Here is a 55104-nt window from a genome sequence, read left to right on the forward strand (position 1 = left end):
CCCCCCCGTGCCCGCCCGCACCCCCCGACGCGCGCCCCGCCCGCCCGCGCCCCTCGCACGATCGCGCCGCGCCGAACGGACGGCGGTACACTCGTCGCGACGTTCGGCAGCCGACCCACAGCGCTCGAGGAGACGACCCGTGCCGAAGAGCTACACCCGCCTGACGACCCCGCTCGTCCGTGACGGCGTCGTGAATGGCGACCGCCGCACGGGCATGCTCCGGCCGGCGACCTGGGACGAGGCGCTCAACCGTACCGTGACCGGGCTCCAGGCAGCGAAGGCGGCCCACGGCCCGACGACGTTCGGCCTCTTCAGCTGCAGCAAGGCCACGAACGAGGTGAACTTCGCCGCCCAGAAGTTCAGCCGGACGGTCCTCGGCAGCAACAACATCGACAGCTGCAACCGGACCTGACACGCCCCATCGGTCGCCGGTCTGGCGACCATCTTCGGTGCCGGCGGTGGCACGAGCTCCTACCGCGAGGCTGAGGAGACGGACCTCATCGTCCTCTGGGGCAGCAACGCCCGGGAGACGCATCCGATCTTCTTCCATCATCTCCTCCGCGGAGTGAACAACGGCGCCCGGCTCTACGCGGTGGATCCCCGCCGGACGAGCTCGGCCGAGTGGGCGGACGTCTGGCTGGGGCTCGACGTCGGATCGGACATCGCCCTCGCCAACGCCGTCGGCCGCGAGATCATCGCCTCCGGCCTCGAGCATCGCGAGTTCATCGCCCGGGCGACGTCCGGCTTCGATGCCTACCGGGCGAAGGTCGAGCCGTACACGCTCGAGTACGCCGAGCGCGAGACGGGCGTCCCGGCGGACGCCATCCGGGACCTCGCCCACGCGTACGCCACGGCCGACAAGGCGATGATCTGCTGGACCCTCGGCATCACCGAACACCACAACGCCGTCGACAACGTCCTCGCGCTCATCGACCTCGCGCTGCTCACCGGCCACGTCGGCCGCTATGGGAGCGGCGTGAACCCGCTCCGTGGCCAGAACAACGTCCAGGGCGGCGGGGACATGGGAGCGCTGCCGGACCGGCTGCCCGGTTTCCAGTACGTCGAGAACGACGCGCTCCGGGCGAAGTTCGACCGGGAATGGGGCGTGCCGGTGCCGCCGAAGCGCGGCTGGCACATGTCCGGGATGTTCGATGCGATGGACCGCGGCGAGCTCAGCGCCCTCTACGTCATCGGCGAGAACCCGATGCAGTCGGAGGCGGACCAGCACCGGACACGGCGGCTCCTCGAAGGGCTCGAGTTCATCGTGGTCCAGGACATCTTCCTCACGAAGACCGCCGAGATCGCCGACGTCGTCCTGCCGGCCACAGCCGCCTGGGCCGAAGCCGAGGGGACGGTGACGAACTCCGAGCGCCGGGTCCAGCGCGTCCGCAAGGCGCTCGAACCGCCCGGGGAGGCCCGCGACGACCTGTGGATCGTCTACGAGCTCGCCCGCCGGATGGGAAGCGACTGGGGCGAGGCGTCCGCCGAGCGGACATGGGACGAGGTCCGACGGCTGGCGCCGCCGTTCGCCGGGATGAGCTACCGCCGCCTCGAGGAGCTCGGCGGGATCCAGTGGCCGTGCTACGACGAGACGCATCCGGGCGAGCTCTTCCTCCACAGCCGCCTGTGGGAGGATCCCGTCCCGGGCAACCGGGCGCCGTTCGTCGCGGTCGACCACGACCCACCGGTCGATCGCCTGACGGAGGACTTCCCGGTCCGCCTCACGACAGGCCGCCGGCTCGACTCGTACAACACCGGCGTGCAGTCCGGCGGATACCGGTCGCCGCTCCGTCGGGGCGAGTCTCTCGACCTGTCGCCGGAGGACATCGCGACCTACGGGCTCGAGAGCGGCGAGCGCGTCCGTGTGATCTCGCGGCGGGGCGAGCTCGTCGCGCCGGTGCGGATCGACCCGTCGCTCCGGGCCGGCCTCGCGTTCATGACGCTCCATTTCCAGGACGACGTCGCGACGAACCTCCTGACGATCGACGCGACGGACCCGAAATCCGGCACGGCCGAGTTCAAGGCGACGGCGATCCGGATCGAGAAGCTGCCGGTCGCCCTCGCGACGGCCTCGGCTCGCGCCGGCTGACGGCCGATGGCAGTTCGGCTCATCCGCACGATCGGAACGCTCGTCGCGGTCGCGGCGATCGCGGGCTGCGGCTCGACCTCGATCTCCCTGGCCCAGCCGTCGCCAACCGGGGTCGCCGGACCGAGCGCGTCCGTCGCACCGGGCGCTCCATCGGGAGCGCCGTCCGGGGCGCCCGGACCCTCGCCGATCGTCGGTCCGACCGCGTCGCCCTCCTCCAACCCATCGCCCTCCTCCCGACCGAGCGCGTCCCCGGCCGTGGCGTTCACGCCGACCGCCGTGACGTTCGTGTCGGCGAACGACGGCTGGGTCATCGGCACTGTTCCCTGCTCGGCCGGTTCGTGCCTCGCCGTCAGGCGCACGACGGATGGCGGTCGGACGTGGACCGCTGCGCCGGCGCCTGCCGCGGTGCCGTCGGCCGGGATCGGGCAGCCCGGCGTGTCGTCCATCCGGTTCGCCGACCCGCTCGACGGCTGGTCATTCGGATCGAGCCTGTGGGCGACGCACGATGGCGGGGCGACCTGGCATCCCACGTCCGTGCCGGGCCTGCCGGCGGACTCCGTCATGGGACTTGAGGCTTCCGGCGGCACCGTCACCGCTCTCGTCGCGGATACCGCTGGCGCGATCCGGCTCGCGACGAGCCCGGTCGCCACGGACGCCTGGCACGTGACCGGGCCGGCGGTCAGCCTGGGCGCCGGGCCCGTCCCGCGCCCGAACCTCGTCCTGAGCCGCTCCGCCGGCTGGCTCCTCGAGGTCGATCGGACAGTGATCGCACCCGGCGCCCGCCTCGTCGGTGGCACGTGGCGGACCTGGCAGCCGCCCTGCGCGACGGCGAACGGACCGGCGCTCCTCGCCGCCGCGGACGCCTCCAATCTCGTCGCCGCGTGCGATGCCGGCGTCTGGGGACCACCGTCGGGCGGCTTGCCGATGGGCGCTCACCTCTACCTCTCCCGCGACGGCGGCCTGACCTTCACGCTCGTCGCCGGCACGCTTCCACTCGGCTACCCGTCGTGGATCGCGATGCCGACGGCGACCACGATCGCGATCGCCGGCACTCGGACCAGTGGCAGCGCGATCGCGATCTCCGCGGACAGCGGGCGGACCTGGCGGGTCGTGACCGTGGGTTCGGCGACTGAGGCGATCACGTATCTCGGCTTCACGACCGCGACCCAGGGCGTCGCGATCGCGACCGACCAGGCCGGCGGCGGGCGGCTGCTCATGACCCGCGATGGCGGGAGGAGCTGGTCGCCGGTCGCCTTCTGAGCGGGAGCGGCTCTCAGGCGGGCGAGACGACCGGCAGGCCGAGGGCGCGCGCGGCGGCGGCGAGGCGCAGGTCGTAGGTGACGAAGGCGGCCAGGTCGGCCCCGAGTGTGAGTGCGGTGGCGAGATGGATCGCGTTGAGCGTGCGCAATTCGGGCGGCTCGAGGCTCGACGCCCGCTCGGCGATGTGGGCCGCCACCGCGATGACCTCGACGGACGCCACGATCCTCTCGAGGTGGCCCGGGTCGTGCGGCCGCCGCGCGGTGGCTCGCCGGGTCTCGACGATCCCGATGAGGCTGGTCATCACCCGCTCGCTCTCGACGTACCACCGCTGCATCTCCGCCGACCCGGGCTCCTCCACGGCGAGCTTCACGAGCGCCGAGGCATCCGCGTAGGTGACCGCGGTCACCGGTCGTCCTCGTCGCGCATCTCCTGGAGGATCTCGCTGATAGGTCGACCGGGGATCTTCGGCGGCGGAGGAAGCGTCCGATGGTCCATCGTCGCCGGCGTGATGGCTCCCTCAGCGATGAGGCGGGCAAGGCCGATCAGCGGCTCCGGGCGTCGCGGTTCGAGGCGCGCGACCGGAACGCCGTGCTCCGTGACCTCGAGGCTCTCGCCGGCCTTCACGCGGTCAAGGTAGACGGACAGGTTCTGACGCAGCTCACGGACGCCGACCCGGGCCGGCGGTCCGCCCTTCTCGCTCATGTAGCACACGGTAGCACATCATGCTGCGATTGAGCCCGCCGGGGAGCCCGGCCCGCCGGGGAGCCCGGCCCGCCGCGTGCGACCAGGCCGGCCTCAGCACCCCGGTGCGACAGCCGCGGTACTACACTCCGGCGAGTGGACATCCATGTCGTCGCACCGCTCGCCTCACCCGCGGAGCGTTCGGCGGTGGACGCGGTCCTCGATCCGGAGATCGGGCCACCGGTATCCGGCTGGCGCGGCGGAGCGCGGACCACCGCCGACGGGCACGCGGCGCGCGGCGGGCACGAGGCACGCGGACGTCGCGACCTCCTCCTGCCGGCCCTCCACGCGGTCCAGGAGCGGATCGGCTGGATCAGCCAGCCGGCACTGGGCTACATCTGCCGACGGCTTACGGTCCCGCCCGCCGAGGCGTACGGCGTCGCGACGTTCTACGCGATGTTCGCGACCCGCGAGCGGCCGCCGATCGTCGCCCATGTCTGCGACGACATCGCCTGCCGGCTCTCCGGAGCCGAGGAGACGTGCGCCGAGCTGGAGCGGACCATCGGTCCGGCCGGAACGCCGGCCGCCACCGCGGACGGCACCGCGTCGACCTGGCTGCGCAGCCCGTGCCTCGGCCTCTGTGAGCGCGCTCCGGCCGCGCTGTTCACCGTCGCCGGGGAGACGCCGCGTGCCTTCGAGGCGGCCCCGGTGGACGCGATCGGGATCGCGGCCCGGCTCCGCGGCGCGTCCCGAGCGCGAGGACCGGAGGCGGACGTCCGTGCGATCGTGCCCCAGGCTGGCGATCCCGCGCTCCGACTCCTCGCCCGAGTCGGTCGGATCGATCCGACGAGCCTCGCGGCCTACCGAGCATCGGGCGGATACGAGGGACTCGCCCGCGCCCTCGAGATCGGGCCGGTGGCGACGATCGAAGAGGTCACCGCGTCGCGGCTCCTCGGCCGCGGAGGCGCCGCGTTCCCGACCGGCCGGAAGTGGGCCGCCGTCGCGAGCCAGCCGGCGCAGCCCCACTATCTCGTCTGCAATGCCGATGAGTCGGAGCCCGGCACCTTCAAGGACCGCGTCCTGCTCGAGCACGACCCGTTCGCCGTCATCGAGGGGATGACGATCGAGGCCTTCGCGACCGGGGCGTCCCGCGGCTATCTCTACCTCCGTGCCGAGTATCCGCTCGCGGCGACGCGGGTGGCGGCGGCGATCGCGGCGGCTCGCTCGGCCGGGCTCCTCGGGCCGGACGTCGCTGGTTCGGGATTCGCCTTCGACATCGAGCTGCGCCGCGGCGCCGGCGCGTACATCTGCGGCGAGGAGACGGCGCTCTTCGAATCGATCGAGGGCGGCCGCGGCGAACCGCGGAACAAGCCACCGTTCCCGGTCGAGGTCGGGCTCTTCGGCAGGCCGACGGCGATCAACAATGTGGAGACGCTCGTCAACGTCCCGCTCATCCTCCGCGACGGGGCGGCCGCGTTCGCGGCGGTCGGGACGGAGGGCTCGAGCGGCCCGAAGCTCTTCTGCCTGAGCGGCCACGTCGCCCGACCCGGGGTCTATGAGGTCCCGTTCGGGACGACGCTGCGGGAGCTGCTCGACATCGCCGGTGGCGCGCCGGGTGGCCGGACGATCCGGGTGATCCTCCTCGGCGGCGCGGCCGGGACATTCATCGGCCCGGAGGCGCTCGACACGCCGCTCACGTTCGAGGGCACGCGGGCCATCGGCGCCGCGCTCGGCTCCGGCGTCGTCATGGTCTTCGATGAGACGGACGATCTCGTCGGCACGCTCCGCCGGATCGCCGCCTTCTTCCGCGACGAGTCGTGCGGCCAGTGCGTCCCGTGCCGCGTCGGAACCGTCCGTCAGGAGGAGCTGCTCGCCCGGCTCGCCGCCGGCCGGCCGCGCGGCTCGACGGCCGATGAGGTCGGTCTCCTTCGCGAGATCGGCCAGGCGATGCGCGACGCCTCGATCTGCGGCCTCGGCCAGACGGCGTCGTCGGCCATCGAGAGCGCGCTGCGGGTGGGAGTCGTGACGGTATGACGGCCGAGGCGGATATCGCCCGGATCCCGTTCGAGCCGCCCGCGCGACCGAGCCATCCGCCGGTTCCGCCGCCCGCCGTGGAGCGCCCGCCGGTCGAGCTGACGATCGACGGACGGGCCGTCGCAGTGCCCGCCGGCTCGACCATCCTCGACGCCTGCCGGGCGCAGGGGATCGACACCCCGACGCTGTGCTACGTCGAGAACCTCACGCCGGTCAACGTTTGCCGCATCTGCGTCGTCGAGGTCGCCGGGTCGCGGACGCTCGTGCCGGCCTGCTCGCGCCCGGCCGAGGCCGGGATGGACGTTCAGACGGACTCGGAGCGGGTCCGCCTGTCGCGAAAGATGGTCCTCGAGTTCCTCGGCTCGTCCGTGGACGTATCGCTCGCCGGTCCGCGCGAACCGGACGGGTCGATCGCTGCCTATGCCGCGCGATATGGCGCGGACCCGAGTCGCTATGGTGACGCCGCCGCGCCGGCAGCCGCGGACGAGCGCGACGCCCGCGAGTCCGGCCACCATCACCCGGCCGCGGGGGAGCCGACCGCCGCGACGGTGAGCCAGCCCGTGAAGGTCGACAACGAGCTGTACGTCCGCGACTACAGCCGCTGCATCCTCTGCTACAAGTGCGTCGAGGCATGCGGCGTGGACGCCCAGAACACGTTCGCCATCGCCGTGGCCGGTCGGGGATTCGACGCCCGGATCTCGACCGAATGGAACGTCGGGCTGCCGGATTCGGCGTGCGTCTACTGCGGCAACTGCATCGGCGTCTGTCCCACCGGCGCGCTCATGTTCCGCTCGGAGCACGAGATGCGGGCGGCCGGCACGTGGGACGAGTCGGCCCAGACCGTCACGGAGACGATCTGCCCGTACTGCGGCGTGGGTTGCGCGCTGACCCTCCACGTCCAGGACAACTCGATCGTCAAGGTCAGCTCGCCGATGGACTCATCCGTGACGGACGGCCATCTGTGCGTCAAGGGCCGCTTCGGCTTCGAGTTCGTCCAGAACCGCGAGGGCTGATTCCGCGGAGCGGCAGGCGGCCGCCCGTCGGATCAGATGCCTGCGACCCGCTCGGGATGGGCGTAGACGTTGAACCCGTCCCCGCGGAGGAATCCGATGAGCGTCTGGCCGAGGCGCTCGGCCGCCTCGACGGCGAGGTCTGAGGGAGCCGAGACCGCGGCGAGGATCGGGATCCCGGCGACCGCTGCCTTCTGGACGATCTCGAAGCTCACCCGCCCAGAGACGAGGAGCGCCCGGTCGTGGAGCGGCAGGCGGCCGGCGAGGAGCTCCGCGCCGACGAGCTTGTCGAGCGCGTTGTGGCGACCGACGTCCTCGCGGAGCGTGACGAGCTCGCCGGTGGGGGTGAAGAGCCCCGCCGCGTGGAGGCCGCCGGTCGCCTCGAAGACGGTCTGGGCGGCGCGGAGCGCGCTCGGCAGGCCGAGGATGACGTCCCGGTGGATGACCGGCTGACCCTCCGGCAGGGGATCGCAGCGGACCGCGACGTCGTCGATCGAAGCCTTCCCGCAGATGCCGCAGCTCGCCGTGGCGACGAAATGACGCTCGGCGATGCGGGTCGTGTCGAATGGGCGACGGAGGCGGACCGTCACGACGTCATCCGGCTGGGCGAGCGCGGCGGGATCGCCGACCTCCACGGCCGCGACGTCCTCGGGTCCGTCGATGAGGCCCTCCGTCCGCAGGAACCCCACGGCGAGCTCGGCCTCCGAGCCCGGGGTCCGCATGGTCACGGCGACCGCGACCGGCTGCTGCGCGGGCCCTGCCGCCCGGATCTCCATCGGCTCCTCGCCGACGAGGGTATCCGGCCGATGGTCGACGCTCGCGCCCCGGACGGCGATGATCGCGGCCCGCGCGGTGCGGCGTGTCGGGAACTGGTCCGTCACGACCGGCGAGTCGGAGGCGGCCTGGTCACGACGCGGCGAGTCGGTCGAGAAGCCGGCTCGATGCGGCGGCGACATCGGCGACGGCTGCCTCGAACGCCTCGGCGTTCCTCCGACTCGGCACCCGGTAGCCGCTCACCTTGCGGATGAACTGCAGCGCAGCGGCCTGTACCTCGTCGGGTGTCGCGGGCGGGACGGATGGGTCGGTTCTGCGCAGGGTCCTGATCGATCGGCACATGGCGCCACGGTACGGCGAGCCCGGGGTTGTGTCCAGAGTGCGCATTCAGGTAGTCACCTGCGTACTTGACTATTCGTGTGGCTAGTCTAGTATTCAGTAGTGGATCTCTCGCACCCAATCCGTGGCATCATCCCGACGCTCGACGCGCCGGTCCTCGAGGTCCTTGCCGGCACGACCCGTGGGCTCTCCGGGCGCGAGGTTCACCGCCTCGCCGGCACCGGCAGCGTCCGCGGCGTCCAGCTCGTCCTGGCACGCCTCGTCGCGCAAGGGCTTGTCAGCGCCGAGGAACATGCCAGTGCGACCCTGTACGCGGCGAACCGCGCGCACCTCGCCTGGCCGGCACTCGAGGATCTCATCGGCCTCCGCCGTCACGTCCTGGATCAGATCCGGGCCGCCGTCGCCGGCTGGACGATTGCCCCACTTCACGTGTCGCTCTTCGGGAGTGCCGCGCGGCGCGAGGGAAACGCCGGGAGCGACATCGACCTGTTGATTATCCGCCCTGACGCGTTGGCGGAGGGCGACGAAGTGTGGCAGACACAGATCGACGCGCTCCGTGATCGCCTCCTGATCTGGACGGGAAACCGGTGTCAGGCGTTCGACATTGACCGTGCCCGACTCGGCGCTCACGTCGCGACAGACGACCCACTGGTGGAGAACTGGCTCAGCGACGGAGTGCCCCTCGCCGGCGAGTCGCTTCGCTCGCTCGTCGACGGCCTCGAGCCCGCGATCCAGCAATGAGTCCCCGCCGGAGCGGCCGAACTGCACCATGCGACCCCGCCGATGCGGCTGTCCGACTTCGCCACGCCGAGTCATTCCTCATCGTCGCCGATCTCGTTCTCGACCAGTCGGACGACCAGGTCCTCTCGCTCACGAGTGTTGCAGCGTCGCTCGCCGTCCTCGCCGGGATCGCCGCAACGGACGCCGCGTGTTGCGCCGCACTCGGGCGGCGTGCCCGCGGCCAGAATCATGATGAGGCGATGATGCTCGTCCGCACGATCGTCCCGGGCGGCCAGGCAATGGCCCGCGATCTCGGCCGTGTGCTCGCCCTCAAGGACGATGCACAGTACGGAGTCCTGACGGTATCGCCCGAGCGTGCCCGAGCGTCCGTCGGCTGGGCGCGGAGACTTGCCGCGGCGGCGCGTGAGGTGGTGGCGCCGACCGGCGCCGGCCGTGGAGTCGGCGGACCGTGATCTTCCTCAAGCTCGTCGCGTTCGCCGCCGGTGCCTTCCTCGCGACCCGGGCGGTCATGTCCGCGATCCGCGTCGTCGTCCTCCCGCGTGCCTCGAACGAGCCGGTCGCGCGCTTCGTGTTCGTCACCACCCGTCGCCTGTTCGATGCGTTCAGCCCCCCGCGCAAGCCCTATGCGTTCCGGGATCACGTCCTCGCCTACCTCGCCCCGGTGTCGTTGCTCCTCCTGCCGGTCGTCTGGTTGACGCTGGTCCTCGCCGGATACACGGCGATCTTCTGGGCGCTCGGCGTCGACTCGTGGAGCGCCGCGCTCCGGGTGAGCGGCTCATCGCTCCTGACCCTCGGCTTCGCCCCGTCCGCGGGGCTGCCCCAGGACCTCGCCGCGTTCAGCGAGGCCGGCATCGGCCTGCTCCTCCTCGCCCTCCTCATCGCGTACCTGCCGACGATGTACGCCGCGTTCTCGCGGCGCGAGCTTGCGGTCAACCTCCTCGAGGTCCGGGCGGACTCGCCGCCCACGGCGGTGGCGATGCTCCAGCGATTCCACCGCCTCGGGACGATGGACCAGCTCCACGGCCAGTTCCTCGTCTGGGAGACCTGGTTCGCCGACATCGAGGAGACCCACACCTCCCTCGGTGCGCTCGCCTTCTTTCGATCGCCGCAGCGCGACCACTCGTGGGTCAATGCGGCAGGGGCGATCATGGACTGCGCCGCCCTGAGACCCTCATCGCCCTGGCCCGGATCACGATGGCACCGCCCGCCCGCTGGAACGGCCGTCCGTGGGAGGTCATCGAGCCGGTGCACCCGGCACGGACCCGCCAGGGCTGACGCTCAGCCGCCAGGGCTGACGCTCAGCCGACGCTGACGCTCAGCCGCCGGGGCTGACGCTCAGCCGGCGCCGCTGGCACCGCCGGTCGCCATCACCGCCCGTCCGATCGCCCGCAGGCGGTCGTGGACGCCGCCCATCCACGGGATGTCGCGCGGCAGGAACCGCTTCGGGACCTTGGCCACGATCGTGTAGTTCGGGTCGACGACGTTGGCGATCCGCGAGGTAGCGATCTGGCTCACGAGCTGGTAGGTATCGGAGACGGAGAGGCCGCTCTCCGCGACGATCCAGCGGATGAGTTGGCTGTGGGCGATCCGGAAGGCGTCCTCGAGCGGTCGATACGAACCCGCGACCATGATCGAGTCGTCGCTCTCGAGCCGGGGCCACTCGGCGTAGACGCCCTTCACGACGTCGACCGTGAAGGTCGTGTTCATCGCCCCTTCGACCGCCGCGCCGCAGACCTCGCCCTCGCCCATCCGGTAGTGACCGTCACCGATCGAGAAGAGCGCGCCCGGCACGTTGACGCCGAGGTAGATCGTCGTGCCGGCCTTCGCTTCCGGCGTGTCCATGTTGCCGCCGAACGCCTCGGGGACGAGGACGTTCCGCCGCTCGAAGGCGGCTGGCGCGACGCCGATCGTGCCGTGGAACGGCTCGAGCGGCAGGCGGACCTCGTAGTCCGAATCGAGGGCGTCGAAGGAGAGCTCGTTGGCCGCCGCGTCCACCCGGTACAGCCAGACCTTCTCCGGCAGCGCCTCCTGGAGCGTCGCGGTGTAGCGGGTTCCGGTCAGCGAGCCGAAGAACAGGACGTGGGTGCTCACCGCCCAGTCGCGGGCCGGTCGGACGTCGATGAGGTGGATCGCGAGCGTGTCGCCCGGCTCCGCGCCCTCGACATGGAAGGGCCCGGTCTGGGGGTTGATGAACGGGTATTCGATCGACTTCGACGGCAGGTCGCTCGTGCTGCGGATGCGGCCGTCGAAGCAGTCCTCGACATAGACGTCGAGCACCTCGCCCGGACGAACCCGCCGGATGGGGTCGTAGCCGCCGAACGTCCAGGCGTAGGTCTTCGGGTCCTGGACGAAACGGGTGATGGTCGGCGCGAGCGGTCCGGTCACAGCGGTCTCCACGATCGAAGCAGGTCGAGCGTCCGGCCGATGGGCAGGGCGTGGAGGACGTGGCCGTCCCGCCCGCGCACCGTCGTCGCCGTGAACATGGCGTTGAGGGCCGCCTCCTCGGTCGCGTCGGCGACCGCCTCGAAGAGCCGATCGATGGGGCTGCCCTGGGTCCAGAACTGGCCCTCCACGAGGACCTCGATGGGATGGCCGATGCGGGCGGTCTCGCGCGGGATCCGGTTCGCCGTCGAGAAGGCGATGAAGATCTCGCCCGAACCGTCGTTGCCGACGGAGCCGGTCCGGGCGAGGCCGACGTCCACCCGTCGGGCGAGACGCCGGAGCTGGCGCGGGTGGAGTGGCACATCCGTCGCGACGACGGCGATGCACGATCCCTCGTGGTGGTGCTCCGGCATGAGATCGGCGATCTGCCGCCCGATCGGCACCCCGAACAGCTGGAACTGGTGGCGGTTCGCGTAGTTCGTGTTGACGAGGACGCCGACGGTGTATCGCTCGCCCTTGAGCTCGAGGACGCGGGATGAGGTCCCGATCCCGCCCTTGAAGTCGAACTGCTGGGTCCCGGTCGCCGAGCCGACGCTGCCCTCGGGAACGGGCCCGTCGGTCGCCGCGTCGAGCGCCGCGTCCACGTCCTCCCGGGTGAGGCCGAAGGCCCGATTGTCGTTGAGGAAGCCGTCGTCGCATTCGGCGATGACGGGGATGACGATGTCCAGGTCCGCGACGGCCGGATCGCGGCCGACCATGTACCGGCTGACCGCGTCGTAGGCGAGGCCCACGTGCGGCGTGTCCGTGATGACGATCGGTGAACCGATGAGACCCCACTCGTCGATCACAAGATTGCTCGTCACCTCGCCGTAGCCATTGAAGACGGATGTCGCCGCGTAGAGCCGGTCGCGGAACAGGTCGCCGCCGTGCGGCCAGATCGCCGTGACCCCGCTCCGGATGACGGGATCGCCCGAGCCGGGCGCGCCGCGCACGACCGTCTGGTGACCGACCCGGACCCCGGCCACGTCCGTGATCGCGTTGTTCAGCCCGGGGACGTGGACGCCGACGGACAGGCCGAAGTCCCGGATCCGGCCGCGTTCCTCCGGCGGCGGGTCGCCGGCCATCGCTCGGACCCTCGCTACGGGAGCCGTGACAGCTCGCTCGAGGTGTCCGTGGACATGTTCCAGTAGCGGTCCTTGTTCGGCTCGAGGAAGAGGAAGAAGTAGACGATCCCGACGATCGCGATGACGCCCACGATGAGGAGGTCCGTCGTCTTCTGCTGGGTGATCGCGACGATCGTGCCGACGAGGGCGATGAGCGGCGGGACCGGCCAGAACGGCATCCGGTACGGCCGCGGGAGGCTCGCCTGGCGCATCCGGCTCACGAGTGCGGACAGGGCGATGAGCGCGTAGAGGACGATGAGGAGGACGGCCGTGAAGGTGACGACCGTCACGAGAGACGACTGGAAGCAGAGGATCGCGGCCATGCCACCGGTGAGGATGGTCGCCACCCACGGCGTGCGGAGCGTGGGGTGCACCTGGGCGATCGCGTCGCTGATCGGGCCGGGCCAGGCACGGTCGCGGCCGGACGACCAGACGATCCGGGCGAACTGGAGGGTGATCGCGAGCGACGCATTGAAGATCGCGATGATCGCACCGTAGGTGAGGAAGTTGACGAACGTGTCGCCGAAGGCGGATCGGGCGACATCCGTGAGCGGGGTCGGCGAGCCGATGAACTTGCCGAGGTCAGGCGCCCCGAAGACGATGGCGATGAACGGGATGAGCTCGAAGACGATGCCGATCATCGCCGCCCGGACCACCGCCTGCCCGACGTGCGATGCCGAGCCCTTGGTCTCCTCGCTGAAGTTGATCGCGCTGTCGTAGCCGTTGACCGAGAACATCGCGATGGCGACGGCAGTGAAGATGAGCGGCAGTCCGACCGCCGAGCCGTCGCCCATGACCGGGTTCGTGAGGATCGTCAGCGGTTGCTGCCAGTGGCTGAAGCCGGCGAGGGCGAGGACCGTGACGACGACGAGCTCGATGAGGAGGAAGACGCCGGTGAGGACGGCGTTGAAGTTGATCCGGAGGATCGCGATGACCGTCACCGCGATCATGACGACCGTCGCGGCGATGTTCGACGGGATGCCCGGGTTGAGGGCCTGGACGTAGACGCCGATACCGATCGCGACGCTCGCCGGCAGGAAGATCGCCTGGCCGATGTAGTCGAGGAGGGCGAGGAAGCCGACCGGCCGGCCGAGGACCCGGGTGACGATCGAGTACAGGCCACCGGCGACCGGGAACATCGAACCGAGCTCGCCCATGCACAGGGCGACGTTGATGGCGATGAAGCAGCCGATGATGTACGCCCACAGCGAGCCGCTGCCCGCGGTGGCGATGACCACCGGACCGATGACGAGGAGGGATGCCGTGGGCGTGATGTCCGACACGACGAGGGCGATCGTCCCAAGGACCGAGACCGCCCGGTTCAGCTCCTGCTTGTAGCCGAGCGCATGGAGGATCTGTTCGCCTCCGACCTCGTCGCCCGGACGTCCGTCACCAGCCATCGACCGCTCCTCCGCCCCCCGATGGATCAGGTTGCCGTCGGCGTCGCACCCCAGACCCGGCGGTCGGCACGCGCGCCAGCCTCCCCGCGGCGCATGCCCGCGATCGTACGAGGTCGCGGGCTCGTCCACAAGACGATTCCTGCAGGACGAGACGATTCCTCCACCCCGTCCGAGCCCGCCACCAGCCGCTCGTTCCCGCCAGATGGCCCTCACACGGGCATTGGTCAGAACGTTTTGTGACACACGCTCCCCTGGCGGTCCGGTGTCAGGAGTCAGGCGCCGCCCGCGCCGCCGGTTACGCTCAGCGCGCGGCACGAACGGCCCATCGACTCGAGGCTCCGGCGACGAGCGCCCGCCTGAGGGTCATTTGACAATTCGCAGACCCGGTACGGAGGGAGACGGCGCGCATGCCGACTCGCACGATCCGCCTCGACGGCCCGCTCGATCTCGGGCGGACGCTCGCCCCGCTGCGGCGTGGTCGGGGCGATCCGACGATGCGGATCGGGCCGGACGGGGTGTGGCGCGCGACGCGCACGCCCGATGGGCCGGCGACCCTCCACCTCGCGGCCCGCGACGGCGCGGTCGACGTCGAGGCGTGGGGTGACGGTGCGGGCTGGTCCCTCGAGCATGCCGGCGAGCTCATCGGGCTGCGCGACGATCCGGCCGCGTTCCAGGCCGATCATCCGCTTCTCCGCGAGCTCGCCGGCCGCCATCCCGGGCTTCGATTCCCGCGGACGCTCGGGGTCGTCGAGGCACTTATCCCGGCGATCGTCGAGCAGAAGGTGACGGGAGACGAGGCCCATCGCGCGTGGCGCGGTCTCGTCGCCGCGCACGGGGAACCGGCGCCCGGGCCGGCAGGCGCGAACGGGCCGGCAGGAGCGCCCGGGCCGATGGGCGCGGCGGGCGCGAACAGGCATGGCGAGACCGCACCTGGGCCGGCGGGAGCGGACGGATCGACCGGGCTTCGGCTGCCGCCCGCACCGGAGGTCCTCGCCGCGCTCCCGTACTTCGCGTTCCATCCGTTCGGCCTGGAGCGACGCCGTGCCGAGACGATCCGGCGAGTCGCGGCGGCCGCCACCCGGCTGGAGGCGACGACGGAGCTCCCCTCTGCGGAGGGGCAGGCGCGGCTTCAGGCGATCCCGGGCATCGGCCCGTGGACGGCGGCGGAGGTGGCGGCTCGAGCGTGGGGCGATCCGGACGCGGTGAGCGTGGGGGACTTCCACCTCCCGAACCTCGTCGCCTGGGCCCTCGCCCGGGAGCCGCGCGGGACGGACGAGCGGATGCTCGAACTCCTCGCCCCGTTCGCCGGTCAGCGCGGGCGGGTCATCCGCCTCCTCGAGGTGGCCGGCATCGCCGCGCCGCGCCACGGACCGCGCTACGCTGGCCGGCGGATCGAGTCGCTCTGAGTGCCGAGGGACACGGATGGACCACGACTTCGCGACGCCGCCGCTCCGCGTCGAGCCGGTGACCCTGGAGGGAGACCACGTCCGGCTCGAGCCACTCGAGGCAGATCGGCTCGACGAGCTCTGGGAGGTCGCAAGCGAGCCGTCACTGTGGCGCTGGATCTCGTTCCCGATCCGGACGCGGCACGACCTCCGCGCGTACGTCGATACCGCCCTTGCGGGCCGGGCGGCCGGCACGACGCTCCCGTTCGTCACCGTTGAGCAAGCGACCGGGCGGGTGGTCGGCAGCAGCCGCTTCGGCAACATCGTCGCAGCGGACTATCGGACGGAGATCGGCTGGACCTGGGTCGGCGTCCCGTGGCAGCGGTCGGCGATCAACTCGGAGGCGAAGCTCCTCATGCTCGACCACGCCTTCGGCACCTGGCGCTGCCATCGGGTCGAGTTCAAGACGGACTCGCTCAACGAGCAGTCGCGGGCCGGGCTCGTGGGGATCGGGGCCACATTCGAGGGCATCTTCCGGAACCACGTCCTGACCCACAGCGGGCGGATGCGCCATTCCGCGTGGTACTCGATCACGGACGATGACTGGCCGGCGGTCCGGGCGCGGCTGGTCGGGCGGATCGCGGCGGGTGGGCGAGAAGGCGTGGCGCCGCCCGGCGACTGACGCTCGCCGCTCGCTCAGGCACGGCTCGCGCCAGCCGGCAGATCCGCCTCGAAACGTGCCCCACCGCCCGCCGCCTCGCCCACGACGAGCGAACCGCCGTGACGCTGGACGATCCATTGGGCGATCGCCAATCCGAGGCCCGTGCCGCCGCTGGACGCACCCGGCGCGCGCCAGAAGCGGTCGAAGACGTGGCTCCGGTCCTCCTCCGGGATGCCAGGTCCGGCGTCCTCGACGATGAGCCGTCCGCCGTCGTGTTCGCCGGGTTGGACCGTCACACGAACGACGGATCCAGCCGGTCCGTGGCGGATGGCATTGTCGACGAGGATCGTGACGAGCTGCCGGAGGCGAGTCGGGTCTCCCGTGAGCGGCGTCGCCGATCCTTCGACCTGGACATCGATGGATCGTCCGGCGGCGACGGTCCGCAGGCCATCCACCGCGTCCGTCGCGATCCGCTCCAGATCGAGCGGTTCAGGTGCGAGCTCCTCGATCCCCGAATCGGTCCGCGCGAGCAGGAGCAGGTCGCCGACGAGCCCCGCGAGGTGGTCGACCTCCGCCCGCACGTCGGCGAGGGCCTCCGACTCCGTGCCGAGGGTCCGCTCCGGATGTCGCTCGAGATGTTCGACGGTGGCGCGGATCACGGCGAGCGGCGTCCGCAGCTCGTGGCTCGCATCGGCGGCGAACTCGCGCTGGCGGCGGAGCGAGTCGCGGATCGGGACGAGCGCCCGCCGCGCGTAGACCCAGCCGCCGGCGCCGGCGGCGGCCACGGCCGCCAGCCCGCCGACGACGAGGATGAGGAGGAGCGTGCGGAGCGTTCCCTGCTCGGCGCTGATGTCCTGGACCACCTGGAGGACGACCGTCCCGTTGGCTCGCGGGACGGGAAGGCTGAGGACCCGGACCGGGACCCCACCCACCGATGCGGTTCGGACGTCCGTCAGTCCGGCGAGTGCGGCCTTCACGCCCGCGTCGATCGGAAGGCCCGCCAGGCGATTCGACGGACCGATGACCTGGCCGGTGGGTGTGACGATCATCGCGATGGTCCCCGGCGCCGGTCCACCGAAGGAGACGCCCACCGGCGCCTCGCCGGCCGGCCGGTCGGGGAACGGGTCGGGGACTTTGGAGACGAACCGCTCGGTCGTTGCCACGCGATGCTGGAGCTGATCGAGGCTCGTCGTCGCGAGCGAGCTTGCGACGGCGGCATAGATCGCGGCGCCGAGGATGGCGAGGACGGCGAGCATCGTCCCGGCGCTCCACGCGACGAGTCGCCAGCGCGTCCTCCGAAGGAGCGGCGCGTCCGGCCCAGGACCCGCGATCGGGGCGGGTCGCGGCGCGTCGGTCATGGTCCGGCGAGCCGGTATCCGACTCCACGGACGGTCTGGATCCGCGCGCCCTCGACGCCGAGCTTCGTCCGCAGGTAGTGGATGTACACCTCGACCGCGTTCGGGGTGAGGGCGGCGCCCACCGGCCATGCCCGATCGAGCAGCTCGTCGCGCGAGAGGACACGTCCCGGATTCCTGAGCAGGCACTCGAGGAGGGCGAATTCCTGGCGCGAAAGGTCGATCTCCGTGCCGCCGAGATACACCCGCCGCGATGCTTCGTCGAGGACGATGCCGCCGCTGACGACGCGTCGCTCCGCCCTCCGGCCCACCCGGCCCGACGTCGCGCGGCGATCGAGTGCCCGTAGTCGCGCCGCGAGCTCGTCGTAGGCGAACGGCTTGACGAGATAGTCGTCCGCCCCGGCGTCGAGCCCGGCGACCCGATCGTCGATCGCATCCCGGGCGGTGAGCATGATGATCGCGAGACTCGAACCGCTCGCCCGGATTCGACGGGCGACCTCGAGACCCGAGATATCCGGCAGCCCGATGTCGAGGATCATCGCGTCGATGCCACCCGCCGCGCCGAAGAGCTCGAGCGCCGTCTCGCCGCGTTCGGTGACATCGACGACGTGCCGGTCGTCACGGAGCAGGCGGGCGAGCGCGCGGCCGAGCCGGACGTCGTCCTCGACGATGAGCAGGTGCACCGCGCTACCGATTCATGACCGTGGACCGGCGGCTACTGGCCCACGACGGTGATGTCGGAGGCCGGGCCGATGGTCCGGGTGCCGCCGACACGAGGGCTCGCGGCCGGGCTCGCGCCCGCACCCGGTGCGGTCCCACCGCCACCGCCCGGCACGCCGCCCGCTCCGGCGCGGATCTGGACGAGCACGGTCGAGCCGGCTGCGACCGCGCTCGCGGACGCTGCCGTCTGCTGGTGGTACGTGGTCGAGCTGTCGACGGGGATATCGATCGTCGTTCCATTCGTGAGCTTGAGCGTGATGTGGTCGGCCGTGATCGCGGTCAAGGTACCGCGAAGTGCGGCGGTCCCGCCGAAGATCCGGCCGATGCCGCCGCCGCCGAGCCCGGCTGCCCCGCCGGTGCCACCGTTGCCGCCACCGAAACCGTTGCCGAGGCCTCCGGCACCTCCGCCGAACCGGCCGACCGCGACGGCCGCCGCGGGCGCTGTGACCCGACCGGCCGCGAACCCCACGCCGCCGATCGCGATGAAGGCGGCGACGAACAGGAGGATCGTGAGGGGATCACGCCGCCCGACGGGTCGCCCTGCGACGACTGGGGTCGGCTGGATCGGGTGGGTCGGCTGGATCGGGTCCATGTGGGTCTCCGAGGTGGTGGCGGGAGGTGGTGGATTCGGCTGGATCGGGGGTTCGGCGCGCCGCGTGACGGCGGGATTGCGCGGCCCCGAGCCGTCGCGCCCGCGGCGTCTGGTCCCGACCGTAGGCCCGCACGCTGAGACCGTCCTGAGACCATCGCGATCCGGGGCGGGCTCGTTGTCACCCAATCGCATCGTTTCCGATCCCGGAGCGACGACGACCCGCGCCCGGCAGGCGCCGATGCTCCTGACCCCACGCATCTCGTGGGATCGAGGAGACGCGCGCTGCGATGCACCGACCACGGAGACCGCCAGACCCGCCCCTCTACGACGCGCGACACGAACACGACGCCTGCGGGGTCGGCTTCGTCGCCGACGCGGGAGGCCGGTCCGCCGCGCGGGTCCTTCCGCTCGCACTCGCGGGCCTCGCCTCGCTCGGGCATCGGGGCGCGTTCGCCGCGGACGGTGAATCGTCGGACGGGGCGGGGATCTCGCTGCCGCTCGAACCGGCGCTCCGGGCACGGATCGGCGCGACCACGTCCGCCGCCACCACGACCGCCGCCGCCACCACGACCGCCGCCGCCCCAACCGCCGCCGCGGAGGACCAGCCGGCGGTCTTCCAGCTCTTCCTTCCGCGCGGCCGGACGCGGGAGGCGCGCGGACGGGGCCTCGTCGAGCGATCGCTCGCCGCCGAAGGCCTGTCCGTCCTCCGCTGGCGCACCGTCCCGACCGATCCTTCCGCCCTCGGTCGCGAGGCATTCGAATCGCGACCCGCATTCGTGCAGGCGGTCGTCCAGCCGACCCCCGGCCATCCATCGGGAGCCCCGTTCGATCGGCGCCTCCTCCTCGCCCGGCGCCGCACCGAGACGGCCGCCCGCGAGGCCGGCCTGGACCTCTCCGTGCCGTCCGCCTCCGCCCGGACGATCGTCTACAAGGGACTCGTCGGCGGCGATCGGCTCAGCCGGTTGTTCCCGGATCTCGCTCCAGGCGACGCGGAGCTCCCGAGCTCGTACGCCGTCTTCCATCAGCGCTACGCGACGAACACGCGACCGGTCTGGCGCCTCGCCCAGCCGTTCCGGCTCCTTGCCCACAATGGCGAGATCAACACGGTCCGCGGCAATCGGGAGCAGGTCCGCGGCCGGTCCGCCGATCCCGACCCGTCCGGGCTCCTCCGCGCCCTCCTCGAGACCGGGCCGCTCCTCTCGCCGGACGGCTCCGACTCGCTCTCGCTCGACGAGGCGCTCGAGCTGCTCGCAGCCTCCGGGTGGAGCGTGCCGGTCGCACTGCTCGCCGCGGTCCCCGAAGCGGCCGCCCTCCGCCGCTCGCCGCACCCGGCGATAGCGGCCCTCCGCCGGCGGACCGCCGCCTTCCTCGCGCCGTGGGACGGTCCCGCGGCGCTCGTCTTCGCCGATGGCCGCAGCGTCGGCGCTCTCGTCGACCGCAATGGGCTCCGCCCGGCCGCGTTCGCGATCACGCGGGATCGGCTCGTCACCGTCGCGTCGGAGGCGGGAGCCGTTCCGATCGCCGCCGCCGAGATCGTCCGTCGCGGCCGGCTCGGCCCGGGCGAGATGCTCCTCGTTGACCCGTCGCGCGGCCGGATCCTCGAGGATGCCGCGGCGAAGACCGCGCTGCTTCGTCGTCTCCCCGTCCACGACGCGCCACGCCGGGCGCACCTCGACCGCCCGCCCGGATCCGACGCGTCCCGGTCCGGGATTTCCACGCCGACTCCACTCGCCCTCCGCTACCTCGCTGGCCTCGACGCCGAACGCCTCCGTCTCGATGTCCGGACCATGGCGCTCGAGGGACACGAGCCGCTATGGAGCATGGGCGACGACACGCCGCTTCCCGGCCGCGGCCGGATCGACCGTCGGGCCGTGGACCACCTCCGCCAGTCATTCGCGCAGGTGACGAACCCGCCCATCGACCCCGAGCGCGAGCGGGCGGTCATGGACCTCCGCGTGGAGCTCGGGCGCCGTCCGGCGCTCCTCGGCGGCCTGCCGCGCCATCCCCGGACGGTGCGCCTGGAACGGCCGATCGTCGTCGACCTCGACGGGCTTGTGGCCCTCGTCTCGTCCGATCGGCGAGGAACGGTCCGGAGGCTCGACGCGACCTGGGATCCGGCGACGGGCCCGGCCGGACTGCGGACCGCGATCGATCGTCTTGCCTCGGCCGCTGTCTCGGCCGCCGGCGGACGGACGGAGGTCCTTGTCGTCTCGGATCGAGCCGCCTCACTCGATCGGCTCCCGATCCCGTCCGTCCTCGCCGCCGGGGCGGTCCACGCGGCGCTGACGGCCGCCGGCCTCCGCGGCCGGATCGACATCGTCGCCGAAGCAGCGGACGTCCTCGACCCGCATGCACTCGCGATGCTCCTCGCCGCCGGCGCGACCGCCGTTCACCCCTGGCTCGCGCTCGAGGCAGCGGCCGAGCTCGCGGGCTCGCGCGGTGCGGAGGACCTCACGGCCGAGGCTGTCGTGGAACGGTTCGTCGGTGCGCTCGAGGCCGGCCTTCGGAAGACTCTCGCCAGGATGGGCGTCGGCTCCGTCTCCTCGTACATCGGCGCTGGCCTCGTCGAGACGATCGAGCTCGATGACGACATCGTCCGGACCTGCCTGCCGGCGACGAGCGGTTGGCCGGGGAGCGTCGGGTTCGGGGACCTCGCCGAACGCCAGCTCCGCCGGCTCGCGGCGGCCCGGGGGCTCCCGGCGGACGGCCGCGAGGCGCGACTCCCGGACCAGGGTCTCGCCCGGTTCCGCGCCGACGGCGAGCTCCACCTGAACGCGCCGCGGATCGTCGCCGAGATCCAGCGGCTGGCCGAGCCGAACCCCGATGCGACCGTCGAGCAGACGCTCGCCCGATATCGATCGGCCCTCGCCCGGACCGGCCTGGCGGTCGTCCGCGACGGTCTGGAGGTGCGCCCGGGGGTGCTTCGCGCGCCGGTCGATCTGTCGCTCGTCGAGCCCGCCCCGGCGATCGTCCGCCGATTCGTCGTCAGCGCCATGAGCGTCGGCGCCTTGAGTCCGGAGGCGCATCGCGCCCTGACGATCGGCATCCAGCGCGCCGGCGGAGCGGCGAACACCGGAGAGGGCGGCGAGGATCCCGCCTGGTACGCCCCGGGCCCGAACGGTGAGCGTCTCGACTCGCGGATCAAGCAGGTCGCATCCGCGCGGTTCGGGGTGACCGCGACGTTCCTCGCCCGGGCCGAACAGCTCGAGATCAAGATGGCCCAGGGATCCAAGCCCGGCGAGGGTGGCCAGCTCCCCGCCCGCAAGGCCACCCCATACATCGCGGCCCTCCGTCGCGGCCAGCCGGGGATCGCCTACGTGAGCCCCCCACCGCATCACGACATCTACTCGATCGAGGATCTCGCCCAGCTCATCGCGGATCTCCGGGCGATCAATCCCGCCGCCCGGATCGGCGTCAAGCTCGTCGCGAGCCGCGGGGTGGGGACGATCGCCGCCGGTGTCGCCAAGGCCGGTGCCGACTACATCCACCTGTCCGGTCATGCCGGCGGGACCGGCGCGTCGCCGCTCTCGTCGATCAAGCACGTCGGCTCGCCGTGGGAGCTCGGCCTCGCCGAGGTCCACCAGGTCCTCCTCCGGAACGAGCTCCGCGAGCGGGTCGCGCTCCGGGTGGACGGCGGCCTCCAGACCGGCCGCGACCTCCTCATCGCGGCCCTCCTCGGTGCCGAGGAGTTCGCGTTCGGGACGGCCGCCCTCATCGCCCTCGGCTGCGACATGGCACGCCAGTGCCACCTCGACACGTGCCCGACCGGGATCGCGACCCAGCGCGACGATCTGCGCGCGAAGTTCAGCGGAACGCCGGAGCGCATCGAAGCGTTCGCGACCGCACTCGCCGAGGACCTCCGCCGGGAGCTCGCCCGGATCGGTTCGACGTCCGTCGGCACGATCGTCGGCGAGAGCGCCCGCGCCCTCCGACCGGGCCGGGGGAGCACGGTCGAGCTCGGGGCCGTCGTCCGTTCCCCGCGCTGGACGACCAGCGCGGCCCGCCGCGCCGATCCCTCCACCGCCGGCACCGTGGTCCGCCGTGCGGCCGCCTCCCCGCTGGAGGCTCGTCTCGTGGCCGCGTTCGCTGGTCAGGGTTCGCTCGCCGCGACCGGCCTCACCGTGACGACCGCGGACCGCTCGTTCGGAGCAGCCCTCAGTGGGGCGATGGAGCGCGGGACCGTCCGCGGCCCGATCCGCCTCGAGCTCCGCGGTTCGGCCGGCCAGTCGTTCGGTGCGTTCGCCGGGCCGGGCATCCACCTGCGGCTCGTCGGGCAGGCGAACGACTACGTCGGCAAGGGGCTCTCCGGCGGGAGGGTGGAGGTCGTCCCCGACCCGGCTGCGGGCGACGCCGATCGACCGGGCGGTCTCGCCGGCAATACCTGCCTGTACGGCGCGACCGGCGGCCGGCTCCACATCGTCGGGCGGGCAGGGATGCGATTCGCTGTCCGGAACGCGGGTGCGGATGCGGTCGTCGAGGGGATCGGTCCCCACGGCGCCGAGTACATGACCGGAGGCACGCTCGTCGTGCTCGGCCCCGTCGGGGCGAATTTCGGGGCCGGCATGACCGGCGGCCGGGCATTCCTCTACGACCCGGCCGGCCGCCACGCGATGTCCCTGAACCCGGAGAGCGTCGCGCCGCGACGCCTGGCGGATGTCATGGCGGACGGTCCGGCCGGCGGAGCGGCACTCGCGGACCTCGTCGGCCTCCTCGCCGACCATGCCGCGATCGGATCCGAGCGGGCACGCCAGCTGCTCGGGGATCGGGAGCGGCTGCCGCTCGACGTGTGGCTCGTCGAGCCGCTCGGGGAGCGCATCCCGATACCGGATCGCAACCGTCTCGCACCTGTCGCGACGCCGACCGCCACCGCCCCGGACCGCACACTGACGGCCCACGCGCCCATCGCTAGCGAGTGACGACGATGATCCACCCGTTCGACCAGACGTTCCGCCGCTTCGACGCCGTGCGCGACGGCCGGGCGGCGCCGGTCACCTGTGCCACGTGCGGCTGTCGTCTGGAGCGTCCGGCGAGCCGCGCCGCGTGGGCGCATTTCAACCCCCTCGGTGGGCGCGACGCCCGCGGCTGCCGCGTGCACTGCGCGGATGCCGCCCACGATGCGGGTGGCCGCACGCTCGACTGACGCGGCCCGCCGCCGGCCTCGGCGGACGAACGTCCGGACATCGTCGCGCGCTCCGGATCAGTGCATCCGTGAATGGTTCACCAATGCACGATCGCGGCCTTGATGGGTGCCTTCCGAGGGCCGGTTCCGAGGGCCGGTTCCGAGGGCCGGTTCTCCGCGACGAAGGGACCCTACGGGGCGGGGATGACGAGCTTCGCGCCGGGCCGGAGCATCCGCGGGTCGGTCACCTTCGGGTTCGCCTTGCGGAGCGCCGCGAGCGTGACGTGGAACTTCACCGCGATCCCGTACAGCGTGTCGCCCTTGCGGACGACATAGGTCGTCGGGCTTGGGGCGGCGACGCTCGGTGCGGCGGACGCGGTCGGGGCGGCGACGCTCGGGGCCGCGGATGCGCCCGGGGTGGCGCTCGGCGGCGCGGACAGGCTCGGTGCCGGCGTCGAACTCGAACCGCAGCCGGCCAGCACCGCCGCGGTGAGGATCGCCGTGATCGACGCTCGAGCTCGGGCCGGTACGTCCATCGCGCTCTCCCTGCTGTGTCGCATGGCGGTCGATCTGTGTCGCATGGTGGTCGATCGGGATCTGTCGTCGCCCCGCTCGACGGCTCGCTCACCGTCCATGTTGCGCCACTTCGCTTGCCCGCGCCACGGTCCCTCGTCCGGCGTCCCCGGGGGTTCGGGCGGACCGCCTACCCGTGGGCGGACAGGGCGCCCAGGTGTTCGGTGAGGCGGAGGTTCTCGCGATAGTCGATCGGGACCTCCACGAGGCTCGGGCCATCGTGCTCGAGTGCCCGCATGAGCGTCGGGTAGAGCTCGGCGGCCGATGACGGCCGGAACGCGGCGAGGCCGAACGAGCGGGCGTAGGCGACGAAGTCCGGATTCGTGAACTCAACGCCGAACGGGCGACCGAACTCCGTTCGTTGCTTCCAGTCGATGAGCCCGTAGCCGTCGTCCCGCCAGACCACGACGACGATGTTCGTGCCGATCCGAGCCGCGGTCTCGAGCTCCTGGGAGTTCATGAGGAACCCGCCATCGCCGCACAGGGCCACGACGTGGCGGTCCGGGTGCACGAGCTTGGCCGCGATCGCACCGGGGAGCGAGATCCCCATCGCCGCGAAGCCGTTCGAGATGATGACGGTGTTCGGTTCGTACGCCTGGTAGAGCCGCCCGACCCAGACCTTGTGCGCGCCGACATCGCTCACGACGATGTCCCTGGGTTCCAGCGCTCGACGGAGGTCCGCGATCGCCTTCTGCGGCTTGATGGGCCAGCCATCGTCCTGCTCGTAGGCGTGGAGATCGGCGAGGAGGGCGGTGCGGAGGTCCTGGTGGACGAGGGTCTCGCGCGCCAGATGCCGCTCGCTCGCGCTCCGTCCGCCGACGCCGTCCGGAAGGACCGCCGCGAGCAGCCGCTCGAGCGTGCCTTCGATGTCGCCGATCAGTTCCACCTCCGGTCGGTAGAACGCGTCGACCTCCGCAGGCTGGGTATCGATGTGGATGATCCGCCGCCGCCCTTCCGGGTTCCAGCGCGAGGGCGCGTACTCGACGAGGTCATAGCCGACCGCGACGACGAGGTCCGCACGGTCGAAGCCGGAGAGCACGTGGTCGCGGGCCTGGAGCCCGACAGCCATGAGCGAGAGGTGACTGCGGTCGTCGATGGCGCCCTTGCCCATGAAGGTGACCGCCACCGGGACGTGGAGGCCGTTCGCGAAGGCGCGGAGCGGCGCTGCGGCATCCCGGCGAAGGACGCCGTTGCCGGCGAGGACCAACGGTCGCTCCGACTCGCGGAGGAGGCGGGCGGCGTGGGCGATCGCCTCGTCGGTCGGCTCCGGGAAGTACGCGTGCGTCGGTTCGAGGGGATGGGCATCGTCCGTCACCGCCGTCGCCGCAAGGTTCTCCGGCAGCTCGATGTGCGTGGGGCCGGGCTTCTCGAGCTGGGCGACCTTGAACGCCTTGCGGACGATCTCCGGCACGGCGCCGACCTGCTCGACCCGCTGGTTCCACTTCGTCACGGGCTCGAACATCCGCACGATGTCGACGAACTGGTGGGCCTCCTTGTGGGTCTTGTCCAGGCCGGCCTGGCCGGTGAGCGCGACCATCGGCGCGTGGTCGAGGAACGCGTCGGCGATGCCGGTCACGAGGTTGGTCGCCCCTGGCCCGAGCGTCGCCATCGCCACGGCCGCCCGGCCGGTGAGCCGACCATGGACATCCGCCATGAACGCGGCGCCCTGCTCGTGCCGCGTCGTCACGTGACGGACCGCATCCTGGCGGCTCAGGGCGTCGAGGATGTCCATCGTCTCCTCGCCCGGAACGGAGAAGACGTACCCGCAACCTTCGGCGGCGAGGCACTCAACGAGCAGCGAGGCGGCCGTCCGGGCGCGTGTGAGGGCCATGGGTTGCGAGTCTAGCCGTGATTCCCGCGGACGTTGTCGACAGCGGAGACCTGCCCGGCTCCCACCGGCTCCGGAACCATCGGGCGGGGTACGTCGCGGCACGCCGTTCGTGCCAGCTGACCCCCAGGCGGGCGTTGGTCACCGACTCTCCACGGGGCGCTCGTAGACCTGAGCGTGGAGCGGGCCGGGTCGGCACGTCGATCCTGCCAGATGCCCGGGTGAGGGCCACCTGTCACCGACCTGCAGACCAGTGCCCGCCTGATGGCCATCTGCCGGAACCCTGGGACGGAGGGCTCGATCCGATAGGCATCCTCGTCAACGACGTGTCCGGGAATCACGGCAGTCCCCCGAGGACCGCCCGCAGCGCGTCAGTCTGTGGAGCGCCGACGGGGTGTGCGAGCGAGCGCGCCGCGGGGCCCGGCCGGGCGTGCGACGCGCGACGCGACCGCGCTCTCCCGGTCCGTCTGCCCGGGGATGAGCACCGGTTCGGGCAGCGCCGCCGGGATCGCGGCGAGCCGGACCGTGTTGCGCCCGCCCGCCTTCGCCGCGTACAGGGCCGCGTCGCTCTGGCCGAGCCATTGATCCACGCTGAGATCGAGGTTGAACCGGCCGATGAGCGTCGCGCCGACGCTGATCGAGACGACGTCCGACGGCGGATTGTCGACGTGCTCGATCTCGAGGGCGGCGACGATGAGCCTGAGACGCTCGGCGGCGGCGAACAGCCGGTCCGCGTTGGACACCGTGATGATCGCCACGAACTCCTCGCCGCCGTAGCGATAGACGGCGTCGTCCGCCCGGAGTGACGCGCGGATCGCCGCCGCGACGCGCCGCAGGACGTCGTCGCCCGCGAGATGCCCCCGGAGGTCGTTGATCGCCTTGAAGCGGTCGAGGTCGATCATGAGCAGGCCGTAGATCATGCCCGATCGATCGATGTGCGCGCGGACCGCCCGCAGGTCCTCCTCGAGACGACGGCGATTGTTCGCCCCGGTCAGCGGATCGATGCGGGCGGTGAGTTCGAGGGCGTGCTGCGCGCGCTCCAGCTCGATCCGGTCGGCATCCGCGCGGCGGTGGAGCGCGCGGGTCTCCTCGAGCTGGACGAAGCTTCGGATCTGGGCTCGCTGAAGGAGGACATGCCCGGCGAGACTCGCCCCGAGGGCCACGAACAGGACGACGACGAGATCGCCGCGTTCGTCGGCGGAGAGCCGGTCGCCCGGGCCGAGCGCGAGGGCAGTCACTGAGACCGCCGCCATGGCGAGCAGCCAGCGGACGTGGACCTTCGTCCGCCACGGGAGGACGAGGGCGATGAGCCCGGGCAGGACGAGGAGGTAGCCGATCGACTGGATGGCGAGACCCGGCGCGGCGATCTCCGTGACGACGTCCGAGATGGCGATGCCGAGGCTGAGGCTCCAGGCCACGGCCTCGGGGTGATGGCGGAGGCGTCCGCCGACCGCCCACCAGCCGCCGAGGGCGACCGCGATCGTGGCGAGGTCGACCCCGAGCGATATGGCTGTGCCGTCGGCCTGGAGCCCGATCGTGGCGGCGGCATCGAATGCATCGGCGAGGGCGACCACGAGGCATCCGACCCGGATCGCCGATCGCACCCGGCGCCGCTGGACGGCCCGGAAGCGTGCGCTCTGGCCGACCCGCAGGTACTCCGAGCCGCGGAGTCGCTCCGGGATCGACCGGAGATCGGCGACAGTCGAGCCGATCCGGGCCCGAAGGGAGACGGGTGCCTGCGCCTCGATCCGGCGCTCGAGCGTGGTCACCGTCAGGCCACCGTACAGCCGGTGGCCATGGACGCGCCCGACCTGCCCTCATGGATCGGACCGGTCCGCTGCCGCAGGGTGAGCATCGCCCGATCATGGCGGCTGCGGCTCCGTCCACCATGACCCAGATGTACCGCCCGCTGTCAGCGGCCCGAGGCGACTCCGGCCACGATGCGGTAGCCGACACCGCGGACCGCGACGATCGCCGGACCGTCGGCCGCCTCCACCTTGGCGCGGAGGCGGGCGAGGTGGGGCTTGAGCCAGAGGAGATCGGGATCGGGTTCGGCCGGCCAGCCGGCTCGGGCGAGCTGGAGGTGGGGGACGAGATCGCCGCCGGCCCGGACGAGCGCCTCGAGGAGCCGGTATTCGGTGGGGGTGAGGACGAGCGACGTCCGGCGGACGCGGGCTTCGTGTCGGGCGGGCTCGAGGACGAGATCGCCGATCCCGAGCGGGCCGGCGGTCGGGCCACTCGTCGTCCGCTCGACGCGACGCATGATCGCCCCGATCCGGGCGAGGAGCTCGGCCCGCCCGAACGGCTTGACGAGGTAGTCGTCCGCCCCGATCCGGAGGGCCCTGACCTTCGCCGACTCGCTGCTCTCGCCGGACACGACGAGGATCGGTGCCGGACCGGCGGCCCGGATGAGGCCGGCGACGGTGAAGCCGTCCGGACCCGGCATGGCGAGATCGAGGAGGACGAGGTCCGGCGCCTCCTCGCGGAATCGCTTGACCGCCGTCAGCCCGTCGTACGCCGTGATGACCTGGTGGCCCTCCGTGCCGACGAGCGCGGTGATGGCGCCGACCATCGCGGGATCGTCATCGACGACGAGGATGCGGAGCGGACGCTCGCCCATCGTCAGATCGCCACCGCTGCCGGAAGGGCGACGACGAACCGGGCGCCACCGAGCGACGACGCCGGCTCGCACCACAGTCGCGTTCCCATCGACTCGCCGAGCCGCTTCGCGGCGTAGAGGCCGATGCCCGAACCGCGCGCCGTCCGGGTGTCCCGGCGAGCGTACGGCTCGAAGATCCGCTCACGCCATTCGGCGGGGATGCCGGGGCCCTCGTCGGCGATGCTGAGGCGGACGACTCCCTCGACGAGCTCCCAGCCCACGGTGATGGTCGAGCCCGGCGGGGCGTACTTCACCGCGTTCTCGAGGAGATGCTCGACGATCTGGCGGAGCCGGGGCGGATCGGCGAGGGCGTGGAGCGGTCGATCCGCGGCGACGACGATGCGGTGGCCACCGAGCAGCGGCTCGAGCTCGCGAAGGACCTCGCCCACGAGCTCGCGCACATCGACAGGGACGACCTCGGCCGGATGGTCCGGCTCGACCCGGACGCTCGCGAGGATCGAGTCCACGAGCCGGTCAAGCCGCTCGACCTGGTCCATCGTCCCCTGGTACCAGGCCGCCCGGCGGGCGCGGCGTTCCGGGTCGCGCGACTGCCGTCCGCTCAGCTGCGGCTCGTCGGCGAGGAGGTCCACGTATGCGCGGACGACGGCGAGCGGGGTCCGCAGCTCGTGCGTGACGAGCGCGATGAGCTCGGCCCGGGCCTCGTCGATCGCCGTGAGCTCGGCTGCCCGGGCGACCGCCTCCTGCTGCTGGCGGCCTTTCTCGACGACACTCGCGAGCAGATCGGCGATCGCGCCGAGATGGGCGACATCCGAATCGGAGAAGTGGCGCGTCCGCTCGGTCTGAACGTTGAGGACGCCGACCGTCTCATCGCCCCACACGAGCGGGACCGACAGCATCGAGCTGACGAATCGCCGCTGGTCGATGCCGCGGACCCAGAGGAACCGCTGGTCTCGCCCGACGTCGTCGATGACGAGCGGCTCGCGGCTCGCCGCGACCCGGCCGGTGACGCCCTCGCCGAAGGGGACGCGCGCCCGGCCGATCTGATACCGATCGAGGCCGTTCGTCGCCGCGAGAGTGAGGCGAACGCCATCCCGGTCGAGCAGGTAGAGGGACGACACGTCGGCCCGCAGGGCGTCCCGTGTCTCGTCGACGACGGTCTCGAGGAGCTCGTCCCAGGTCCGCGCCGTCGTGACGAGACGCGCGACGCGGTGAAGGAACCGCAGCTGGGCGAGCTGCTCCTCGGGATCGTGGCCCTCGATCTCCGGGCTCGTCATGACCATCACGATACAAACGATAGGGCTCGAACGGTGCGGCGATGGTTGCGGCCCGGGGTCGGGTCGGATGCGGAACGGTCACCCGAGCCCGCGGCTCGGGGTCCGCCCGTGTCCGCGATGTACCGTATCGGCGACGGGAGCGGACACGAGCGAGGAGGAGCGATGCGGATCGTCGTGACCGGTGGCAGCGGCAAGGCGGGGCGCTGGGTCGTCCGCGATCTGCGGGCGGTGGGTCACGACGTGCTCAACGTCGACCTCGCCCACGATGGGAGCGCTCACGGGCAGTGCGTCCGGACGGACCTCACGGATCTCGGTCAGTGCTTCGACGTCATCAGCGGCGCGGACGCCGTCGTCCACCTCGCGGCGATCCCGGCCCCGGAGCTCCGACCCGCGGGCGAGACCTTCCGGCTGAACGTGCTCTCCACCTACAACGTCTTCGCTGCGGCCGAGGCGCACCACGTCCAGCGGGTCGTTTGGGCGTCGAGCGAGACCGTCCTCGGGTTGCCGTTCGACGATGCGCCACCGCCGTACGCCCCGGTGGACGAGAGCGCACCGCCGCGGCCCGAATCGTCGTACGCGCTCTCGAAGCTCACCGGCGAGACGCTGGCCGGGCAGTTCGCCCGGCGGACCGGGATCCCGTTCGTGGGCCTTCGCATCTCGAACATCATGGAACCCGAGGACTACGCCGCGTTCCCGGGCTGGTGGGGCGATCCGCATCTCCGGAGGTGGAACCTCTGGGGGTACGTGGACGCGCGCGACGTCGCGGCGGCGGTCCGGGGCGCGCTCGAGGCGGATGTGTCCGGCGCGTCCGTCTGCATCGTCGCGGCCGCGGACACGGTCATGACCCGCCCGAGCGCCGAGCTCATGGCGGAGATCTATCCCGCCGTCCCGCTCCGCCGCCCGCTCGAGGGTCGCGAGACGCTCCTCTCGATCGACCGCGCCCGCGAGCTCATCGGCTACCGGCCGGCGCATCGGTGGGCGGACCACGTCCGCGAGTGACGCGGCTCAGGCCGGTCGGTGGCGGTAGAACTCGATCGGTTCGGGCGGCAGCGGCGTGTCGCCGCGGATGAGGTCCGCGGCCTTCTCGGCGAGCATCATCGTCGGGGCATAGATGTTGCCGTTCGTGACGTACCGCATCGCGGATGCGTCCACGACGCGGAGCCCGCTCGTTCCGTGGACCGCCATCGTCAGTGGGTCCACCACGGACGACTCGTCGGTCCCGAGCCGGCAGGTGCACGACGGATGGAGGGCGGTCTCCGCGTCGCTCGCCACCCAGGCGAGGATCTCCTCGTCCGTCTCGACGCTCGACCCTGGCGAGGTCTCGCCGCCGTCGTAGGCCTCGAATGCGGGCTGGCCGAGGATCCGGCGGGCGACCCGGATCGCCTCCACCCACTCGCGGCGATCCTGGGCCGTCGAGAGGTAGTTGAAGCGGATTGCCGGATGGACTCGCGGGTCTCTCGAGACGATCCGGACGGACCCCCGAGCGTCCGAGTACATCGGCCCGATGTGGACCTGGTAGCCGTGGCCGCCGGCCGGTGACGAACCGTCATAGCGGATGGCGAGCGGGAGGAAGTGGAACATGAGGTTCGGGTAGGCGACCTCCTCGTTGCTCCGCGCGAACCCGCCGCCCTCGAAGTGGTTGGTCGCCCCGGGCCCGCGTCGGAGGAAGAGCCACTGGAAGCCGATCCACGGCCGTCGCCACTTCTGCGTGGCGGCTGGCTGCATGGAGACCGGCTGGGTGCTCGAATGCTGGACGTACACCTCGAGGTGATCCTGGAGGTTCTCGCCGACGGCCGGCACGTCCGCCACGACGTCGATCCCGAGCGACCGGAGATGCTCCGTCGGGCCGACGCCGGAGAGCTGGAGGAGCTGGGGTGAGGCGATCGCCCCGCCGGCGAGGAGCACCTCTCCGGCGAGGACCCGCCGTCGCGATCCACCCCGGACGTACTCCACGCCGATCGCCCGCCGCCCCTCGAAGAGGACGCGGCTGGCGAACGCGCGCGTCTCCACGGTGAGGTTGCGGCGGTCCATGACCGGATGCAGGTAGGCCCGGGCCGCCGACAGCCGGCGGCCCCGCCAGATGTTCCGGTCGAACGCGGCGAAGCCCTCCTGGCGGTAGCCGTTGACGTCCTCGGTCAGGCTGTAACCGGCCTCCTGCACGGCGCCGAAGAACGCCGTGAAGAGGGGGCTCGAGGCGGGCCCCCGCTCGAGGCCGAGCGGCCCGCCGTGGCCGCGGAATGGATCGTCTGGCGCGGCCGCCGTGCAGTCCTCCATCCGCTTGAAGTACGGCAGGCAGTGGGCGTAGTCCCACGTCACCATCCCGGGGTCCGCCGCCCAGCGCTCGAAGTCGAGCGGGTTGCCGCGCTGGAAGATCATCCCGTTGATGCTCGAGGAACCGCCGAGGACCTTGCCGCGAGCGTGGTAGATCCGCCGGCCGTTCATGAACGGCTCCGGTTCGGACTCGTACTTCCAGTCGTAGAAGCGGCTCCCGATGGGGAACGTCAGCGCTGCCGGCATATGGATGAAGACGTCCCACAGCGAGTCCGGGCGGCCGGCCTCGAGGACGAGGACGCGGGTTCCCGGATCGGCGCTCAGGCGGTTGGCGAGCACGCAGCCGGCGGAACCCCCGCCGACGATGACGACGTCGTACCGCTGCTCGGCCATCCCCCGATGCTAGCAGCGTCGGACGGGGGTCCGAGCGGCCCCGACAGCGTCCGTGCGGCTCCTCAGCGTCCCGCGGCGCGGCCGGGCCCTCCGGGTAGGATTCGCGGCGATGGCCATCCACGCCGCCCGACGGGCGTCCCGCGTCTCGCTGCCGCTCATCGGGGCGTTCGTCATCGGCGCCATCGTCTATGGCGGGCTCTACACGTACCCGGCCCTGTCAGTCGCGTTCGCGGCGGACTTCGGGATTGGTCGGACGCTCGCGGTCACCCCGTGGACGATGTTCCTCATCGTCACCGCCGTGGCGAGCCCGTTCCTCGGCCGCGCCTTCGACGAGTTCGCCGACCGGGATCTCCTCACCGCGGCGATGGTCCTCAACGCCGCCGGCTGGCTCGTCGTCTACCTCGCGCCGGACATCTCGATCGTGATCCTCGCCTATGCGGCCCTCCACGCGATCGGCCTCCAGCTCGCCTTCATCGGCATCTCCACCGCGGTCGCCCGTCGCTACGCGGGCATCTCCGGGCTCGCCCTCGGGGTCGCGTATGCGGGGCCGGGCATCGGGGTCGCCGTCGCCCTGCCGGTCGCCGCCGGGATCATCGCCACGGCCGGCTGGCGAGCGACCTCGCTCGTCTTCCTCGGCGCCTCGCTCGTGGGAGTCGCGTTCGTGTGGCTCATGACGAGCGGGCCGTCCATCGTCGTCCCCGCGAGGCGCCCGGTCCATGAGGGACGTTCCAGCGGGCGCGAGGAGTCGCCCACCCGGGCGGCGGAATCGGCGATCGCGTCGCGCGCGTCGGGGCTCCACGAGACCGCGGCCCCGGGCGCCGTCGCCGCGGGACTCGAGCCGCTGCCGGTGGGGAGCGGCGACGGTCGCCACAGCGTCAGGCGCGCCGTGCGCACGCGGCGGTTCCTCGTCCTCTTCATCGGGGCGGCCGCGATCGGGGCGTTCGACGAGGGCGTCCTCCAGGCGTTCCTGCCGAACGCCGTGCGGAATGGGATGTCCGCGGAGCTGGCGGCCTTCGCCCTCGGATTCCAGTCGCTCGCCTACGTCGTCGGTCAGCTCGTCGGCGGCTGGCTCTCCGACCGCGTCGGCCGGCGGGGGGTGGGCATCGGATCGGCGGTCGTGGTCCTCGGCGGCGCCGTCGCCGCCATCGGTCTCGCGTCCGTCTCGCCCGGGCTCGCCATCGCCGGCCTCGCCGCCCACGGGGTCGGGACCGGGGCGACGATCGCCGTCCGTTCGGCGGCCTTCCACGACGTCTTCGGCGGACCGAACTTCGGGACGATCTTCGGGTTGCTCGCGGTGGCGTACCCCATCGGGGGCACGATCGCCGTCTACGTCGGCGCGCTCGGACTCGACCGTCTCGGGTCGTACGCCGTCCTCATCCCGGTCATCGTCGCGGCAGTCGCGACGTGGTCGGCCGCTCTGTGGATCGCCGGCCCTCGCCGCCGAGCCCGCTGAGCGATCAGCCGGGAGCCTGGACTCCCATCTCGACCTCTGGCCAGGCCCCGCTCGACTCAGCCATCGGTCCGCCGGACGAGCACATCGAACTTCTGGCTCGTCGGCTCCCACGCGAGCTCGACCCGGACGCTCGGGTCATGCCGCGTCGCGTCCAGGCGCTCGACGATCGCCTCGCCGAACTGCAGGCCCGCGAGACTCACCGTCCGCTCGGCGCGTCAACACCACCTCAACGACTCGGATCCCGGAGAGGTGTCTGGTGGTGCGGGCTGCCCCGGCCGTGCCTCTGCCTCCTGGCGCCCTGCCCCAGCGCGCCCTCGGTCGCCCCGCTCCTGCCCGCCTACTCCGGTCGCGAATACCGATCGATGTAGGCGTTGTAGTCCGGCGTCTGCCGTTCGTAGCCACTCGTCATGAGGGGCGACGAGATGACGAAGTCGGCCGTCGCTCGATTGCACGCGACCGGGATGTTCCAGACGACGGCCAGGCGGAGGAGCGCCTTCACGTCGGGATCGTGCGGCTGCGGCTCGAGGGGATCCCAGAAGAAGATGAGAAGGTCGATGCCGCCTTCGGCGATGAGCGCTCCGAGCTGCTGATCTCCGCCGAGCGGTCCGCTCTGGAGTTTGACGATGCCGATGCCGAGTTCGTCCTCGAGGAGCGTCCCGGTGGTGCCGGTGGCCACCAGGTCGTGCCGCACGAGCGTGAGACGGTTGTACTTCGCCCATTCGATGATGTCGGTCTTCTTGTTGTCGTGGGCCACGAGGCCGATCGTCTGTCGCCGCCCCGGAACGTCGTCCATCGTGCCGTGCCTCTCCTTCGTTCCGCGGGCGGCCCACATGCGCGAGGGCTCCGCCTGCCCGTCGCCGTCACTCGTCCGGCCCTGGCCGCCGTTCGACCTCGCCGCATCTTCGCTCTCGCTGCGTGCGCCGGCCTGATGTTCTCACGGGTCGCAGCGTCGGCCCGTGCCGGGCCTTGGCGCTCATGCGCTCGCGTGGCCGGCGTGGCCGGCGTGGCTCGGCGTGGCCGGCGAGCCTCGCCCAGCGTTCCATCCGACGCTGGAAGGGATCGGCGTGGCCGGCGTGGCTCGCCCAGGGTTCCAACCGACGCTGGAGACTGGCCGCGAGCGATCGGCCGTGCCCTGTCTGCGGCAGTTCGCTCGCCCAGCGTTCCATCCGAGGGATGACGCCCATCGTCGGCACGCACGACGGACCGGTCGCGCAGCCGTCCAAAGGCGTCGTGCGCCGGTTGGATCGTCCGGCGTTCCGGCCCCGGCGTTCCGGCCCCGAGGTTCCCGGCGTCCCGGGCTCGCCCGGCGTTCCCGGCCATCCGGCGCCTCAGTGATCGCTGGAGGGATGCGCCCGCTCCCGCACGAGCGAGAGGGCGAGCACCGGACAGACCTCGACCGCTCGCCGGGCGAGCGGCACGAGCCGGTGCGGGATCGGCCCCGATCGGAAGATCGGATAACCCCAGTCGTCGAGCGCGATGTGCTCGGGCAGGAGCTCGGCACACATGCCGTAGCCGTCGCAGCGGATGCGGTCGATGCGAAGGACGTCGCCCATCTCAGACACGCCTCGCTGCCGCCGTCGGCCGTGAGCAGCCGTGCGTCCGCTCGTGGAGGGCGAACTCGTCGGCGAAGACGCGGAGACCGCTCTGGAGGAGGCCCGCCGCCCCATCCGGGTGGTGGCAGGCGCCGCGGCCGGCGATCTGACCGGCCCAGCGCGTGACATCGGCGAGGTCGCCGTCGTGGTGGGCTCCGGTCGCGAGCCGGCGAAGGGCCCCGGAGATGGCGCCGAGTCCGAAGATGCACGGGCCGCACTGGCGGGCGCTCTCGCCCGCCATGTACTCCATGATCCGGGACGTCGCCCACACGCCACATGCGTCCGCGGGCAGGAAGGCGACCATCCCGCAGCCGAAGCCGAGGCCGCGTGACGAGAGCGACGCAGGGTCGAGGGGCTCGTCCCAGCGACCCTCGGTCGCTGCCCAGCCGCCGAAGTACCCGCCGAGGAGCACCGCGTCCGTCGCTGCGGTCAGGCCGCCGGCCGCGTCGACGAGCTCGCGGAGCGTCGTCCCGTATTCGATCTCCCGGACGCCCGTCCCGGCAACGGGTCCGGTGACGGTCACGAGCGCGGTCCCGGGGGTCAGATCGCGGCCCGTGGCGCGAAACCACTCGTCGCCATGGCGGGCGATGAGCGCGGCGGCCGCAAGGCTCTCGACGTTCTGGATGAGCGTCGGCCGCCCGCCGAGCCCTCGTTCGTGCGGACGCGGTGGGACGGCCATGGGGCGGGCGTCGCGAGCCTCGAGGTAGTGGACCATCGCCGACGACTCGCCGGCGATGTATCCCATGGGTGCCTCGACGATCCGGAGCGGCGGTCCGCCGCCGAGAGGTCGTTCCGCGACGGCCCGCACGAGCGCGTCGACCGCCGCCCGGTGCTCCATCCCGACGTAGAGGACGACGTCGTCCGCCCCGACGGCGGCTGCGGCGAGGATCGCCCCGTCAATGACGAGATGCGGGCGCAGGGTCATGAGCGAGCGATCCTTTGCGCTCCGTGGCTCACCCTCCGCCCCGTTCGCGACGACCGCCGCTCGACCGCCCGATCGCGCCCCGACGCTTCGCCACTTCCTGCCGACCGGGAACCCCGCGCCACCTCGGCCGAGGAGTCCGCTGCGCTCGATCGTGTCGATGAGGCCGTTGCGGGCGTCGGCGATCGGCAACGGCCCGAGGCGCGCTCGATGCTCGGCGAACGACTCCGCACCGGCGCTGAACTGCGGTCCGGCGAGCAGGCGATCCGCCGTCGCTGCGGGCGCCATCGTCAGCGATCCCGTCGCTGGGTCGGAGGCAGTGCCGCGTCGATCTCCGTCCGCAGCGCAGCGGTCGCCTGCGTCCGCCAGGCGAGCGCGCCGACGACGGCCGCCACGCAGGTGCCGTTGAGCAGCCATGCCCACAGGGCGCCGCTGTCGCTGCCGGTGCCGAGCCCGTGCGCGATGGCGATCGGCCACGCCCCGTACGAGAGCCAGTGGATCGCCCGCCACGTTCGGTGCCCGAGGTGCGTTCGCAGGAGGCTCGTGAGGATGATCGCGGCGACGAGGTACATGGCGACGACGCCAAGGCCGAGCCAGAACTGGCGGTACGGCGACGAGAACGGGATGAGGGCTGCCGCCAGGCCGAGCGAGGTGAACGGATCGAGGACGGCGATGAGGATGTGGATGGCGAGGAACACCACCGCGAGGAGGGCGACATTGCGGTGGAATTCGGCGGTGAGGAATCGAGGCCAGCCAGGCCGGCCCCACCGGGCGACGGTGAGGATGCCGAGGCAGACGACGACGGTGAGGAGGATCTGCGAGACCATCCCGGCACCGCGGGTCGCGTACCACAGGATGCTCGCGCTCATCGAGCTGGCTCGGCCCTCGCCGGGGCGTCGGCCCTCGCCGGGGCGTCGGTCGTCGGCGGGGCGTCGGTCGTCGGCGGGGCGTCGGTCGTCGGCGGGGCGATCGTCGCTGCCGGGGATCGCTCGATCGGTGCCGCCGGCCAACCGCCGACGCGGACGATCTCCCCCTCCGCGGAGACGAGTCGGGCGGGCAGGTCGAGCGCCTCGAGCCAGGCGATCGCCGATGCGCCGCGGATGATCGACGCGGTCGCGGCGATGTTCGCGTCGACGCACGTCGCGGCGATGACCGAGGCCGTCCGCCAGGGGCTGTCCGCCGGCGCACCGGTCCGCGGGTCGATGAGATGGTGGGCCGCGACGTCGCCGCGGATCCATCGTCGGACGGTCGTGCCGGACGTCGCGACGGCGCCACCCGAGATCGCGATCACCTCCCCGTCCGCATCGATGGGAGTCGAGCTATCCTCGGCGACGAGGATCCGCCAGCCACCCTCCGGTGCCGAGCCGGCCGTCGCGATGTCGCCACCAAGGCTCACGAGGACGCCGCCGGCCTGGCCGCTCTCGAGCGCGACCGCTGCGGCGAGGTCGGAGGCGAGCGCCTTGCCGACCGACCCGAGGTCGAGCTCAACGCCAGCCGAAAGACGGACCTCCCGCGTCCGGGAGTCGAAGTGGATCGCCTGCCAGCCCGGGACCGGCTCGAGCCGGATGTGGAGCGGCTCGGAGCGCTGGCCGAGGCGGCTGAAGTCGTCGTCGTAGCCGGCCATGCGCATCGCGCGCCCGACCGTCGGATCCACCAGGCCGTCGCTGAGGCGTCCCGCCCGGATGCTCGACTCGATCGCCTGGGCGAACAGCCGGCTCGCGACGAATGGCCGGCCGGCCGCCGCATTGAGCCGGCTGAGCTCGCTGTCCGATCGGAATCGGCTGTATGCGAGATCCACCTCGTCGAGCAACGCGGCAACGGCGGATCGGGCGCGGGCGAGGTCTCCCTCGAGGACGAGAAGGTGGGCGTTCGTACCGAGTGCCCGCCAGGTCGCCGTGGTCACGTCGCTCATGACACCCCGGTGGTCACCTGCGCCGGTGCCGCGATGTTCGTCGCGGTCGTCGTCGAGGGTCTCAGGGTAGCGGACGGTGTCAGCGCCGCGGCAGCGGACCGCGCGATCGCGGAACCGTCGTCGCCGCCGTTGCTGTCGTCGCCGCCGCTCAGGACGCCGAAGAGCGTGCCGCTGACGGACGTGACCCCGGCGGCGGAGCGTGCAGTCGTACCGGTCGACGCCGTCGCCGCGTGGGAGCCGGGATTGGTGATCGCGGCGAGCGAGCCGAAGCCGATGACGGCCGCAAGGCTCGCGAGCGCGGTTCCTGTGGTGGCGCTGCGCAACCGGGCGAGGGCCCGATCGCGATCGATCGTCGTGTGGCGGGTCGCGGTGTTCATGCCCGAAGTCTCGGGCGTCGCACCTTTCGGTCCGATTACGTGCCCCTGGCGTGGCGCCCGCACGCCCCGAACGGCCACCCCGGGTACAGTGGCGCCGTGACGGCGGACTCCACGATTAGGCGCGCGCTCGCGGCACTCCTCACGGCGACGGTCGTCGTCGCCGGCTGCGGTTCGTCGACCCCATCCACCGGATCGATGCTCCCGAGCACGGCATCGAGCGGTCCGCTCGCCTCGTCGGCCGCGATCGCCAGTCCCGGCCCGGGCGGATCCGCCGCCGGAAGCCCCGGATCGACGGGCGCCACCACTGCTCGACCATCGTCGCCCGCGACCGCCACGCCCGTCCCGCTTCGTCCGGTCGTCGTCTCGATCGCGCCGTTCCGGCTGCCGCAGGCACTCAGTCGGAGCGTCGCGGTCGCGCTCGGCGGCGCGACCCTCATCTGCGGCGGTTTCACGGCAAGCGGGACGACCACCGGCGACGTGCTCCTGTTCGACCCGGCGGGGCGGCTCGTGACCCGGATCGGGCGCCTCGCTGCCCCCGTCCACGATGCGGCCGGGACGACCGTCGGCTCGCGTGCCTTCGTCTTCGGGGGAGGATCGGTCCTGCCGGAGACGACCGTCCAGCTCGTCGATCCCCTCGGCGGCTCCCGAGTCGTGGGCCGATTGCCGTTGCCGCGGGCGGATCTCGCCGCGGTCGTCGTCGGGGGCCAGGCGATCGTCGTCGGCGGTGGAACCTCCGCCGGTCCCGATCGAGCCGTGCTCGCCACGACGGACGGAATCCACTTCCGGCGCATCGCGACGCTTGCGGTCGGCGTCCGCTATCCGGCGGTCGCGGTGAGCGGCGGCCGCGTCTTCGTCATCGGCGGTGCGACGCTGGCAGGCGACGTCGCCACGATCCAGTCGATCGACCCCGCGACGGGGACCGTCCGGGTCGTCGGGCATCTGCCGTTCGCTCTGTCCCACGCCGTCGCTCTCGTCGTCGGCGGGGAGCTGCTCATCGCCGGCGGGCGCCGCGCCGACGCCCCCCTGCGGACCCTCTTCGCCCTGGATCCGGGACGCGGGGTCGTCCGCGAGATCGGGCAGCTCCCATACCGCGTCTCGGACGCCGCGGCGATCGTCGTCGGCGGGGTCGGCTACATCGTCGGCGGCGAGGCGGCCACCCAGCTCGCCACGATCATCGCGATCCGCCCCGGCTGACCCTCACGGGTTCGGCCGGATCGCGGTCACGCCGCGCATCGTGCCCACGAGCACGAGGCCGTTCCAGAGCGTCGGCGAGGCGAAATGGGGCACCGGGCCGAGGCCGATGCGGGCGAGGACAGCCCCGGTCGAGGGTGACAGCGCGAAGAGCTCGCCGGCCCCGATCGCGATGCTCCAGACCGCACCGCCGCCGATGACCGGTGGCCCGTTGGCGCCGGAGCCCATCCTCCATCCGAGGTGGATCGAGCCGTCCGCGCCGATGCGGACCATGCGGAGCCCGTCCGAGCACGGAAGATAGATCGTGGAGCCGGTCTGCGCGGCACCTCCGAAGGCGGCGCATACCTCGGCGGACGAGACCTGACCGCCTATCCCTCCAAGGTTCCCCTGGCGCAGGACGTAGCCGGTGCCGCTCTTGCCGGCGATGAAGACCCAGCCGCCCGGCACGAGGACCGGGCTGAGCGAGCCGAGGTCGGCGTCCCTCGCGTTGTCCTGCGCCCACGTCGTCGGGGCGAAGAACGAACGCAGGCGAAGCGTCGGGGAGAGCTCGAGGACCGAGTCGCTGCCGTCATACGTGGACGTCGAGCTGCCGTTGCCGACCGAGACGTAGAGGTTGCCGTCACCGTCGAGGACGGGTCCGCCCGGCGCCCAGACCGCCCCTTCCCGCGCCACCGGCACCCGGTAGGCGATCGTCGCGCCCTGGCCGGTCAGCGGCACGCCCACGACCTTGCCCCGATACTGGCCGCAGTCCCCGGCGAGGCCGCCGAAGCCGATGTACACGTAGCCATTGCCGAGCGCGAGCGCAGCACGCTGCTGGTGGGTGCGCGGGTCGTCGCCCGGGAGGTCCACGACGCGCGACCAGCGGACCGCGCCGGTCGCCGGGTCGAGGGCGAAGAGCACGTGGCTCGGTCCCGAGACCTCCGCCACGACGAATACCGACGCCGTCGTCGGATCGTAGACCGGAGTGCTCGTGATGCCGAGCGGGTCGATGTTGCCGCAGGGAAGGTCGGAGAGCGGCACCGGCGTGCCGAGGTGGCGGCGCCAGATGACGCGCCCGTTCGCCGGATCGAGGGAATAGACGCTGTCGCCCTCGGTCGCGACGATGACCCGGCCGTTGACGCCGAGCGGTTGCCCGTAGACCGCTCCGTCGAGGATCGTGCTCCAGGCTTCCATCAGGCCGCGACCGACGGCGGGGAAGCCGGCCGCCACTCCGGTCCGCGCGCCGTCGCGGTGGTAGACCGGCCACTCGGCCGGGGTGGGATGTGGTGTCGGCGTCGGAAGTGGTGTCGGCGTCGGAAGTGGTGTCGGCGTCGAGGTGGGACTCGGCATCGGTGACCGGCTGAGGCCGGAATCGGAGGGGGAGGTGGCGGCGGTCGGTTCTCCTGTTGTCGCCAGCGAGGCCGGCGAGACCGACGTGGCCGGCGAGGCGGGTGCGGAGCCACACGCTGCCGCGACGAGGCACGCCCCGACCATGACACCGGTGAGCGGATGAGCCCTGGTCACTCCGTCATGGTGGCACCATCCGTTCGTGGCGGCAGACCATGTCGATCCGATCCGTCCGAGACGCGCCAATGAACATGGAGGACACGGAGACGGACGTGAGTGGCGAGCCAGCGCCGGCCCACCCGGCCGCCATCGCCACGCCGGGGCGGAAGTCGACCCGCCGTCGATTGCTCCGCTGGGGTTCGATCTCCGCCGGCCTCCTCGTCATCGCCGCCGTCGCCCTCTGGGGACTGTCACCATCCGTCAGCGACCTCGAGAGCCGCGTGGCCACCCTCGCGGCGCTCCGTGGCACGCCGGTCCTCCGCCCGGGTGACGTTCCGACGCTCCTCGCCGAGGCGATCGTCGCGACGGAGGACGAGCGCTTCTACCAGCACCACGGCATCGACGTCATCGGCCTGAGCCGAGCGCTCCTCTATGACGTGGCGCATCTGTGCGCCTGTCAGGGCGGATCCACGATCACCCAGCAGCTCGCCAAGGATCTCTACCTCAACGGGTCGGACGGCGGGTTCACCAAGCTCGTCGACATCGCCCTCGCGTTCAAGGTGGAGCTCCAGCCCACCAAGCAGCGGATCCTCGCCGACTACCTGACCGAGGTGCCTTCCGGTTACGGTCTGCATGGCATGCCGGAGGCGGCCTGCGCGTACTTCCATCGACCGCTCCGGGCGCTCGACCTGGGACAGATCGCCGTGCTCGCCGGCATGCCCCAGGCGCCCTCCGCGTACGACCCGCGGTTCCATCCGGTGGCGGCCGCGACCCGCCGCGCGGCGGTCCTCGCGTCGATGGTCAGTGAAGGCTATGTGACGCCACAGCAGGCCGCGACGGCCGCGGCGGAACCGGTCGTTGCGGCCGCGATGCCCGGCGGCTGCTGATCCGGCGCCGCGGCGCTCTCCCCCGACCGATCCGCGCCGTGCTCTCATCCGAACCGATCCACGCTGATCGCCACGCCTTGCGCCACCGAGTTCAGGCCGATCCGCCCCTGCCTCTGCCGATCCGCCCCTGCCTCTGCCGATCCGCCCCTGCCCTGCCGATCCAGGCTAACTCTGCCGATCCAGGCTGACTCCCATCAGGCGGCCGTTATCCAGGTCGCTCGAGTCCTTCGGGCCGCCAACGGCACGGATCTCGAACAAGATTCCCACCCGGCGAGAACGAGACTCAACGTTCATGGCCCCGCCGGGCCCGTCCATGGCCCCGCCGGGCCCGAGCGCCTCCCGCTGCCCTCCGACTCATGGATAGCGCCCGCCCGGCGGTAGTTAGCGAGGAATCGCGGCATCTCCGAGTCGAGGACATCCCGCGCTCCCCGTCGCTCTCACGGTGTCCGCGGCAGGCCGAGCATCCCGTGGACGGTGGACTCGCCCGAGGCGTGATCCGGTCCGCGGAGACACGCATCGATCTCCCACCAGTTCCATTTCACTGGCATCGGGATCGTCACCACCACCTGCTCGTCGCCGCCGATCGAGGCGCATCTCTCGGCGGGAGTCCGAACGTCGAATGTCGCGGGCTGACCACCGACACTGACCGCCTGGCCAGCCGTCGGGTCGAATGACCAGTACGGGCGCGAATCGCTCCACAGGCCGACGACGATGCCGTTCGGTGGGAGCCGGATCGGTGGCCAGTTCGTGCAGCTGATGGACCCGACGCTGCGGATGCATGGGTCCGGCAGCGGCTCCGGACCGAGAAACGCGATCGCCTGGAAGAAGCTGTTCGCGACGACGTACTGGGCGACCTGCCAGTTCGCGGGATATCGGATGGCGCTCGGGCCGAACGGCACCGCCAGCCCCGTCAGCGTCGTCATGGCGGGGCTCCGCAATGAACCCGAGGGCACGGTCGCGCCGCAGCCGCCGACGATGAGCGAGAGCGCGACCACGAGGAGCCATCCCGTCCGCACCTCGTCACGGTAGCCCATCGGATGCGGGACGAACCGCGGCGCCGGGGGCGGATGCCCGGGCGTCGCGTCCTTCGCGTGCCGCTACCATCGTGGCTGTCATGAGGCGCCGAGGATTCACGCCGGTCCCGCTCGCCTTCCTCGCGCTCGCCTTCCTCGCCGCGGGGCTCCTGCTCGTCGGCTATGGCGTGCCCGTGGGCATCGGGCTCCTCGTCGGTCTCGTTTTCGGCGTGACGCTCGGGGCGGTTGGCCTCCTCTGGCTCGGTGGCGGGCCCGGTCGATCGATCGGGCCCTTTGCCACAACGTGGTTGACATCGTCCGCGTCAGAGGGTCCCGTCGAACTTCCGGATTGGGTTCGCGACAGTGAGCGGGTGACGGGTGTTGACATCGGCCCACTTCGCCGCATCCTCGTCGTCGGTCAGACGGCCGCGAGCGGCGGCGCAAGTATCGAGTTGACGACGATCGAGCTCCGGGACACGGGCGGCGTCGCGATCGCGGTCGTCCACACCGCACCACCGGACGCGCGATCTCCCGGGCCGTTCGCCCGCGTCACGCTCATCGACGATGTCGGCACGACCTATGTGGCCGCCGCCGAGATCTCGGGTTCGGCTCCGTTCGTGGCGCGGCTCGCGATTCGGTTCGCGCCCGCTCCGCCGATCGTCGCTGCCCGTCTGACGGTCCGCATCGAGGAGTTCGCGGATCCGTTCTCCGGCCGCGAGCCGAGGCGTCTCGCCGGACCATGGTCGTTCGTCGTCCCCCTGGAAGGAGCAGCAGACGGAGCCCGACGAGCGCCCGAGCGGTGATCGGATCGATGATGCGACCGATCGCCGGCCGAGGATCCCCGCCAAACGATGGCTCGGCCTGGCGGTCGGGATAGGTGTCGGGCTTGTGCTGGTCCGTGCCGCTGTGCTGGCGTCGCCGGGTGAAACCGCCCCCACCGCGGACCAGCTCGCCGTCCAGCAGACGGTCGTCGCCGCCCTGGACGCGCCAACCGAGCTGTTGATCATCCCGTCGGTCAACGCCGATGGGACCGTCGACCCGGAGATCAGGGTGCAGATGGAGGCCCACGCTCGGGAAGTGCTCACGGGACTCTTTGCCGGGGACCTGCTGGCGGAGCGACTGGCGATCGCCGAGCGGAACATCGTGGAAGTCGGACCGGATGAGGGTCTGATCATCGGCGGCGGCGTTTCCGAGGTCCGGTTCATCTCGACGGTCATCGATGGCGACCGGGCGGCGGTCGTCGTCCACGACCGGATCACCGAAGTTGGCAAGGCCGGACCGTCAGGGCGGACCTTCTCTCCCTCGGGCACCGAGACGAACACCCTCACATTGGTCCGCACGAACGGGCGCTGGCTCGTCGTGAGCGAGCAATCGACTCCGGACTCGGGGAGCCAGCCGGGCTGATGGTGGCTTGGGTGCGACCCCTCTACCGAGCGGCTGGGTGCCCGATCAATCGCGATCGAGCTCGGCGAATACCTCGGTGGTGGGCCGGGCGCGTCCCGCCCGCAGGTCGGCGTTCGCGTCGCGCATCGAGCGCGCGAACTCCGGCGCACGGACGAGCGCGACGTCCTCCAGCTCGTCGGAATCGAGTGCCACTATGGCGGTCACCGGCCGTCCGTGGCGCGTGGTGATCGCCGGCCGAACGAACGGATCACCTCGTTCAACACCTGGCTGGACCGCCGACCGAGTTCAAGCCGCATGATGGATTAGGTCGGCGGTCGGGAGCGGCTGCGGCCGCCCCGGCCGAGGACCAGGCCGAAGAGGATCCCGATCGAAAGAGCGGCCAGTCCGACCAGCGCCGCCGTGGGCACGGGATCGCCCGGCGCAACGGAGACTCGAGCGGACGCACCCGGTTGATCGGCGGGAAAGTTGCGGACGACGATCGTCCATTGACCGCTCTTCGTCGGCGTGAACGTCCCTCGCCACAGCGTCGCATCGTTCGGATCGCGCGTTAGCGCCACCGCCACGGTCGTGCCGTCCACCGCCTGCGCCGCCACGTCGAACGGGTAGTCGGCGAACGGATAGAGGACGTTCCAGAGGCCGGATGCCGCGGGATACGCGAGCGTCAGGACCGGCAGCGTGATGTCGCCCGCGCGGATCGGCACGAACGTCCGCAGGAGCACCTCGATCGGGCGGCCAACCACCCCCTCCGCGGGTGACACGGACACGGAGATGTCCATCGCCGCCAGCGTCGGCTTGGCGGTGAGCGCTCCAACGGCCAGAAGCGCGAGAACGAGACCCGCGACAGCCCGCTTCATCGCGCCCAACGTACACCGCGGCGTCCCGGGATGGTGCGAATGCGGGAGGCGTTCGCATGCCGTGTCGACCAGACTGGACAAGCCAGAGTCGTCGCGTGCACGATGTTGGCGGTCCCGAGATTGCGCGGGGGATCGGCACGATGGTCCGCGTGTGGTGGAACAGCAACATGGACGCGAGGCGTTCGATCGGCCTGCTGATCGCCGCCGTCGGCTGCGCCGTGACCGCGCTCGGGATCGCGGCGTCTCCAGTTTCCTTGGTCGCCGGCGTCAGCTACGCTCCCGCGTTCGCTGCCTTGGTCGGCGGGGTCCTTGGAGCGGCGATGGGTGGATACCTCCGCCACCGCGTGCCCGACCATGAGCGCGCACCGCTGTGGGCGCTCGCCTACGGGGCGTCGGTGGTCGCGATCCTGGTCGCCACGCTCGGGACGGCGGCCGTGATCCGCCCGACTGTGCGCGGCATCGCGGGACTCGTGGATGCCTGGCCCGGCGTCATCGCCGGCGGCTCCCTCATCTACTACGTCGGCGCGTTGCTGTGGGAACGCGATGCCCGGAGGCGTCGCCTCGCGGTGCTGGTGTTCCTCGCGGCCTGGCTCATGGCCGGCGGGCTCGTCGCGAGAATGAGCGGGGACCCATGGGCCTCGATCGGGCCGCTGGTCTTTCTCGTGGGCTTCGGTCTGTTCCTCGTCGCGTTCCTGGTGAGCCTTCCACTCCTCTTTCAGGACGAAGCCAAACCGGCCGCATGATCCTGCCGGGTTCAAGATCGAGGGAGGCCTCCTTGGCCACCTCGACCGCCGCTTCACCGCGGTGCGAGAGGCGCTGTCGCTCGAACCGGATGCTTCCGGCCGCTGAGTCGCCGATCAGACCGAGAGGTCCCGCAGGTATCGGATCTCGAGTACGTCGGCGTCTCCGATCTGCTCCACCCGTCGACCGCCATCGGCGTGCCAGCCGGCGGCCGCGTAGAAGCGGCGCGCCCGCTCGTTCGTCTCGAGCACCCAGAGGGTCGCCTCGCCGAAACCCGCTGATCGTCCGGCATCGATGGCGGCGTTCATGAGGGCACGGCCGACTCCCTGTCCCCACGTCTCGGGAGCGGCGTAGATGGCGAAGAGCTCACCGACGCCGATCGTCGCGTCGTCATCGCGGCTCGGGCCGATCGCCGCAAAGCCCACGAGAGCGCCGCCGGCTTCGGCCACGAGCAGGTGATGGCTCGCCCCGCGCGCCTCCCACCAGCCGACGCCCCACCACCGCGTTCGCCGCTCGACCGAAAGGCCATCGAGTACCTCGTCCGGCAGCTGGCCGCAGTACGCGACCTGCCAGCTCCGGACGTGGACGGCGGCGATCGCCGGCGCATCGTCAACGGTCGCCGGACGGATGCTCACGTCGAGGCCGCTCATCCCGGCCACGATAGGCGGGCCGTCAACGCGAACATGGATCGGAGAGCCCTCAGAACCTTCCGGTGCGGTCGGCGGGCGGCGCCGTGATCAGGAGGTTTGTTGAGGCTAGGGCACGATCGTGAGCCGGAACGTGTAGCTCCCGCTCCATGTCGTCCCGTTGAGGACATCGTCCATGTCCACCGCAACGCCGATCGACCAGCTGCCGGGGGGAGGCGCGGCGATGACGAAGGTATGCGGATCCGGGCCCTGGTGGGCGTCAAGCGTCGTGGCAGCGGTCTGGTCGATCGGCGACTGTCGCCCGTTCGTCGCGGGCCAATACGAGGCTGCGACGCGGTGGATGACGACGTCCGCCGGAGCCGCGAAGGTCAGCGGTTGCCCGACGGCAAGGCGAGGCCCGTCCGGCAGGAAGTAGTCGCTTCCGAAGATCCCCTGGCTGCCGCACCGCCGCCAGCTGAACGAGTCCGCATAGCCGAGGGCGGTGTCCGCACCTTGTCCGAGCGTCACCTGCGGCGGCGATATTTCGGTGCGCCAGGCGGCTGACGACGGACATGGCCGATCGTCGGGAAAGGGACTGACTGCGACCGTGCCGACGCCACCGATCGGGGTCCCTTCCCCTGCGACAGAGAGGCGACCGCTGCCGGGGGGCGGCGAGGCTGACGGTGTCGACGAGCACGCCGCGAGTGACGCTACAAGGCAGCCGACCAACAGCAGGCGTGGCATTTTCGGATCCAGTCTCCCACGAGCAGGAACGCGGACCCTCGAAGGCGCAGCAGCGCCCCTCGGGTCCCCGATCCACTCGCCGTGGATAGCGGTGTGAGGCAGGTACCAACCGTTCCTGGCGCACAAGGTGGCTCAGCTGACGCGGTACTCGACCGTGACCGACACGCTCAGGGTCTGCGGATAGGGCGGCACCTGAACCGTCGGCGACAACGGCTGTCCGGGGCCACTCCCGCTCGCTCCACCCATCATCGGCAGGACGCCATAGGAGGGCGACACCGAGGCGCTCACCGACAGGACCCCGCTGATCCTGAGTCCGGTCGCCGCGGCGATGGCGTCCGCCTGCGCCTTCGCGTCGGCGAGGGCCGCGACGAGGGCGCTCTTCTGCGAGGCGGCGCGGTCCGACCCGTCGGTCGCCATGTCGGCCTGTCCGACCCCGGTCACGACGATCGTGTGGTCAGGAGCGATGCCGGGAGCGCCCCCGAAGAACGGATAGGCGATGGCGCTGCCGGATGATGTGACGGTGGTCCCGCCTCCCGTGACCGCCGGGAGCGCACCCGGTGCCCCGGCCGTGGTGCCGCCAGAAGGCATGATCGGCGCGGCCGACGGTGATATGGCGGCCGTCCTGGCGGGCGCGGTCAGGCCCACCCCGACGAGGAGGCCCGCTGCGAGTCCGAGCGCGATCCCGATACCGAGGATCCGAGGAGTGGATGACATGGCTGCGACTCCTGTGCGGGCAGGTCTCGACGTCTCCGTGCCTGCCGTGGCGAGACGCTCGACGACGCGGGGCGGTTCCCGGCCGGGACCACACGCCCGGCTGTCTCGTTCGAGTCGCTCCCGCCCGTCGCACAACGGGGCAGGCGTGCGTCGTTCTCGACGACAATGGCTCGGTTCGTTCAGGGGGATCGTCGTGCCTCGGTTGATCGTCGCTTCGTTGTTGAGCCTCGTCCTCGCGGGTTGCGGGTCGACACCCGGACCGACCGCGACACCGGTCAGTGCCATCCCGACTGGATCGCCGACCGGCATCCCGACGGCGACCGTCGCCCCGAGCGTGCCACCCGCGACCTCGCCGAGTCCGACGACGGTCGACGTGGTCCCCGGTGCCTTCACGACGCCGACCCCACCTCCAGCCGGCTCGGCATGGACGACGATTCGGTGGCACCGGCTCGCCGCGACCGACTCGCTGGCTCTCGTCCAGTCGGTCCTGCGCTGGCGCGGCGGCTTCATCGCTGTCGGGCGGGACGCATCGTCGACCCCTGTGTGGACCTCGCGAGACGGGACGCACTGGGAGCCGCTGCCCTTCAACACGGCGACGACGTTCTGGCCGGGCCTCCTGGTCGTCGGCGTTGCCGAGGTCCGCACCGGCCTCGTCGCTCTCACCGTGCTCGCCGGACCGAACGACTGCAGCGGTGCCTCCGCCTGCCAGACCTACAGCGCCACGGTGCCGCTCATGTCGTGGACCTCGCCCGACGGGCGGGCGTGGGCGCCCCACACCGGTCCCGACCTCGGTCTGCCGTCCGAGTGGCGAGGCGTCCCCATCCTGGCCGCCGGACCGACGGGGCTGGTGGCCGCGTCGATGGGGTCTGGCGCTCGCGAGGCGACCTCCGTCGACGGCATCCACTGGCGGACCGTGCCTGCCGGAGCGCTGCCGAAGGATGCCGCGGTCCGGGACGTCCGCGGCACGACTACCGGCTTCGTCGCCGTCGCGCAGACCTCGGCGGTCGGGGCGTCGGTGACCGGGAGCGTCGCGCTTCGTTCGACGGACGGCCGGACCTGGTCGAGCACGCCCCTGCTGCCAGTGAAGGCCCCCCGGATCGCCCGCGTGGATCGGCTCCTCCAGGGCGCGAACGGCTTCCTCGCGACGGGCTGGGACTACGGTCTGCCCGGCACGACCCTGTGGTGGTGGTCGGCGGATGGCCGACGCTGGCAGACGGTCAGCGGGTATCCGCCGATCGGCGCCTGCGCCCCGGCGATCTGTCTCGGGACGGAGCCCGCCGGCGATCTCGGGGCCGACGGGACGCGCATGGTCGCGTATCGCGGCGGTTCCCGCCCGGGAGCGTGGACGTCGTCCGACGGTCGTTCATGGACCTGGCTCGCGCCCGCCGGTCCTGCGCTCACGCTCTTCCAGGCGGGCGGCAGCCTCGTCGTCCTGCCCGGCGGGGTGCTCGTCTCGGATGGGAGCAGCACATGGTTCGGCGAGGCGGGGACGCGATAGACGGGCGAGGCGGGACGAACGACGCCCGCATACGCCTCGCACGAATGGCTCCTCGTCTACGCCGACACCGGCGAGGTGCGGGTGATCGCCCAGGGCTGAACCTCGATGTACGTCGGCCCCACGCGAGTCCCACCATTCCGATGAACTCGGAACGAAGGTGGAGGTCGTGTGGCGTCGTGGATGTCCGAGCTACCGGACGATCGCCGATGTCAGCATCGCCCGGACCTGCACCTCGGCGAGCGAAAGATCGGGCCCCCGAAGGCAGGCGACCACGACGATGTTCGAGAGCGGGGTCGGCTGTCCGATCGGGACGAGGACGCTGATCGTCTCGTCCGCCCCGATGTCACGACAGGACCCCGGTCGCTCGATCTGCGGTCGCGCCGTGGAGCCGTTCATGGCGATCGGTTCGCCGCTCGTCGGAAGCCGACTGAGCAGCCGCTGCGCGACCCACTCGACGAACACGCCGTCAGGCGAGAGCGAGGTCAGCGAAGTGCAGGTCACCCCCCGGGCGTTCATCGGATTCGGCGACGCGCCGGGCCGCGTGGCGCAGTCGGCACGCAGCGGGTCGGTACTGAGATAGATGAGCGGCCCGCCCACGAGCGGGTCGGGATCGTTCGGTTGCCAGCGACTCCAGCCTACGGGTCGCTCGAAGGAGATCCCGGCGGCGCCATCGCGGACGGTGTTCGGCCCGGGCGGCAGGGTGGGCGACGCCGAGGATGCCGTCGCTCCGGGGACGTCTGGCGGGAGGCTCGGCGGAGCGGCGCATGCGGCGACCAACGCCGTGACGGCAAGGAAGCCGATGAGTCGAGGGCGCCTGTACATCGTCGCTCAGACGCCGATCGTCGCGTACCGGTTGCTCCGTCGCCCGGCCGTGCAACTCGTTGACCGGGGCCCTGGCCGGGATGATGATCGTCGAGACGCCTGATCGCGCGGAGGGACCCAGGTTGGACCAAACGCTCAGAGAGATGGGGCTGTACCTGTACGGTCCGTTCCTGCTCGTCAGCGTCGTGTGGATCGTGTGCGCGGGGTGGGTGGCGTTGACGGCCGGCAAGCGCGGCTACAACCCGTTCGTCTGGTTTCTCATCGGGCTTGTCGTGTCGCCCCTCCTGACGCTGGTGCTGCTGGCGCTCATCACCCCTCGACGCGGCCCGCACGGACCCGGCTGACACGGCGCAGGTCGTCGGGGCGCTCGTCGGACTGGATGGTCGGGCAACGAAGGGGACGGGATGACGGGAGTCGAGATCAAGGCCGTGCTGGACGGGGCGCCCGAGTTCGTTGCCGACGCGGTCGAGCATCTCGCGTTGAGTCTCGGGGAGGCGCATCCGACCGTCGTGGCTGGTCGCCGGATCATGGCCTCCCTTGCCGCCATCCCCGACGGCGCGGTGCTGGTGACGGAGGACACGCTGGCGGCGGCGATCCATCGAGCGTGGCCCCACCGACGGAATACCGCGGCCGGATCGGTCCTGTCCGCAGCGACGATCCTCGCCGCACTGCGGGCGGAGCCGTGATGCCCGTCGGACGGACGACGGACCGCCAGGCTGCGAGGAGGGGTTCGGCAACGGCCGGGCGGAGCTGGCCCCGAGAGCGACCTGCTCGGTGCCGTGCCGGGCGAGACGCTTCGAGGCCAAGGCGTTCGAGAGGGGTCAGGACGAGGATTCCGATGGCGCCTGATCGGGGCGGACCACCGCGAACCCCTCGCGTTCGGCCGCCTGCGCGAGCCGCTCGTCAAGCGTGACGAGCCGAAGGGTCGCCGGGTGGTTCTCGGCGGCCACGATCGCCGCACCGAGCTGGAGGGCGTCGGCGGTACGCAGCGGATGGACGCGAAGCAGTCGGATCGCGGTCTCGCGGACGGCCGTGACCGGCTGGACCTCGCGCCAGGCCCTCACCAGGCCATCGAGACGCCGGAGCCCCCGGGCCATGGACGGCGAGGTCAGGCTGCTCTCCCGTTCGAGACGAGCGAGCGCGGAGACGCACTCCGCCTCCGTCGCCCACCAGGCGACGACCTCGGGGTCGAGCTCGTACTCCCGCGTCACGGCCGCGCTCGACGATTCCGCCACCAGGAGGGGGACGATCGCCGAGCTGTCCCAGAACCTCACCGCCCGGATCGCCGTTCCTGGAGGAGCGTCTGAACCACACTGGTGCCCGGAGCCAGCGGCGGCGCCGGCGTGCGCAGCAGATCGAGGGGTGGCGGGGCGTCGCCGACCCGGATGACGCCAGCCCGTTCGAGGCGACGCAGGCGGCCCGTGGGGTCTGAGGACGCTGCGACCGGCTCCAGCCGGGCGACTGGCACACCGCGGTCGAGGATGAGGATGCTCTCGCCATTCCTGACCCGGTCGATGAGCGCGCTGAGTCCATTCTTGGCTTCGGTGATCGTTGCTGTGTTCATCTGGCTACTCTAGCCATCTCATTCCGGCTCGTAAAGTCAAAAGCGGGCGCGACCGAGGCGTGGCGTGCTCCCCGCCGTGCGTGGCCGGATCCACGTCGCTCGGTTGCGAGCTGCCGGCGACCCGGTGATACTTGAGCGGTGGCTCAAGTGTTGACGATCGACCGATGCGACGTCGCCTCCCTGCACCCTGAGGTCGTCCGGCCCCTGATCGGTCGGCTGCTCTCGTCGGACGCCTCGCACGTGACGGCCTCCTGGTTCGACACCCTCGCCGATCCGACGCGGGTGCGGACCCTCCACGCCCTCGCGCTCACGCCGGAACTCTGTGTCTGCGATCTCGCGCTCCTGCTCGACCTGTCCGTCTCGGCCGTGAGCCACCAGCTGCGACTGCTCCGCGAACGCGGCGTCGTCACCCGCCGCAAGGCGGGTCGGATCGCGTTCTACGCGCTCGCCGACGAACATGTCCGTCACGTTCTCGCGGATGCGCTTGCGCACACGGCCGAGTCGACGAGCGGGACCGCCTGATGCCGGACGTCAACAGCGCCGCGGCGGCCACCCGCGGTCGCCTCCGGGTGGTCTTCGGGCTGACGCTCGCGATCTTCGCGCTGGAGGCCATCGGCGGGATCGCGGCGAACAGCCTCGCCCTGCTCGCCGACGCCGGACACATGCTGACGGACGTCGCCGGGGTCGGGCTCGCCCTTCTGGCGATCTGGATCGGCTCCCGGCCCCCGAACGCAGCGCGGACATTCGGCTATCAGCGGCTCGAGATCCTCGCGGCGGTCGTCAATGCCGTCCTCCTCTTCGGGGTCGGTGGCTTCATCCTGTTCGAGGCGCTGCGCCGGCTGGCCGCGCCGCCGGAGGTGGCGCCCGGGCTCATGATCGCGGTCGCACTCGTCGGCCTGGCCGGCAACGGCGCCTCGCTGTGGCTCCTTCGGGATGCGCAGACCCGGAGCCTCAATGTCCGCGGGGCGTACCTCGAGGTGCTCAGCGACTTCGCGGGTTCCGCGGCGGTCATCGTTGCCGGGGTGGCGATCGTCCTCACCGGGTTCGGGGCGGCCGACGCGATCGCCTCGATGTTCATTGGGATCCTCGTCTTCCCGCGCACGTGGCGGCTCCTCCGCGATGCGGTCGACGTCCTCCTCGAGGCGACGCCCAAGGGTCTCGACATGGCGCTCGTCCGATCGCACATCCTCGAGGCCCCGGGGGTGGCGGACTGCCACGATCTCCACGTCTGGACGATCACCTCGGGGATGAACGTCGTGTCCGCCCACGTGATCGTCGAGCCGGACACGCAGCCCGCCGTCGTACTCGACCACCTGTGCGAGTGCCTGGCCGGCTTCTTCGACATCGAGCACAGCACGTTCCAGATCGAGACCGCCGATCGGCGACGCCTGGAGGAGGTCGGGCACGCGTGAGCGGATCGCACGGCGCGCGCGGTGGTACATGAACGGGAGTCAACGAGCATGATCGATGTCTGCATCGCCGGTGCCACCGGTTGGGCCGGGCGCGCGCTGGTCGCCGGTGTCCTCGCGGCCGATGACCTGACGCTGCGTTCCGCGGTCGCACGCTCGGCCGCCGGCGCGGACCTCGGCAGGGCGTTGGGCGGCGAGGCGCTCGACGTGCCCGTCTTCGGCTCCGTCGACGAGGCACTCGACGGCGTCGACGTGCTGATCGACTAAACCTCGCACACTGCCGTGAAGGCCAACACCCTTGCGGCGATCGAGCGCGGCGTCGCCGTCGTGATCGGCGCCTCCGGTGCGACTGCGGCCGACTACGCGGAGATCGACGCGCCGGCACGGGAGCACGCCGTCGGCGTGATCTCCGCCGGGAACTTCTCGCTCACGGCGGCGATGGCGCAGGCGGCCGCGATGCTCGTGGCTCGATCGTGGACGCATGGCAGAGGTGACGATCAGGGAGCTGCGCAATCGCGGTGGCGAGGTCGTGGACCGTGTGGCGGCCGGAGAGCGCCTGACGGTGACTCGCGATGGACGACCAATGGCGGAGCTCCGACCGTATCGGTCGACGCCGCTGTCGGCCGCCGTCCTCCTGCGTCGATGGCGGCGCCTGCCGATCCTTGACGCCGGGTCGCTTCGCGGTGAGGTCGACGCCGTCATCGATCCGCGTCTGTGACCACGCGTCCCACCGGGCTGCTCGACTCGAGCGTGGTCATCGTGCTGACTCGCCTTCGCGATCCCGGCGGATTGCCCGATGCCCCGGTCATCTCTGCTATCACCCTCGCGGAGCTGTCGGTCGGTCCGCTCGTCGCCACGACCGACACCGAGCGCGCCGCCCGACTCGCACACCTCCAACAGGCCGAGGCCGACTTCGAGCCCCTGCCGTTCGATGCCGATGCCGCCCGTGCCTTCGGCCAGGTCGCCGCATCGCTCCGGCGGGCCGGACGCAAGACGTCGGTCCGTGCCCACGACGCGATGATCGCCGCGATCGCGATCGCCAACGATCTGCCCCTGTACACCTGCAACCCGGACGACTTCATCGGCATCGAAGGCCTGGATGTCGTCACCGTCGCGCTCCCGGATGAACGGCGATCGACGGGATAGCGTCCTCGCCGCCTGTGGCAATGGCGGCAAGGGTGGCGGCTACCAGATGCGATTCCCACGGACGTCGCGGCATGCCGTTCGTGCCA

The 55104-nt window shown here is 71.7% G+C and carries 59 protein-coding genes; 26 read left to right on the top strand and 33 right to left on the bottom strand.

Annotated features, from left to right (window positions below):
- Nucleotides 1-214 precede the first annotated feature (214 nt).
- On the top strand, nucleotides 215-2089 hold the full coding sequence (locus IVW53_09805) for a molybdopterin-dependent oxidoreductase (GenBank protein MBF6605860.1): 1875 nt from the start codon (nucleotides 215-217) through the stop codon (nucleotides 2087-2089).
- A 6-nt stretch (nucleotides 2090-2095) separates the two neighbouring features.
- The gene (locus IVW53_09810) at nucleotides 2096-3349 is read left to right on the top strand and encodes a hypothetical protein (protein ID MBF6605861.1); all 1254 of its coding nucleotides are present in this window, start codon (nucleotides 2096-2098) and stop codon (nucleotides 3347-3349) included.
- 13 nt (nucleotides 3350-3362) lie between these two features.
- Here the strand turns inward: IVW53_09810 and IVW53_09815 are convergent, their stop codons facing one another.
- Nucleotides 3363-3755, bottom strand: a complete 393-nt coding sequence (locus IVW53_09815; protein ID MBF6605862.1) for a type II toxin-antitoxin system VapC family toxin — start codon at nucleotides 3753-3755, stop codon at nucleotides 3363-3365.
- Nucleotides 3752-4051, bottom strand: coding sequence for a type II toxin-antitoxin system prevent-host-death family antitoxin (locus IVW53_09820; GenBank protein ID MBF6605863.1), 300 nt, complete (start codon nucleotides 4049-4051; stop codon nucleotides 3752-3754). Before IVW53_09820 ends, IVW53_09815 begins: the two co-directional genes overlap by 4 nt.
- 135 nt (nucleotides 4052-4186) lie before the next feature.
- Here IVW53_09820 and IVW53_09825 point away from each other — a divergent pair, with 135 nt between their 5' ends.
- Both IVW53_09825 and IVW53_09830 read left to right on the top strand, forming a co-directional pair.
- Nucleotides 4187-6064, top strand: a complete 1878-nt coding sequence (locus IVW53_09825) for an NAD(P)H-dependent oxidoreductase subunit E (protein ID MBF6605864.1) — start codon at nucleotides 4187-4189, stop codon at nucleotides 6062-6064.
- Entirely contained in the window at nucleotides 6061-7077 is a 1017-nt protein-coding gene (locus tag IVW53_09830; protein MBF6605865.1) for a (2Fe-2S)-binding protein, read from the top strand. The genes IVW53_09825 and IVW53_09830 overlap by 4 nt, the downstream gene beginning before the upstream one ends.
- Before the next feature lie 32 nt (nucleotides 7078-7109).
- On the opposite strand, the gene fdhD is transcribed toward IVW53_09830, so the two are convergent.
- Nucleotides 7110-8030, bottom strand: a complete 921-nt coding sequence (gene fdhD, locus IVW53_09835; protein ID MBF6605866.1) for a formate dehydrogenase accessory sulfurtransferase FdhD — start codon at nucleotides 8028-8030, stop codon at nucleotides 7110-7112.
- Nucleotides 7981-8190: a DUF2277 domain-containing protein gene (locus IVW53_09840; protein MBF6605867.1), complete on the bottom strand. Its 210-nt coding sequence runs from the start codon at nucleotides 8188-8190 to the stop codon at nucleotides 7981-7983. Before IVW53_09840 ends, fdhD begins: the two co-directional genes overlap by 50 nt.
- Before the next feature lie 99 nt (nucleotides 8191-8289).
- On the opposite strand from IVW53_09840, the gene IVW53_09845 reads away from it, so the two are divergent.
- The 3 genes from IVW53_09845 to IVW53_09855 are packed head-to-tail and all read left to right on the top strand — an operon-like array spanning nucleotide 8290 to nucleotide 10240.
- Complete coding sequence (locus IVW53_09845; GenBank protein MBF6605868.1) at nucleotides 8290-8928, top strand: nucleotidyltransferase domain-containing protein; 639 nt, start codon at nucleotides 8290-8292, stop codon at nucleotides 8926-8928.
- On the top strand, nucleotides 8925-9380 hold the full coding sequence (locus tag IVW53_09850) for a DNA-binding protein (GenBank protein MBF6605869.1): 456 nt from the start codon (nucleotides 8925-8927) through the stop codon (nucleotides 9378-9380). The genes IVW53_09845 and IVW53_09850 overlap by 4 nt, the downstream gene beginning before the upstream one ends.
- On the top strand, nucleotides 9377-10240 hold the full coding sequence (locus IVW53_09855; GenBank protein ID MBF6605870.1) for a hypothetical protein: 864 nt from the start codon (nucleotides 9377-9379) through the stop codon (nucleotides 10238-10240). Before IVW53_09850 ends, IVW53_09855 begins: the two co-directional genes overlap by 4 nt.
- 23 nt (nucleotides 10241-10263) lie before the next feature.
- On the opposite strand, the gene IVW53_09860 is transcribed toward IVW53_09855, so the two are convergent.
- From IVW53_09860 to IVW53_09870, 3 genes are read right to left on the bottom strand one after another with little or no spacing between them, the layout of a single operon-like run.
- Nucleotides 10264-11289 (bottom strand): acetamidase/formamidase family protein, encoded by a 1026-nt coding sequence (locus IVW53_09860; protein MBF6605871.1) that lies wholly within the window; start codon nucleotides 11287-11289, stop codon nucleotides 10264-10266.
- A gap of 20 nt (nucleotides 11290-11309) precedes the next feature.
- Complete coding sequence (locus tag IVW53_09865) at nucleotides 11310-12434, bottom strand: P1 family peptidase (GenBank protein MBF6605872.1); 1125 nt, start codon at nucleotides 12432-12434, stop codon at nucleotides 11310-11312.
- A gap of 14 nt (nucleotides 12435-12448) precedes the next feature.
- Entirely contained in the window at nucleotides 12449-13873 is a 1425-nt protein-coding gene (locus tag IVW53_09870; GenBank protein MBF6605873.1) for an APC family permease, read from the bottom strand.
- 407 nt (nucleotides 13874-14280) lie between these two features.
- Here IVW53_09870 and IVW53_09875 point away from each other — a divergent pair, with 407 nt between their 5' ends.
- The gene (locus IVW53_09875; protein ID MBF6605874.1) at nucleotides 14281-15279 is read left to right on the top strand and encodes a DNA-3-methyladenine glycosylase 2 family protein; all 999 of its coding nucleotides are present in this window, start codon (nucleotides 14281-14283) and stop codon (nucleotides 15277-15279) included.
- A 16-nt stretch (nucleotides 15280-15295) separates the two neighbouring features.
- Nucleotides 15296-15940 (top strand): GNAT family N-acetyltransferase, encoded by a 645-nt coding sequence (locus IVW53_09880; GenBank protein ID MBF6605875.1) that lies wholly within the window; start codon nucleotides 15296-15298, stop codon nucleotides 15938-15940.
- A 14-nt stretch (nucleotides 15941-15954) separates the two neighbouring features.
- Here IVW53_09880 and IVW53_09885 read toward each other — a convergent pair whose 3' ends face one another.
- The 3 genes from IVW53_09885 to IVW53_09895 are packed head-to-tail and all read right to left on the bottom strand — an operon-like array spanning nucleotide 15955 to nucleotide 18586.
- Nucleotides 15955-17277 (bottom strand): HAMP domain-containing histidine kinase, encoded by a 1323-nt coding sequence (locus tag IVW53_09885; GenBank protein ID MBF6605876.1) that lies wholly within the window; start codon nucleotides 17275-17277, stop codon nucleotides 15955-15957.
- On the bottom strand, nucleotides 17274-17957 hold the full coding sequence (locus IVW53_09890) for a response regulator transcription factor (GenBank protein MBF6605877.1): 684 nt from the start codon (nucleotides 17955-17957) through the stop codon (nucleotides 17274-17276). Before IVW53_09890 ends, IVW53_09885 begins: the two co-directional genes overlap by 4 nt.
- A 32-nt stretch (nucleotides 17958-17989) precedes the next feature.
- A complete protein-coding gene (locus tag IVW53_09895; GenBank protein ID MBF6605878.1) occupies nucleotides 17990-18586 on the bottom strand; it encodes a hypothetical protein in 597 nt (198 codons plus the stop codon).
- 287 nt (nucleotides 18587-18873) lie between these two features.
- On the opposite strand from IVW53_09895, the gene gltB reads away from it, so the two are divergent.
- Both gltB and IVW53_09905 read left to right on the top strand, forming a co-directional pair.
- Entirely contained in the window at nucleotides 18874-23502 is a 4629-nt protein-coding gene (gene gltB, locus IVW53_09900; protein MBF6605879.1) for a glutamate synthase large subunit, read from the top strand.
- Between the two features lie 5 nt (nucleotides 23503-23507).
- Nucleotides 23508-23726, top strand: a complete 219-nt coding sequence (locus IVW53_09905; protein MBF6605880.1) for a hypothetical protein — start codon at nucleotides 23508-23510, stop codon at nucleotides 23724-23726.
- 170 nt (nucleotides 23727-23896) lie between these two features.
- On the opposite strand, the gene IVW53_09910 is transcribed toward IVW53_09905, so the two are convergent.
- The 5 genes from IVW53_09910 to IVW53_09930 all read right to left on the bottom strand — a co-directional run bounded on the left by IVW53_09910 (nucleotide 23897) and on the right by IVW53_09930 (nucleotide 30000).
- Nucleotides 23897-24241, bottom strand: coding sequence for a LysM peptidoglycan-binding domain-containing protein (locus IVW53_09910; GenBank protein ID MBF6605881.1), 345 nt, complete (start codon nucleotides 24239-24241; stop codon nucleotides 23897-23899).
- Nucleotides 24242-24408: 167 nt separating this feature from the next.
- Nucleotides 24409-26109, bottom strand: a complete 1701-nt coding sequence (locus tag IVW53_09915) for an acetolactate synthase large subunit (protein MBF6605882.1) — start codon at nucleotides 26107-26109, stop codon at nucleotides 24409-24411.
- Between the two features lie 368 nt (nucleotides 26110-26477).
- A complete protein-coding gene (locus IVW53_09920; GenBank protein MBF6605883.1) occupies nucleotides 26478-27875 on the bottom strand; it encodes a GGDEF domain-containing protein in 1398 nt (465 codons plus the stop codon).
- Between the two features lie 143 nt (nucleotides 27876-28018).
- Nucleotides 28019-28726: a response regulator transcription factor gene (locus tag IVW53_09925; GenBank protein MBF6605884.1), complete on the bottom strand. Its 708-nt coding sequence runs from the start codon at nucleotides 28724-28726 to the stop codon at nucleotides 28019-28021.
- A gap of 2 nt (nucleotides 28727-28728) precedes the next feature.
- Nucleotides 28729-30000: a GAF domain-containing protein gene (locus IVW53_09930; GenBank protein ID MBF6605885.1), complete on the bottom strand. Its 1272-nt coding sequence runs from the start codon at nucleotides 29998-30000 to the stop codon at nucleotides 28729-28731.
- Between the two features lie 162 nt (nucleotides 30001-30162).
- Between IVW53_09930 and IVW53_09935 the strand changes: the two genes are divergently transcribed.
- Nucleotides 30163-30999 carry an NAD(P)-dependent oxidoreductase gene (locus IVW53_09935; protein ID MBF6605886.1) on the top strand — a complete coding sequence of 279 codons (837 nt, stop codon included), beginning with the start codon at nucleotides 30163-30165 and terminating at the stop codon, nucleotides 30997-30999.
- Between the two features lie 6 nt (nucleotides 31000-31005).
- Here the strand turns inward: IVW53_09935 and betA are convergent, their stop codons facing one another.
- The gene (betA, locus tag IVW53_09940) at nucleotides 31006-32664 is read right to left on the bottom strand and encodes a choline dehydrogenase (protein MBF6605887.1); all 1659 of its coding nucleotides are present in this window, start codon (nucleotides 32662-32664) and stop codon (nucleotides 31006-31008) included.
- 109 nt (nucleotides 32665-32773) lie between these two features.
- Between betA and IVW53_09945 the strand changes: the two genes are divergently transcribed.
- Nucleotides 32774-34117, top strand: a complete 1344-nt coding sequence (locus IVW53_09945; GenBank protein ID MBF6605888.1) for an MFS transporter — start codon at nucleotides 32774-32776, stop codon at nucleotides 34115-34117.
- Nucleotides 34118-34173: 56 nt separating this feature from the next.
- Here the strand turns inward: IVW53_09945 and IVW53_09950 are convergent, their stop codons facing one another.
- From IVW53_09950 to IVW53_09980, 7 genes are all read right to left on the bottom strand, one after another.
- Nucleotides 34174-34317 carry a hypothetical protein gene (locus IVW53_09950; protein MBF6605889.1) on the bottom strand — a complete coding sequence of 48 codons (144 nt, stop codon included), beginning with the start codon at nucleotides 34315-34317 and terminating at the stop codon, nucleotides 34174-34176.
- Nucleotides 34318-34454: 137 nt separating this feature from the next.
- On the bottom strand, nucleotides 34455-34910 hold the full coding sequence (locus IVW53_09955) for a methylglyoxal synthase (protein MBF6605890.1): 456 nt from the start codon (nucleotides 34908-34910) through the stop codon (nucleotides 34455-34457).
- Nucleotides 34911-35445: 535 nt separating this feature from the next.
- Nucleotides 35446-35670, bottom strand: coding sequence for a ferredoxin (locus IVW53_09960; protein MBF6605891.1), 225 nt, complete (start codon nucleotides 35668-35670; stop codon nucleotides 35446-35448).
- A 1-nt stretch (nucleotide 35671) separates the two neighbouring features.
- Complete coding sequence (locus IVW53_09965) at nucleotides 35672-36919, bottom strand: SLBB domain-containing protein (protein MBF6605892.1); 1248 nt, start codon at nucleotides 36917-36919, stop codon at nucleotides 35672-35674.
- Nucleotides 36920-36921: 2 nt separating this feature from the next.
- Complete coding sequence (locus IVW53_09970) at nucleotides 36922-37500, bottom strand: ferric reductase-like transmembrane domain-containing protein (protein ID MBF6605893.1); 579 nt, start codon at nucleotides 37498-37500, stop codon at nucleotides 36922-36924.
- Nucleotides 37497-38543 (bottom strand): FAD:protein FMN transferase, encoded by a 1047-nt coding sequence (locus IVW53_09975; GenBank protein ID MBF6605894.1) that lies wholly within the window; start codon nucleotides 38541-38543, stop codon nucleotides 37497-37499. Before IVW53_09975 ends, IVW53_09970 begins: the two co-directional genes overlap by 4 nt.
- Nucleotides 38540-38920 carry a hypothetical protein gene (locus IVW53_09980; GenBank protein ID MBF6605895.1) on the bottom strand — a complete coding sequence of 127 codons (381 nt, stop codon included), beginning with the start codon at nucleotides 38918-38920 and terminating at the stop codon, nucleotides 38540-38542. The genes IVW53_09975 and IVW53_09980 overlap by 4 nt, the downstream gene beginning before the upstream one ends.
- A 96-nt stretch (nucleotides 38921-39016) precedes the next feature.
- Here IVW53_09980 and IVW53_09985 point away from each other — a divergent pair, with 96 nt between their 5' ends.
- Nucleotides 39017-40114, top strand: coding sequence for a hypothetical protein (locus IVW53_09985; protein MBF6605896.1), 1098 nt, complete (start codon nucleotides 39017-39019; stop codon nucleotides 40112-40114).
- Between the two features lie 3 nt (nucleotides 40115-40117).
- Here the strand turns inward: IVW53_09985 and IVW53_09990 are convergent, their stop codons facing one another.
- Complete coding sequence (locus IVW53_09990) at nucleotides 40118-41284, bottom strand: PQQ-binding-like beta-propeller repeat protein (GenBank protein ID MBF6605897.1); 1167 nt, start codon at nucleotides 41282-41284, stop codon at nucleotides 40118-40120.
- Between the two features lie 398 nt (nucleotides 41285-41682).
- On the opposite strand from IVW53_09990, the gene IVW53_09995 reads away from it, so the two are divergent.
- Entirely contained in the window at nucleotides 41683-42483 is an 801-nt protein-coding gene (locus tag IVW53_09995) for a transglycosylase domain-containing protein (protein MBF6605898.1), read from the top strand.
- Nucleotides 42484-42920: 437 nt separating this feature from the next.
- On the opposite strand, the gene IVW53_10000 is transcribed toward IVW53_09995, so the two are convergent.
- Nucleotides 42921-43499, bottom strand: a complete 579-nt coding sequence (locus IVW53_10000) for a hypothetical protein (protein MBF6605899.1) — start codon at nucleotides 43497-43499, stop codon at nucleotides 42921-42923.
- A 98-nt stretch (nucleotides 43500-43597) separates the two neighbouring features.
- Here IVW53_10000 and IVW53_10005 point away from each other — a divergent pair, with 98 nt between their 5' ends.
- Nucleotides 43598-44299, top strand: coding sequence for a hypothetical protein (locus tag IVW53_10005; GenBank protein ID MBF6605900.1), 702 nt, complete (start codon nucleotides 43598-43600; stop codon nucleotides 44297-44299).
- Nucleotides 44300-44384: 85 nt separating this feature from the next.
- Nucleotides 44385-44900: a hypothetical protein gene (locus IVW53_10010; protein ID MBF6605901.1), complete on the top strand. Its 516-nt coding sequence runs from the start codon at nucleotides 44385-44387 to the stop codon at nucleotides 44898-44900.
- 45 nt (nucleotides 44901-44945) lie between these two features.
- Here the strand turns inward: IVW53_10010 and IVW53_10015 are convergent, their stop codons facing one another.
- Both IVW53_10015 and IVW53_10020 read right to left on the bottom strand, forming a co-directional pair.
- On the bottom strand, nucleotides 44946-45104 hold the full coding sequence (locus IVW53_10015) for a hypothetical protein (protein MBF6605902.1): 159 nt from the start codon (nucleotides 45102-45104) through the stop codon (nucleotides 44946-44948).
- A gap of 98 nt (nucleotides 45105-45202) precedes the next feature.
- Nucleotides 45203-45754 (bottom strand): hypothetical protein, encoded by a 552-nt coding sequence (locus IVW53_10020; protein MBF6605903.1) that lies wholly within the window; start codon nucleotides 45752-45754, stop codon nucleotides 45203-45205.
- Between the two features lie 95 nt (nucleotides 45755-45849).
- Between IVW53_10020 and IVW53_10025 the strand changes: the two genes are divergently transcribed.
- Nucleotides 45850-46497, top strand: a complete 648-nt coding sequence (locus tag IVW53_10025; protein MBF6605904.1) for a hypothetical protein — start codon at nucleotides 45850-45852, stop codon at nucleotides 46495-46497.
- Nucleotides 46498-46611: 114 nt separating this feature from the next.
- Here IVW53_10025 and IVW53_10030 read toward each other — a convergent pair whose 3' ends face one another.
- The 3 genes from IVW53_10030 to IVW53_10040 all read right to left on the bottom strand — a co-directional run bounded on the left by IVW53_10030 (nucleotide 46612) and on the right by IVW53_10040 (nucleotide 48579).
- Nucleotides 46612-47145 (bottom strand): GNAT family N-acetyltransferase, encoded by a 534-nt coding sequence (locus tag IVW53_10030; protein MBF6605905.1) that lies wholly within the window; start codon nucleotides 47143-47145, stop codon nucleotides 46612-46614.
- Nucleotides 47146-47250: 105 nt separating this feature from the next.
- Nucleotides 47251-47649: a hypothetical protein gene (locus tag IVW53_10035; protein MBF6605906.1), complete on the bottom strand. Its 399-nt coding sequence runs from the start codon at nucleotides 47647-47649 to the stop codon at nucleotides 47251-47253.
- 348 nt (nucleotides 47650-47997) lie between these two features.
- The gene (locus IVW53_10040; protein MBF6605907.1) at nucleotides 47998-48579 is read right to left on the bottom strand and encodes an SIMPL domain-containing protein; all 582 of its coding nucleotides are present in this window, start codon (nucleotides 48577-48579) and stop codon (nucleotides 47998-48000) included.
- 193 nt (nucleotides 48580-48772) lie between these two features.
- Here IVW53_10040 and IVW53_10045 point away from each other — a divergent pair, with 193 nt between their 5' ends.
- A complete protein-coding gene (locus IVW53_10045; protein MBF6605908.1) occupies nucleotides 48773-50077 on the top strand; it encodes a hypothetical protein in 1305 nt (434 codons plus the stop codon).
- 189 nt (nucleotides 50078-50266) lie between these two features.
- On the opposite strand, the gene IVW53_10050 is transcribed toward IVW53_10045, so the two are convergent.
- On the bottom strand, nucleotides 50267-50899 hold the full coding sequence (locus IVW53_10050; GenBank protein ID MBF6605909.1) for a hypothetical protein: 633 nt from the start codon (nucleotides 50897-50899) through the stop codon (nucleotides 50267-50269).
- A gap of 122 nt (nucleotides 50900-51021) precedes the next feature.
- Between IVW53_10050 and IVW53_10055 the strand changes: the two genes are divergently transcribed.
- Complete coding sequence (locus tag IVW53_10055; GenBank protein ID MBF6605910.1) at nucleotides 51022-51243, top strand: hypothetical protein; 222 nt, start codon at nucleotides 51022-51024, stop codon at nucleotides 51241-51243.
- A gap of 60 nt (nucleotides 51244-51303) precedes the next feature.
- Entirely contained in the window at nucleotides 51304-51585 is a 282-nt protein-coding gene (locus tag IVW53_10060) for a hypothetical protein (protein ID MBF6605911.1), read from the top strand.
- 135 nt (nucleotides 51586-51720) lie between these two features.
- On the opposite strand, the gene IVW53_10065 is transcribed toward IVW53_10060, so the two are convergent.
- Nucleotides 51721-52173 carry a type II toxin-antitoxin system VapC family toxin gene (locus tag IVW53_10065; protein MBF6605912.1) on the bottom strand — a complete coding sequence of 151 codons (453 nt, stop codon included), beginning with the start codon at nucleotides 52171-52173 and terminating at the stop codon, nucleotides 51721-51723.
- Nucleotides 52170-52463, bottom strand: coding sequence for a type II toxin-antitoxin system prevent-host-death family antitoxin (locus IVW53_10070; protein MBF6605913.1), 294 nt, complete (start codon nucleotides 52461-52463; stop codon nucleotides 52170-52172). The genes IVW53_10065 and IVW53_10070 overlap by 4 nt, the downstream gene beginning before the upstream one ends.
- 156 nt (nucleotides 52464-52619) lie before the next feature.
- Here IVW53_10070 and IVW53_10075 point away from each other — a divergent pair, with 156 nt between their 5' ends.
- From IVW53_10075 to IVW53_10095, 5 genes are all read left to right on the top strand, one after another.
- Complete coding sequence (locus IVW53_10075) at nucleotides 52620-52985, top strand: helix-turn-helix transcriptional regulator (GenBank protein MBF6605914.1); 366 nt, start codon at nucleotides 52620-52622, stop codon at nucleotides 52983-52985.
- Nucleotides 52985-53875 carry a cation transporter gene (locus tag IVW53_10080; GenBank protein MBF6605915.1) on the top strand — a complete coding sequence of 297 codons (891 nt, stop codon included), beginning with the start codon at nucleotides 52985-52987 and terminating at the stop codon, nucleotides 53873-53875. The genes IVW53_10075 and IVW53_10080 overlap by 1 nt, the downstream gene beginning before the upstream one ends.
- A gap of 48 nt (nucleotides 53876-53923) precedes the next feature.
- Complete coding sequence (locus IVW53_10085) at nucleotides 53924-54139, top strand: hypothetical protein (GenBank protein MBF6605916.1); 216 nt, start codon at nucleotides 53924-53926, stop codon at nucleotides 54137-54139.
- A gap of 214 nt (nucleotides 54140-54353) precedes the next feature.
- On the top strand, nucleotides 54354-54590 hold the full coding sequence (locus tag IVW53_10090) for a type II toxin-antitoxin system prevent-host-death family antitoxin (protein ID MBF6605917.1): 237 nt from the start codon (nucleotides 54354-54356) through the stop codon (nucleotides 54588-54590).
- Nucleotides 54587-55018 carry a type II toxin-antitoxin system VapC family toxin gene (locus IVW53_10095; protein MBF6605918.1) on the top strand — a complete coding sequence of 144 codons (432 nt, stop codon included), beginning with the start codon at nucleotides 54587-54589 and terminating at the stop codon, nucleotides 55016-55018. The genes IVW53_10090 and IVW53_10095 overlap by 4 nt, the downstream gene beginning before the upstream one ends.
- The last annotated feature ends 86 nt before the right edge of the window (nucleotides 55019-55104 follow it).

The sequence above is a fragment of the Chloroflexota bacterium genome (genome assembly GCA_015478725.1).
Lineage (GTDB): Bacteria > Chloroflexota > Limnocylindria > Limnocylindrales > CSP1-4 > C-114.

Bases quoted from the DNA above. Each gene is read 5' to 3' on its own strand.
- IVW53_09810 (MBF6605861.1), top strand. From the start codon at position 2,096: ATGGCAGTTCGGCTCATCCGCACGATCGGAACGCTCGTCGCGGTCGCG.
- IVW53_09820 (MBF6605863.1), bottom strand. From the start codon at position 4,051: ATGAGCGAGAAGGGCGGACCGCCGGCCCGGGTCGGCGTCCGTGAGCTG.
- IVW53_09830 (MBF6605865.1), top strand. From the start codon at position 6,061: ATGACGGCCGAGGCGGATATCGCCCGGATCCCGTTCGAGCCGCCCGCG.
- fdhD (MBF6605866.1), bottom strand. From the start codon at position 8,030: ATGTCGCCGCCGCATCGAGCCGGCTTCTCGACCGACTCGCCGCGTCGT.
- IVW53_09840 (MBF6605867.1), bottom strand. From the start codon at position 8,190: ATGTGCCGATCGATCAGGACCCTGCGCAGAACCGACCCATCCGTCCCG.
- IVW53_09850 (MBF6605869.1), top strand. From the start codon at position 8,925: ATGAGTCCCCGCCGGAGCGGCCGAACTGCACCATGCGACCCCGCCGAT.
- IVW53_09865 (MBF6605872.1), bottom strand. From the start codon at position 12,434: ATGGCCGGCGACCCGCCGCCGGAGGAACGCGGCCGGATCCGGGACTTC.
- IVW53_09870 (MBF6605873.1), bottom strand. From the start codon at position 13,873: ATGGCTGGTGACGGACGTCCGGGCGACGAGGTCGGAGGCGAACAGATC.
- IVW53_09875 (MBF6605874.1), top strand. From the start codon at position 14,281: ATGCCGACTCGCACGATCCGCCTCGACGGCCCGCTCGATCTCGGGCGG.
- IVW53_09880 (MBF6605875.1), top strand. From the start codon at position 15,296: ATGGACCACGACTTCGCGACGCCGCCGCTCCGCGTCGAGCCGGTGACC.
- IVW53_09885 (MBF6605876.1), bottom strand. From the start codon at position 17,277: ATGACCGACGCGCCGCGACCCGCCCCGATCGCGGGTCCTGGGCCGGAC.
- IVW53_09895 (MBF6605878.1), bottom strand. From the start codon at position 18,586: ATGGACCCGATCCAGCCGACCCACCCGATCCAGCCGACCCCAGTCGTC.
- gltB (MBF6605879.1), top strand. From the start codon at position 18,874: ATGCACCGACCACGGAGACCGCCAGACCCGCCCCTCTACGACGCGCGA.
- IVW53_09905 (MBF6605880.1), top strand. From the start codon at position 23,508: ATGATCCACCCGTTCGACCAGACGTTCCGCCGCTTCGACGCCGTGCGC.
- IVW53_09910 (MBF6605881.1), bottom strand. From the start codon at position 24,241: ATGGACGTACCGGCCCGAGCTCGAGCGTCGATCACGGCGATCCTCACC.
- IVW53_09915 (MBF6605882.1), bottom strand. From the start codon at position 26,109: ATGGCCCTCACACGCGCCCGGACGGCCGCCTCGCTGCTCGTTGAGTGC.
- IVW53_09925 (MBF6605884.1), bottom strand. From the start codon at position 28,726: ATGGGCGAGCGTCCGCTCCGCATCCTCGTCGTCGATGACGATCCCGCG.
- IVW53_09930 (MBF6605885.1), bottom strand. From the start codon at position 30,000: ATGACGAGCCCGGAGATCGAGGGCCACGATCCCGAGGAGCAGCTCGCC.
- IVW53_09935 (MBF6605886.1), top strand. From the start codon at position 30,163: ATGCGGATCGTCGTGACCGGTGGCAGCGGCAAGGCGGGGCGCTGGGTC.
- betA (MBF6605887.1), bottom strand. From the start codon at position 32,664: ATGGCCGAGCAGCGGTACGACGTCGTCATCGTCGGCGGGGGTTCCGCC.
- IVW53_09945 (MBF6605888.1), top strand. From the start codon at position 32,774: ATGGCCATCCACGCCGCCCGACGGGCGTCCCGCGTCTCGCTGCCGCTC.
- IVW53_09955 (MBF6605890.1), bottom strand. From the start codon at position 34,910: ATGGACGACGTTCCGGGGCGGCGACAGACGATCGGCCTCGTGGCCCAC.
- IVW53_09960 (MBF6605891.1), bottom strand. From the start codon at position 35,670: ATGGGCGACGTCCTTCGCATCGACCGCATCCGCTGCGACGGCTACGGC.
- IVW53_09965 (MBF6605892.1), bottom strand. From the start codon at position 36,919: ATGGCGCCCGCAGCGACGGCGGATCGCCTGCTCGCCGGACCGCAGTTC.
- IVW53_09970 (MBF6605893.1), bottom strand. From the start codon at position 37,500: ATGAGCGCGAGCATCCTGTGGTACGCGACCCGCGGTGCCGGGATGGTC.
- IVW53_09975 (MBF6605894.1), bottom strand. From the start codon at position 38,543: ATGAGCGACGTGACCACGGCGACCTGGCGGGCACTCGGTACGAACGCC.
- IVW53_09980 (MBF6605895.1), bottom strand. From the start codon at position 38,920: ATGAACACCGCGACCCGCCACACGACGATCGATCGCGATCGGGCCCTC.
- IVW53_09990 (MBF6605897.1), bottom strand. From the start codon at position 41,284: ATGGAAGCCTGGAGCACGATCCTCGACGGAGCGGTCTACGGGCAACCG.
- IVW53_09995 (MBF6605898.1), top strand. From the start codon at position 41,683: ATGAACATGGAGGACACGGAGACGGACGTGAGTGGCGAGCCAGCGCCG.
- IVW53_10005 (MBF6605900.1), top strand. From the start codon at position 43,598: ATGAGGCGCCGAGGATTCACGCCGGTCCCGCTCGCCTTCCTCGCGCTC.
- IVW53_10020 (MBF6605903.1), bottom strand. From the start codon at position 45,754: ATGAAGCGGGCTGTCGCGGGTCTCGTTCTCGCGCTTCTGGCCGTTGGA.
- IVW53_10030 (MBF6605905.1), bottom strand. From the start codon at position 47,145: ATGAGCGGCCTCGACGTGAGCATCCGTCCGGCGACCGTTGACGATGCG.
- IVW53_10040 (MBF6605907.1), bottom strand. From the start codon at position 48,579: ATGTCATCCACTCCTCGGATCCTCGGTATCGGGATCGCGCTCGGACTC.
- IVW53_10050 (MBF6605909.1), bottom strand. From the start codon at position 50,899: ATGTACAGGCGCCCTCGACTCATCGGCTTCCTTGCCGTCACGGCGTTG.
- IVW53_10060 (MBF6605911.1), top strand. From the start codon at position 51,304: ATGACGGGAGTCGAGATCAAGGCCGTGCTGGACGGGGCGCCCGAGTTC.
- IVW53_10070 (MBF6605913.1), bottom strand. From the start codon at position 52,463: ATGAACACAGCAACGATCACCGAAGCCAAGAATGGACTCAGCGCGCTC.
- IVW53_10080 (MBF6605915.1), top strand. From the start codon at position 52,985: ATGCCGGACGTCAACAGCGCCGCGGCGGCCACCCGCGGTCGCCTCCGG.
- IVW53_10085 (MBF6605916.1), top strand. From the start codon at position 53,924: ATGATCGATGTCTGCATCGCCGGTGCCACCGGTTGGGCCGGGCGCGCG.
- IVW53_10090 (MBF6605917.1), top strand. From the start codon at position 54,354: ATGGCAGAGGTGACGATCAGGGAGCTGCGCAATCGCGGTGGCGAGGTC.